Annotated in this window: 37 protein-coding genes and 1 pseudogene; 18 read left to right on the top strand and 20 right to left on the bottom strand. The window is 43.0% G+C overall.

Annotated elements, in window-relative coordinates; genetic code table 11:
• Positions 1-221: 221 nt before the first annotated feature.
• On the bottom strand, positions 222-1,919 hold the full coding sequence (locus NSB03_RS11385; RefSeq protein ID WP_024987911.1) for a Na/Pi cotransporter family protein: 1,698 nt from the start codon (positions 1,917-1,919) through the stop codon (positions 222-224).
• A gap of 82 nt (positions 1,920-2,001) precedes the next feature.
• On the opposite strand from NSB03_RS11385, the gene NSB03_RS11380 reads away from it, so the two are divergent.
• Positions 2,002-3,675, top strand: coding sequence for a nucleoside kinase (locus NSB03_RS11380; RefSeq protein ID WP_024987910.1), 1,674 nt, complete (start codon positions 2,002-2,004; stop codon positions 3,673-3,675).
• Between the two features lie 221 nt (positions 3,676-3,896).
• Positions 3,897-4,304 (top strand): hypothetical protein, encoded by a 408-nt coding sequence (locus NSB03_RS11375; protein WP_024987909.1) that lies wholly within the window; start codon positions 3,897-3,899, stop codon positions 4,302-4,304.
• A gap of 79 nt (positions 4,305-4,383) precedes the next feature.
• On the opposite strand, the gene NSB03_RS11370 is transcribed toward NSB03_RS11375, so the two are convergent.
• On the bottom strand, positions 4,384-5,691 hold the full coding sequence (locus tag NSB03_RS11370) for an acetylxylan esterase (protein ID WP_024987908.1): 1,308 nt from the start codon (positions 5,689-5,691) through the stop codon (positions 4,384-4,386).
• 212 nt (positions 5,692-5,903) lie between these two features.
• Positions 5,904-7,277 carry an aminopeptidase P family protein gene (locus NSB03_RS11365; RefSeq protein WP_024987907.1) on the bottom strand — a complete coding sequence of 458 codons (1,374 nt, stop codon included), beginning with the start codon at positions 7,275-7,277 and terminating at the stop codon, positions 5,904-5,906.
• 139 nt (positions 7,278-7,416) lie between these two features.
• On the opposite strand from NSB03_RS11365, the gene rpoN reads away from it, so the two are divergent.
• The 9 genes from rpoN to NSB03_RS11320 all read left to right on the top strand — a co-directional run bounded on the left by rpoN (position 7,417) and on the right by NSB03_RS11320 (position 17,904).
• A complete protein-coding gene (gene rpoN / locus NSB03_RS11360; protein ID WP_024987906.1) occupies positions 7,417-8,901 on the top strand; it encodes an RNA polymerase factor sigma-54 in 1,485 nt (494 codons plus the stop codon).
• A gap of 63 nt (positions 8,902-8,964) precedes the next feature.
• Positions 8,965-9,636, top strand: a complete 672-nt coding sequence (locus NSB03_RS11355) for a phosphatase PAP2 family protein (RefSeq protein WP_024987905.1) — start codon at positions 8,965-8,967, stop codon at positions 9,634-9,636.
• 29 nt (positions 9,637-9,665) lie between these two features.
• Entirely contained in the window at positions 9,666-10,046 is a 381-nt protein-coding gene (gene gcvH, locus NSB03_RS11350) for a glycine cleavage system protein GcvH (protein WP_024987904.1), read from the top strand.
• Positions 10,047-10,098: 52 nt separating this feature from the next.
• Entirely contained in the window at positions 10,099-10,608 is a 510-nt protein-coding gene (purE, locus tag NSB03_RS11345) for a 5-(carboxyamino)imidazole ribonucleotide mutase (protein ID WP_004296231.1), read from the top strand.
• Positions 10,608-12,449, top strand: a complete 1,842-nt coding sequence (locus tag NSB03_RS11340; protein WP_257466399.1) for a 4-hydroxy-3-methylbut-2-en-1-yl diphosphate synthase — start codon at positions 10,608-10,610, stop codon at positions 12,447-12,449. Before purE ends, NSB03_RS11340 begins: the two co-directional genes overlap by 1 nt.
• Positions 12,450-13,423: 974 nt before the next feature.
• Positions 13,424-14,053 carry a porin family protein gene (locus NSB03_RS11335; protein WP_024987902.1) on the top strand — a complete coding sequence of 210 codons (630 nt, stop codon included), beginning with the start codon at positions 13,424-13,426 and terminating at the stop codon, positions 14,051-14,053.
• Positions 14,054-14,173: 120 nt separating this feature from the next.
• Complete coding sequence (locus NSB03_RS11330; protein ID WP_024987901.1) at positions 14,174-15,445, top strand: ATP-binding protein; 1,272 nt, start codon at positions 14,174-14,176, stop codon at positions 15,443-15,445.
• Positions 15,446-15,527: 82 nt separating this feature from the next.
• Positions 15,528-17,474, top strand: coding sequence for a heavy metal translocating P-type ATPase (locus NSB03_RS11325; RefSeq protein ID WP_024987900.1), 1,947 nt, complete (start codon positions 15,528-15,530; stop codon positions 17,472-17,474).
• 7 nt (positions 17,475-17,481) lie between these two features.
• Entirely contained in the window at positions 17,482-17,904 is a 423-nt protein-coding gene (locus tag NSB03_RS11320; protein WP_024987899.1) for a Fur family transcriptional regulator, read from the top strand.
• Between the two features lie 281 nt (positions 17,905-18,185).
• On the opposite strand, the gene NSB03_RS11315 is transcribed toward NSB03_RS11320, so the two are convergent.
• Complete coding sequence (locus tag NSB03_RS11315) at positions 18,186-19,187, bottom strand: malate dehydrogenase (RefSeq protein WP_024987898.1); 1,002 nt, start codon at positions 19,185-19,187, stop codon at positions 18,186-18,188.
• Positions 19,188-19,371: 184 nt separating this feature from the next.
• Between NSB03_RS11315 and NSB03_RS11310 the strand changes: the two genes are divergently transcribed.
• The 3 genes from NSB03_RS11310 (at position 19,372) to NSB03_RS11300 (ending at position 22,191) form a co-directional block, all read left to right on the top strand.
• Positions 19,372-20,211: a CvfB family protein gene (locus tag NSB03_RS11310; RefSeq protein ID WP_135039249.1), complete on the top strand. Its 840-nt coding sequence runs from the start codon at positions 19,372-19,374 to the stop codon at positions 20,209-20,211.
• A 115-nt stretch (positions 20,212-20,326) separates the two neighbouring features.
• Complete coding sequence (locus tag NSB03_RS11305) at positions 20,327-21,004, top strand: proline and serine-rich protein 1 family protein (protein WP_024987897.1); 678 nt, start codon at positions 20,327-20,329, stop codon at positions 21,002-21,004.
• A 104-nt stretch (positions 21,005-21,108) separates the two neighbouring features.
• Positions 21,109-22,191, top strand: a complete 1,083-nt coding sequence (locus NSB03_RS11300) for a hypothetical protein (RefSeq protein WP_128824403.1) — start codon at positions 21,109-21,111, stop codon at positions 22,189-22,191.
• Positions 22,192-22,431: 240 nt separating this feature from the next.
• Here the strand turns inward: NSB03_RS11300 and NSB03_RS11295 are convergent, their stop codons facing one another.
• From NSB03_RS11295 to NSB03_RS11275, 5 genes are read right to left on the bottom strand one after another with little or no spacing between them, the layout of a single operon-like run.
• Positions 22,432-23,769, bottom strand: coding sequence for a TolC family protein (locus NSB03_RS11295; protein ID WP_024987893.1), 1,338 nt, complete (start codon positions 23,767-23,769; stop codon positions 22,432-22,434).
• A 9-nt stretch (positions 23,770-23,778) separates the two neighbouring features.
• Complete coding sequence (locus NSB03_RS11290; protein WP_024987892.1) at positions 23,779-24,879, bottom strand: efflux RND transporter periplasmic adaptor subunit; 1,101 nt, start codon at positions 24,877-24,879, stop codon at positions 23,779-23,781.
• A 56-nt stretch (positions 24,880-24,935) separates the two neighbouring features.
• Positions 24,936-26,177 (bottom strand): ABC transporter permease, encoded by a 1,242-nt coding sequence (locus NSB03_RS11285; RefSeq protein ID WP_257466398.1) that lies wholly within the window; start codon positions 26,175-26,177, stop codon positions 24,936-24,938.
• A 4-nt stretch (positions 26,178-26,181) separates the two neighbouring features.
• Complete coding sequence (locus NSB03_RS11280; protein WP_024987891.1) at positions 26,182-27,441, bottom strand: ABC transporter permease; 1,260 nt, start codon at positions 27,439-27,441, stop codon at positions 26,182-26,184.
• A gap of 9 nt (positions 27,442-27,450) precedes the next feature.
• Complete coding sequence (locus NSB03_RS11275) at positions 27,451-28,167, bottom strand: ABC transporter ATP-binding protein (protein ID WP_024987890.1); 717 nt, start codon at positions 28,165-28,167, stop codon at positions 27,451-27,453.
• Positions 28,168-28,346: 179 nt separating this feature from the next.
• Between NSB03_RS11275 and NSB03_RS11270 the strand changes: the two genes are divergently transcribed.
• Positions 28,347-29,327 (top strand): ROK family protein, encoded by a 981-nt coding sequence (locus tag NSB03_RS11270; protein ID WP_120467147.1) that lies wholly within the window; start codon positions 28,347-28,349, stop codon positions 29,325-29,327.
• Positions 29,328-30,127: 800 nt separating this feature from the next.
• Here NSB03_RS11270 and rplS read toward each other — a convergent pair.
• Positions 30,128-30,481, bottom strand: coding sequence for a 50S ribosomal protein L19 (gene rplS, locus NSB03_RS11265; RefSeq protein ID WP_024988498.1), 354 nt, complete (start codon positions 30,479-30,481; stop codon positions 30,128-30,130).
• A gap of 157 nt (positions 30,482-30,638) precedes the next feature.
• Here rplS and NSB03_RS11260 point away from each other — a divergent pair, with 157 nt between their 5' ends.
• The 3 genes from NSB03_RS11260 to NSB03_RS11250 are packed head-to-tail and all read left to right on the top strand — an operon-like array spanning position 30,639 to position 35,294.
• Positions 30,639-31,424, top strand: coding sequence for a 5'-nucleotidase C-terminal domain-containing protein (locus tag NSB03_RS11260; RefSeq protein ID WP_024988499.1), 786 nt, complete (start codon positions 30,639-30,641; stop codon positions 31,422-31,424).
• Positions 31,425-31,449: 25 nt separating this feature from the next.
• Positions 31,450-32,280 carry a bifunctional metallophosphatase/5'-nucleotidase gene (locus NSB03_RS11255; RefSeq protein WP_024988500.1) on the top strand — a complete coding sequence of 277 codons (831 nt, stop codon included), beginning with the start codon at positions 31,450-31,452 and terminating at the stop codon, positions 32,278-32,280.
• Positions 32,277-35,294, top strand: a complete 3,018-nt coding sequence (locus tag NSB03_RS11250; RefSeq protein ID WP_024988501.1) for a serine hydrolase domain-containing protein — start codon at positions 32,277-32,279, stop codon at positions 35,292-35,294. The genes NSB03_RS11255 and NSB03_RS11250 overlap by 4 nt, the downstream gene beginning before the upstream one ends.
• Before the next feature lie 63 nt (positions 35,295-35,357).
• Here NSB03_RS11250 and NSB03_RS11245 read toward each other — a convergent pair whose 3' ends face one another.
• From NSB03_RS11245 to NSB03_RS11200, 10 genes and pseudogenes are all read right to left on the bottom strand, one after another.
• Positions 35,358-35,984 (bottom strand): outer membrane beta-barrel protein, encoded by a 627-nt coding sequence (locus NSB03_RS11245; RefSeq protein ID WP_024988502.1) that lies wholly within the window; start codon positions 35,982-35,984, stop codon positions 35,358-35,360.
• Between the two features lie 15 nt (positions 35,985-35,999).
• On the bottom strand, positions 36,000-36,635 hold the full coding sequence (locus tag NSB03_RS11240; protein WP_024988503.1) for a DUF4136 domain-containing protein: 636 nt from the start codon (positions 36,633-36,635) through the stop codon (positions 36,000-36,002).
• Positions 36,636-36,859: 224 nt separating this feature from the next.
• Positions 36,860-37,210 (bottom strand): MarR family transcriptional regulator, encoded by a 351-nt coding sequence (locus NSB03_RS11235; protein WP_135039222.1) that lies wholly within the window; start codon positions 37,208-37,210, stop codon positions 36,860-36,862.
• A 35-nt stretch (positions 37,211-37,245) separates the two neighbouring features.
• Positions 37,246-39,726, bottom strand: a complete 2,481-nt coding sequence (locus NSB03_RS11230; protein ID WP_024988504.1) for an FAD-dependent oxidoreductase — start codon at positions 39,724-39,726, stop codon at positions 37,246-37,248.
• A gap of 207 nt (positions 39,727-39,933) precedes the next feature.
• A pseudogene (locus NSB03_RS11225) lies at positions 39,934-40,104 on the bottom strand (AAA family ATPase); the annotation flags it as partial.
• Positions 40,104-40,670, bottom strand: a complete 567-nt coding sequence (locus tag NSB03_RS11220) for a hypothetical protein (RefSeq protein WP_024988505.1) — start codon at positions 40,668-40,670, stop codon at positions 40,104-40,106. The pseudogene NSB03_RS11225 and the gene NSB03_RS11220, both read right to left, overlap by 1 nt.
• A 210-nt stretch (positions 40,671-40,880) precedes the next feature.
• Positions 40,881-41,597, bottom strand: a complete 717-nt coding sequence (locus NSB03_RS11215) for a hypothetical protein (protein WP_128824480.1) — start codon at positions 41,595-41,597, stop codon at positions 40,881-40,883.
• 99 nt (positions 41,598-41,696) lie between these two features.
• The gene (locus NSB03_RS11210; RefSeq protein ID WP_257466397.1) at positions 41,697-41,936 is read right to left on the bottom strand and encodes a hypothetical protein; all 240 of its coding nucleotides are present in this window, start codon (positions 41,934-41,936) and stop codon (positions 41,697-41,699) included.
• A gap of 98 nt (positions 41,937-42,034) precedes the next feature.
• Positions 42,035-43,141 carry an AAA family ATPase gene (locus NSB03_RS11205; RefSeq protein WP_024988506.1) on the bottom strand — a complete coding sequence of 369 codons (1,107 nt, stop codon included), beginning with the start codon at positions 43,139-43,141 and terminating at the stop codon, positions 42,035-42,037.
• A gap of 339 nt (positions 43,142-43,480) precedes the next feature.
• Positions 43,481-43,753, bottom strand: a complete 273-nt coding sequence (locus NSB03_RS11200; protein ID WP_024988507.1) for a hypothetical protein — start codon at positions 43,751-43,753, stop codon at positions 43,481-43,483.
• Positions 43,754-44,303 lie beyond the last annotated feature (550 nt).

The following is a 44,303-nucleotide window of genomic DNA, read 5'->3' as shown; positions in this document are numbered from 1 at the left end:
AACCTTTTTGGGTTTGGTTCGGATTTGTGTTCAAGACAAAAGAAAAAGCAGCTACGATTGGATTCGTAACTGCTTGATTTTTAAGAGGTTGTTCTACTTGGGCTTGAACCAAGAACTCCCTGAATTATGAGATTAAGGGATACAATGGATAAATAAAAAAAGGAGAATCAGTTCTATGCATTGACATTAGTGATTCTCCTTTTCTGTTATTTGTTTTTTTATCAGGAAGCCTTCTTTTCTTTTACATCACTGCTCGCTTCTACCACATTTACCACATAATCACCCAGTTTCTCACATTCGGCGATAATGTCCATGTAGTAAACTCCCATCTGATAATCATATTCCTTGTTGTTCACATCCAGGATATTCTGATTCTTCAGTTGGTTGCGGTAATTATTGATTTCGTTTTCAATATTGAAAGACTTGTTGATGTCAATACTCTGATGTTCCGTTTTCTCTACCACCACAATCATTTGTGCAAGAGCGTCATTCGTCAGCTTCATCATGAAATGGATATGCTCGTATTGTTTTTCGGTAAAGTCCTGGTTTGTCTGACGTTTCCGGTTGACGGTACGTGCCAGGTTGTAACAACTGTCTCCGATACTTTCAATCTCCGTCACTTCACGTAGCATGGCACGTATCTGTAACTTACTTTCGGAACTCAGACGACCCTCGGATACCTGGTTCAGATAGTTGGCTATTTCCAACTCCATATTGTCACTGATATTCTCGTATTTCTCTATCCGGCTGAATAGTTTGTTGAAATCATCATCCTTTTCCGTATGCAGCAAGTCCTGCACCATGCCGAACATACGATGGGTACGTTCTGCAAAAAGATGAATCTCCTTGCGTGCCTGAAGAATGGAAAGCTCCGCCGTAGACAGCATACCGCCGGTGATAAACCGTAGTCTTGGTTCTTCGTCCTCTTCCTTCGGGTGGATTAAAGCACATACGGTACGTTCAATCAGCTTCACGGCCCATATCAAGATACATACGTTACAGATATTGAAGATAGAGTGGAAAGCGGACAGTTTGTATGAGATGGCAACTTCGGGGTTGCTGCTTTGGAAGAAAGTGTCTACCACCCAGTTCACCAGTTGCATGAAAGGGTGGAAGATAATCAATACCCAGATGACACCGAACACATTAAAAACAAAATGCGCCAATGCTGCCCGTTTAGCCTGTGTATTGGCTGTTAATGCGGCAAGATTGGCGGTGATTGTTGTTCCGATATTTTCTCCCAGTACGAGGGCTGCTCCCAGTTCCAGGCTAATCCATCCGTTGGCACACATAATCAGCGTAATTGCCATCGTGGCGGCAGAAGCCTGTACAATCATGGTCAGTATCGTACCGATGAATAGGAACAGGAGAATGGAGAAAAATCCCATATCCGTGTAGTTCTGTACAAAGGCGAGCATTTCCGGGTTGGCATTCAAGTCGGGTGCATTTGCTTTCAGATAAGAAAGCCCCATGAAGAGGAAAGAAAAACCGAAAATGAATTCACCGACAGATTTGCGGTTACTTTTGCCCGAGAAGATAAGCGGAAGGGCGATGGCTAGAAGCGGAAGGGCAAAGGCGGCCATGTCAACCTTAAATCCGAAAATTGAGATAATCCAGGCAGTGACCGTAGTACCGATGTTGGCACCCATGATGACACTGATAGATTCGGCAAGAGTAAGCAACCCGGCATTAACGAAACTCACGACCATTACCGTCGTCGCTGAAGAAGATTGGATAAGGGCTGTGATTAACACACCTGTTAAAACTCCCGTTACCCTGTTGGTAGTCATTGCCGTCAAGATACTTCGTAGTCTGTCACCCGCGACCTTTTGCAAGCCTTCACTCATTATCTTCATTCCGTACAGGAAGAGCCCTAATGAACCTATGAGCTTTAAAAAATCATAAAAAGAATATTCCATCTATAATATTTTTAATGGTTATTTGTTCTCAGTCTGATTATAAGTATATTAGTCCCAAATTATTCACCTTTTAACGAAGTCGATGAAACAGATGTTACAAATATGTTGCAAAAATAACAATATTTCCAAAGAATTCCCTATCGGGAGCTCACTTTTGGATATTTATTACGGTTTTAATCTTAATTTTCCTTATCAAGTGGTTAGCGCTAAAGTCAATAACCGCTCTGAGGGACTTAATTTTAGGGTATATAACAATAAGGATATAGAGTTTCTGGATGTAAGGGACCAGTCCGGTATGCGTACCTATGTACGTTCGCTCTGTTTTGTTTTGTTCAAGGCTGTCACGGAGTTGTATCCCGACGGAAAGTTATTCGTAGAACATCCTGTGTCAAAGGGCTATTTCTGCAATTTGCGTATCGGGCGTCCTATTGAACTGGAAGATGTGAAACGCATCAAGCAGCGTATGCAGGAAATTATTGCCGAAAACATTCCTTATCACCGCATTGAGTGTCATACGGCGGAAGCTGTACGCGTATTCGGTGAACGGGGGATGAATGACAAAGTGCGGCTGCTCGAAACTTCCGGCTCTCTCTATACCTATTATTATACGCTGGGCGATACGGTCGATTATTATTATGGTAATCTGCTGCCTAGTACCGGATATATTAAGTTGTTCGACATCGTGAAATATTACGATGGACTGCTTCTTCGGGTTCCGAGCCGCGAGAATCCCGAAGTATTGGAAGATGTTGTGAAGCAGGAGAAGATGCTGGACGTCTTTAAGGAATATCTGAACTGGAGTTACATTATGGGACTCAACAACGCCGGAGACTTTAACCTGGCTTGTGAAGAAGGGCACGCCACAGATTTGATTAATGTGGCCGAAGCCTTGCAGGAGAAGAAGATAGCTCAGATAGCCGATACCATCTTCCACCGTGGAGAAAACGGCAACCGTGTGAAACTTGTCTTGATTGCCGGGCCCTCGTCTTCGGGAAAAACTACTTTTAGCAAACGGCTCTCTATCCAGTTGATGACAAACGGTTTGAAACCCTATCCCATTTCTTTGGACAACTATTTCGTAGACCGTGAAGACACCCCTCTGGATGAAAACGGAAACTACGATTATGAATCACTTTACGCTCTTGACCTGGATTTGTTCAACCGGCAATTGCAAGCTCTGCTGCGTGGCGAAGAAGTGGAACTTCCCCGTTTCAACTTTTCCCTTGGCAAGAAAGAGTATAAAGGTGACAAACTGAAAATAGAAGATAACACGATTTTAATTCTGGAGGGTATTCATGCCTTGAATCCGGAACTGACTCCCCATATTCCGGCTGAACGCAAGTTTAAGATTTACGTATCTGCACTGACTACCATTTCCCTGGACGACCATAACTGGATTCCGACCACAGATAACCGTCTGTTGCGCCGTATTATCCGTGACTTTAATTATCGTGGATATTCCGCCCGCGAAACCATTTCACGCTGGCCTAGTGTACGTGCCGGTGAAGACAAGTGGATATTCCCTTATCAAGAGAATGCCGATGTCATGTTCAATTCGGCATTGCTTTTTGAATTTGCCGTTCTTCGTCTGCATGCCGAGCCTATTTTGATGGGAGTTCCGCGCAATTGTCCCGAATATTGTGAAGCCTACCGGTTGCTGAAATTCATTAAATATTTTGTTCCGGTACAGGATAAGGAAATTCCGCCGACTTCCCTGCTTCGCGAGTTTTTGGGGGGGAGCAGCTTTAAATATTAAGTAGAAATATAATAAACAATTGTTGGTCCTTGTGTTTTTTACAATGAGAACACAAGGACTTTTTTTTGTGCTGTAAAAACGCAAAGGAAATACAAAATAGATGATGATTGGACTCTATTTCCGAAAAATAGTGTCTGGACCTTCTATTAAACTTTAAAACATTGAACCTTTAATAGTTTATTATGTTATGAATCTACATACAATAAAGAAAGAGAGAGAATATGATTTTTTATAACAATCTTTTAGCAAAATGGTTCTTAGGAAAAGAGAGGAATAAGAGTCATTATTTTATGTTCGGTGGTTTTTTCTTTACCCGATATAAGTATTTGGAAGTTTGGGAAGACATGGAGCTACGGATTCATGCAAGGCAGTTTTGGGAGTGCTTTCTTTTGACACTGTTGCCTGCCTTAGTCTTGTCATTAGTGTATTCATGGTGGTGGATGATACTCCCTTTTATGACTTATCATGTGTTTTACTGGCTGGAAAAGTCATTCCGTCCTCATTCCGTTTTCGATTGGGAAGCGATAGAGAATTGCGGCGATACGCTTTATATCAGAAAAAGAAAATCGTATGCATGGATGAAGTGGTACGGGAAGAAAACGTTGCCTTTATCTGATTGGGATGATTAAAGACAGGTAAAAGAATTTAAGAAGCAGAGTTTTGCCACTGATTATACAGGTATGTGCCTGTGTAATCAGTGGCAAAATTTTATTTCAGATGCTTCTTTATCCAAAGCAAATGCCCGTATTCGGTATCATTTGAAGTCCAATGCTCGTTAATTGGAGTTATCAACGCCTCTTTCGGGCAGTTCAATACATTGTAAACAATATAACTGGTGGTCGGAGGACATACGTCATCATTGAACCCCCATGTCATATAAGTGTCCGCTTTGATTAGCTTTGCGAAGTTCACTACATCGTAATAAGCCATTGTCTTTATCTTTTCAGGCGTATCCATACCCGTTGCTCTTTTGAAAAAGTGCGGATAACCACCTGCACGGCCTGCCTTATATCCTGCCATATCACTTAATGCGGGATGATTGGCGACGCAAGCGGTGACACGCTGGTCAAGTCCGGCAGTGATTAAAGCTAATGCGCCACCTTGGCTTCCCCCTTGAACAATCACGTTCTTGCCGTCCCATTCCGGTAAGGAAGTTAAGAAATCGATGCTGCGGACACAAGCCAGATATACCCGTTTCATGTAGTAATTGTCACGGTTGTCCAAACCATTGTTTAAATACCCGTTTCCTCTGCCATTGAATGCATTGCTGATTTCTTTAAATTCCTGTTCACTCATTTCCGGATTAAGCCCGTGTATCTCTATTTCAAAGCGGATGTAGCCTTGTTCCGCATAATATTTATGGCGCAAAGGTTCTTTAATCGTTTTGATGCCTGCTCCCGGAGGACACAATACCACAGGGAATTTTCCTTCTTTCTTGGGGTAGAATAAATAGCCATAGATGCATTGCCCGCCTTTATTCAGTTGTAATTTCACGAGATAACAATCTATTTTGTCCGTAGAATACTTTTCTACGTGCTCTTTCGTGTAAGTCAGTGGAAACTCTTTTTGTTCCGTTTTAGCCTTTTCCCAAAAATCGTTGAAATCGGCGGGCATAGCAGTATATGGCTTAAGCTTTTCCGGTGAGAAACCGACTTTGACATGATGCGAATACGTTTTTCCGTCCACTGTTGCCTTCAGGCGGCAATCGCGGAATCCGGGCTCTTTCATTGTGCCGATAGGAATTATGGCTTTGCCGTTTTTGAGTGTAACACTTCCCTTTGTATCGGCAGGCATCAAGTCTCCGCCTATTTCATAGTTGACAACTACGTTATCTCCGGGAATACCATATTTATAGAATTGTACTTCCACGGTCGCTTTTTCTCCTGTCTTATAAATCCAGTCGGCATGGTTGGGAACAGTAACCCAAAGCACATCGCTTCTATAAGGATAGTTTTCGGCTACGGCAGATAACAAGATTGCTGACAGTAGACATACGGATAAGAGTAGTTTCTTCATGGTATTGTTCATCATTGTATATAAATATAAAAGTAAGTAATTAAATTCTGATGCAATATTACGGAAGATTCGGCAAAGAGAGTGTAGAAAAAATGTGCAATTAAATGGATTATTTGGTACTTTGACAAAAATAGCGGAAGTTTTTCATCCGAGTGAAAAACTTCCGCTATTGTATGATAGATATAATATCGTTAGATTCCGACAGAAAACTTTTATCTTAAGGCTTCTACTTCTTCCGGAGTCAAAGGAATTTTCTTGCCCAGTCTGCGAGCGCCGGTTTCTGTAATCAGATAATCTTCTTCGTTACGGATGCCGCCAAAGTCCTTGTAAGTCTCCACCACGTCATAGTTGATGAAATCGGCAAATTTCTTTTCCGCTTTCCACATATCAATCAGTTCGGGGATAAAGTAAATGCCCGGTTCCACGGTATGTACAAATCCCGGTTCCAGCGGAATGGCGAGACGTTGTGACTTACGACCGAACTGGGTACTCTTCGGCTGACCGTTGTATCCTACCCATATCTCACCCAGATTTTCCATATCGTGTACATCCAATCCCATCATATGACCTAATCCATGCGGATAGAACAGGGCATGAGCGCCTTCGCGAACAGCATCCTCGGCATTTCCTTTCATCAGTCCGAGAGCTTTCATGCCTTCTACCATCACGCGGGCGGACAATTCGTAAACTTCCATATAAGGAATTCCCGGACGGAGAGCTTTCACCGATTCGAGATGCATCGCATTTTGAATTTCGTACACTTCACGCTGGCGGGTCGTGAATTTCTTGTCGGCAGGCACCGTAGACGACATATCGCCCGCATATCCTGATTCAACTTCCGCACCGGCGTCAATTAAAAACAAGTCACCCGGTTTCACGAGATTACCGTGGTAATGGTTGTGCAGCGTTTGGCCGTTGATAGTGGCAATTGTGGCAAAAGAGAGCTGGCAGTTGTTGGATTCTGCCACCCGGTTCATTTCTGCTACTACCTCATATTCGTACATGCCCGGACGAAGCACCTTCATGGCTGTGATATGCATATCGGCAGTCACGTCACAAGCCTTTTCTATTTCTACGATTTCTTCTTCTGATTTATAATTACGTTGAGCGACGACGGCACGGATGAATGGAACAGAACCTTCCTGGCGTGCAGGCGGTATCCCCAGCCAGTCCATTAGTTTTAGCTTATGTTCGGGACGGTAAGGGGGCAGATAATGAATTGCTTTTCCTTTCTGCACGCATTTATGAAGATAGCTTACAATCTCGGCAGACGGCATTAAATCAGCCACACCCACACGTTCGCATTTATCGTGCAATGTCGGTTGTGACCCCATCCATACGATAGCATCAATAGACAGTTCATCACCGAAAATGATTTCTTTGTCTTCATCGATATCTATGATTGCTGAAAGTCCGGCGCATGAAAGTCCGAAATAATAGAGGAAAGTGGAATCCTGTCGATAACGGAATGTGTTATCCTCGTAATTCAATCCGCACTCGTCATTTCCAAGAAATAACAATACTCCAGAGCCTATATTCTTTTTCAGCAGGGCTCTCCGCTGCATATACGTTTCTTTGGCAAACATATGGTCCTAATTTTTTTAGTTCATGCAACAAAGATAAGGAATTTTGTGTTATAGGATTAAAAATAATCCCCTTAATCTGTGTAATCTCTCGTTAAAAAGTTACTTTTGTAGCGAGAAATAGTAGAAAGCAAAAACGAATATGGCACAAGGTTCCCGTCAAATACAATCTCAGGCGCAACAGCAAGTACAGACGCTCTCGCCTCAGCAGATTCTGGTCGTGAAACTGTTAGAACTTCCCGCAGTGGAGCTGGAAGACCGTATCCATGCCGAACTGCTTGAAAATCCGGCACTTGAAGAAGGTAAAGAAGAAAATGCCACCGATGAATATTCCGATGCCGACAGTGTGGCAGACGGTATGGAGAATGATGCTAACGACTATGATTCTTTAAGTGATTACCTCACCGAAGACGACATTCCCGATTACAAACTGCAGGAGAACAACCGCTCGAAGGACGATCAGGCGGAAAATATACCTTTCTCCGACACCACCTCTTTTTATGAAATTCTGAAAGAACAGTTGCGTGAACGCAACCTGACCGAACATCAGAGTGACCTGGTGGAATACCTGATCGGTTCGTTGGATGATGACGGTCTGCTTCGCAAGTCTCTGGAGAGCATCTGTGACGAACTGGCAATTTATGCCGGCATAGAATCGACAGAGGAAGAACTCGAAGAAGCATTGTGCATCTTGCAGGACTTTGACCCGGCAGGTATCGGTGCCCGTAGCCTTCAGGAATGTCTGCTGATACAGATTTGCCGGAAGAAAGATGAAGAAAAAGAGCCCAATCCTATACTCGGCCTTGAAGAACGTGTGATTCGTGACTGTTATGAAGAATTCACACGTAAGCATTGGGAAAAGATTATAAAGAAATTGGATATTGACGAAGAGACATTCAAAGAGGTTATCAGTGAGATTACCAAATTGAATCCCCGTCCGGGTGCTTCTTTGGGAGAAGCAATCGGCAGAAACCTTCAGCAGATTATTCCCGATTTCATCGTAGAAACATATGATGACGGAACGATTAATATAAGCCTCAATAACCGCAATGTCCCCGAACTCCGTATGAGCCGGGACTTTACGGAAATGGTGGAAGAACATACCAAGAATAAGGCCAATCAGTCGAAAGAATCCAAGGAAGCGATGATGTTCCTGAAACAGAAGATGGACGCGGCACAAGGATTCATCGATGCCATCAAGCAGCGTCAGAATACATTGATGACTACTATGCAGGCAATTGTTGACCTGCAACGGCCTTTCTTTCTCGAAGGAGACGAATCGCTGTTGAAGCCGATGATTCTGAAAGATGTGGCCGAACGTACAGGGCTGGATATATCGACCATCTCCCGTGTCAGCAACAGTAAATATGTGCAGACGAATTTCGGTATCTATCAGCTTAAATTCTTTTTTGTTGACGGATATACAACGGAAGACGGAGAGGAGATGTCTGTCCGCGAGATTCGCAAGATTCTGAAAGAGTGTATCGACAGCGAAGACAAGAAGAAACCGCTGACGGATGATGAACTGGCAGACATCCTGAAAGAAAAAGGATATCCTATTGCCCGCCGGACGGTAGCGAAATATCGCCAGCAGTTGAATATTCCGGTTGCGCGACTAAGGAAATAATAGTCGCTCGGGTCCGTAAGAGAATTATAATTTTGTAATTAGTAATCAGTAATAAAAAAAAGAGTGGACAGAGAAAGAGAACATATCATAGCGGATAAGACAATGTTGCAAGTGGCGCGAATCACTTCAATGGTGTTCACCCCATTTTCTATCCCGTTTTTATCATTCCTGGTGTTATTCCTATTTTCTTATCTTCGTATCATGCCGATGCAGTATAAGCTGATTGTGTTGGGAATCATCTATTGTTTCACCATACTGACACCTACCATCACGATTTTCCTGTTTCGTAAAATCAATGGATTTGACCGTCAGGAACTGAGCGAACGTAAGAAGCGTTATATACCGATTCTGCTGACTATCATCTCATACGTGTTCTGCTGGCTGATGATGCGCAAACTGAATATCCCTTGGTATATGACAGGCATCATCCTGACCTCTTTGCTCGTGTCCGTCATTTGTATCGGAGTAAATCTAAAATGGAAACTGAGCGAGCATATGGCCGGGATAGGTGGCGTGATAGGCGGACTGGTATCTTTCAGTGCATTATTCGGTTATAATCCGGTAGTGTGGTTATGCCTGTTTATATTGATAGCCGGCATACTCGGTTCTGCACGGATTATCTTGGGACATCATACGTTGGGTGAGGTGCTTTCCGGTTTTGCTGTCGGACTGATATGTGCTCTTTTGGTGCTCCATCCGATGATGAACCTATTATTTCGAGTATTTTTGTTTTAAAATAGTATAAATCCTAAAAACTAATTATTATGAACTTTCCACAGAATTTGAAGTACACAAGCGAACACGAATGGATTCGCATTGAAGGAGAAATTGCTTATGTTGGTATCACAGACTATGCTCAGGAACAACTGGGTGATATTGTATTTGTAGACATACCTACTGTTGGCGAAACGTTGGAAGCCGGTGAGACATTCGGAACCATCGAAGTAGTGAAAACAATTTCCGATCTTTTCCTGCCTGTAGCAGGTGAGGTGCTCGAACAAAACGAGGCATTGGAAGAAAATCCGGAGCTGGTGAACAAAGATCCTTATGGCGAAGGCTGGCTGATTAAAATGAAACCGGCAGACCCGAAAGCCGTTGAGGACCTGCTGGATGCCGAAGCGTATAAAGCTGTGGTAAACGGATAATTCTTACCTCACTTTAAATTGTAAATAGTAAATCGTAAAATAGTAAATCAAAATGACTCCAATTGTAAGTATTATCATGGGTAGCACGTCCGACCTTCCTGTTATGGAGAAGGCTGCGCAACTGCTGAATGATATGCATGTACCGTTCGAAATGAACGCACTTTCTGCTCACCGCACGCCTGAAGCTGTGGAAGAGTTTGCAAAGAATGCCCGCAACCGTGGCATTAAAGTGATTATCGCCGCTGCCGGAATGGCTGCCGCCCTTCCCGGTGTAATTGCAGCCAACACTACACTGCCGGTGATCGGGGTACCCGTAAAAGGTTCCGTGCTCGATGGTGTAGACGCACTTTATTCTATCATTCAGATGCCTCCGGGCATTCCTGTGGCAACGGTTGCTATAAACGGAGCGATGAATGCCGCTATCCTTGCCATTCAGATGTTGGCATTGAGTGACGAGAAACTGGCGGAAGCTTTTGCTGCTTACAAAGAAGGACTGAAAAAGAAAATCGTAAAAGCAAACGAAGAACTGAAAGAAGTTAAGTTTGAATATAAAACGAACTAATGGATCTATTCAATTATTTTCGAAGAGAAACCACAGAAGTAAATATTGGGGCTGTGCCGTTGGGCGGCCCCAATTCTATTCGTGTCCAGTCGATGACTAATACGTCTACGCAGGACACGTCGGCTTGTGTGGAACAGGCGAAACGTATTGTTGATGCAGGTGGCGAGTATGTCCGCCTCACAACGCAGGGTGTCAAGGAAGCAGAGAATCTGATGAATATCAATATCGGGCTGCGCAGTCAGGGATATATGGTTCCATTGGTTGCCGATGTGCATTTCAATCCGAAAGTGGCGGATGTAGCTGCCCAATATGCGGAAAAGGTGCGTATCAATCCGGGAAACTATGTAGATGCTGCGCGTACTTTTAAGAAACTGGAATATACAGACGAAGAGTACGCTCAGGAGATACGCAAGATTCACGACCGGTTTGTCCCTTTTCTGAATATCTGCAAGGAGAACCACACGGCTATCCGTATCGGGGTGAACCACGGTTCTTTGTCCGACCGCATTATGTCACGTTATGGTGATACTCCCGAAGGAATGGTGGAATCCTGTATGGAATTCCTTCGTATCTGTGTAGCGGAGAACTTCACAGATGTGGTGATTTCCATCAAAGCTTCCAATACAGTGGTCATGGTGAAAACCGTTCGTCTGTTGGTGGACGTCATGGAAAAAGAGGGGATGGCTTTCCCATTGCACCTCGGAGTGACAGAAGCCGGAGACGGTGAGGACGGGCGTATCAAGTCTGCTCTCGGCATCGGAGCATTGTTGAGCGACGGGTTGGGCGATACCATCCGCGTATCTTTGAGTGAAGCACCCGAAGCTGAAATTCCGGTAGCCCGTAAATTGGTGGGTTATGTTCTGTTGAGGCAGGGACATCCCTATATTCCGGGCTTGGAAGCACCGGATTTCAATTACCTGTCTCCTGAACGCCGGAAGACAAAAGCGGTCCGTAACATCGGAGGCGAACATGTGCCCGTAGTCATTGCCGACCGCATGGATGGAAAGACGGAAGTAAATCCGCAATTCACTCCGGACTATATTTATGCCGGAAGAGCCTTGCCCGAGCAACGGGAAGAAGGCGTGGAATATATCCTCGATGCAGACGTATGGCAAGGGGAAACCGGAACTTGGCCTGCCTTTAATCATGTGCAATTACCGCTGATGGGCGGATGCAATGCGGAACTCAAATTCCTGTTCATGCCTTATATGGCACAGACAGAAGAAGTAATCGCCTGTCTGAAGCAACATCCGGAAGTGGTCATTGTTTCCCAAAGCAATCATCCGAACCGTTTGGGCGAACACCGTGCATTGGTGCATCAACTGACAACGGAAGGTTTGCAGAATCCGGTTGTTTTCTTCCAACATTATGCAGAAGATAATGCAGAGGATTTGCAAATAAAATCTGCCGCCGATATGGGCGCATTGATTTTTGACGGACTTTGCGATGGCATCTTCCTGTTCAATCAAGGTAACCTGAGCCATGCTGTTGTCGACGCCACTGCTTTCGGAATCTTGCAGGCCGGACGTACCCGTACCTCTAAGACAGAATATATCTCTTGTCCCGGTTGCGGTCGTACGCTCTACGACTTGGAGGCAACGATTGCCCGCATCAAGGCTGCTACCTCACACCTGAAAGGATTGAAAATCGGTATCATGGGCTGTATCGTGAATGGCCCCGGTGAAATGGCAGATGCTGACTACGGTTATGTCGGTGCCGGACGGGGTAAAATCAGTCTTTATAAAGGCAAGGCCTGTGTAGAAAAGAATATTCCTGAAGAAGAGGCGGTAGAAAGATTGCTGGAGTTTATCCGTACAGACCAGGAAGAAAACCAGCAATGATATTATATTGGGCACGGATGACAGGTGATGAGTGACTGCTCTCATAGAAACTCTATCATCCGTGCCTGATTTTCATGATGAGGCTTGTCTTCCCAATTCTACGACGACCGGTAACGACTGTCATTTTTGAACTTAGGGAAGGGATTCCCTCCTATAAGAAAAAAGCAAAATCATTTCTCATATTCTCATTAATAATGTTATTTGCTTGATAATTAGGTGTATATACTATGAGAATTAAAATATTTACATGCATTTCTCATAGTTTATACCTCTAAAATGCTTTAAAAGAAGGTATTTCTCATACTTTATTTTGCATTTCTCATGCTGCATATTATGCTTGTCTTTGTTTCAGGATACTAATGCGTGTAGGTCAACATAGCCGTAGTTTGTATGTTGACTCAGTAGATAACATATCTTTCATAACTGACATTGTTGTGTTTTTCTGCCTTCATATGTATTGTTCCACTCCAGTGAACAGAACGTTGCACTAGAGTGAATAGACCTGTGCACTCTAGTGAACGAGTCTGTTCACTGGAGTGGAACGATAGAGATGTCTTATTGAAAATCTATTGATTATAGTAATATAATCTTTGATAATCAGTTGGTTATGATGAAGGCGGACGGCGGCTTTGCTGTAGCTTATTAAGCGTTGATGATTAGACTATGAGAATACTATTTTTGATGTATGAGAAATTTGTACACCGTCGCATGGAGCTTTCCAGGCAATCGGTAGAAATTCAATGTATATGGCATGCCTTTTATTTGATATATCACTTACCTCGTTCAAGATCTCCGGTTTCCATAATCCGAAATCTTTGAAAACACATTCTTGGATATTTTCATTGGTGATTTCTCGTAAGCGGTCCACCATTGCCTGATTGTTGAGAAATTATTGATTTTCCGTAATAGATCAAACTTGTTTCATTATATTTGCAGCATATAATTTCTAACTAATAATTAAATTGTTTATTCTTATGAAAAAAGTTTTGTTATTTTTCGTTTTAGTGGCGATGAGTGTAGTGAGTGTCAACGCGCAAGATAACCTGAAATGGGGTGTGATGGCAGGTATGAATGTCAGCAAATACACTATTACCGGCTTTGACAGCAGGATCGGTTTTCATGCAGGTGTAAAAGCCGAATTAGGGTTGTCTCAGGAAGCGAGCGGGGCATATATGGATTTTGCAGCGTTACTGACATTAAAAGGTGCGAAGGTTGATGGTGGTTCACTTGCAAGTATTAAATTTAATCCGTATTATTTGGAGGTTCCGGTGCATGTTGGTTATAAATATGCAGTAAATGACGACTTTGCATTATTTGGTAGTGTGGGACCCTATATTGCTGTCGGCTTGTTTGGAAAGGTAAAAGCAAAAGTAGACGGTAGCATTGCCGATTTAGAAGAGTTGGACACTGACTCTGCATCCGAAGATATATTTGGAAATGACGGATTAAAACGATTTGATTTTGGTCTTGGTTTGAAAGCCGGTGTTGAGTTCAGTAAGAAATATCAGTTTGCTATAAGCTATGATTTCGGTTTGGTAGAAGTGGCAAAAGATTTAGGAATGAAGAACAGAAACCTGATGATTTCATTGGGATATATGTTCTGAAAAATAGGTTGAAGGTCGAAACAGAACTAGGAAAGATTGTTACGATAGAGAAAAAGAGGGCGTTGCTTAATATATTGAGCATAATTTTGCTATATTTGTGCAATATAAAGAGCATATTTTATGGAAAAACGAATAATAAAGGCAATTATAGTCGAGCGTCAGCAAGAAATTAGTAAGATTCAGCTGGTTGAAAGACCGATATATTTTGAGGAGCAGGCGAATTATGTTCTGGTTGGTATTCGTCGTGCGGGTAAGTCTTATCAAATGTATCAGGATATACAGAATCTTGTAAAATTGGGCAAAGTGACTTTTGAAGACTGTCTTTATATTAATTTTGAGGATGAGCGTATCTCTTCTATTGAAGCTTCGGAACTAGGACTTCTGTTGGAGTGTTATGCTGAAATGTATGATAACCGTAAGCCTTTGATATATCTTGATGAGATTCAGAATATTGACGGATGGGAAAAATTTGTTCGTAGGCTGGCTGATTCTAAATATAGGGTTTTCATTACCGGAAGTAATGCGCGAATGCTTAGTAGGGATATTGCCACTACTTTGGGTGGACGATATATCATACGGGAAGTATTTCCCTTTTCATTTGCAGAGTATCTCACTTTTCATCAGATTCACTTGAAAGCAAACTGGGAATTTGAACCAGAACAACGGTTGGAAGTCATTAAGCAGTTCAATACCTATTTTCATTTCGGAGGATTTGCCGAAACGTTCTCTTTGATAGATAAACGGGAATGGATTAATTCGTTATATCAAAAGATTTTACTAGGAGATATTATAGCACGCAACGAGATTCGCAATAGCGGTGCCATCCGGCTATTGGCAAAGAAGCTTGCTGAAAGTGTCATGCAGCCAACTACGCAGACACGACTATTGCATATTGTAAAATCCTCAGGTAGTGGTATCAGCCGTAATACATTGGCAGATTATCTCACCTATATGAATGATGTTTATTTGACTTTTAACATTCCTAATTTTACAGATTCAGTAGCTGAACGCATGTCTAGTTGTAAAAGGTATTTTTATGATAACGGGTTGCTTAGTAATTTTCTGATAAATGCCGAAACTAAACTATTGGAGAATATCGTTGCTGTAAATTTAATAGAACGATATGGAAAAGAAGATAGAGTGTTCTTTTATAATAAGGGTATTGAGGTAGACTTTTATATTCCTGATGAAGGAATGGCTATACAAGTATCATATAGCATTGATGATCCGATTACCCGGGAACGGGAGGTCAGGGCTTTATATAAAATGTCGGAAGTTTTTGGCTTAAAAAAGACTTTTATTATTACTTGGGATGAAGAAAGGACAATTTCAGGGAATGAGTTGGATATAGAAGTCGTGCCGGTTTGGAAATGGCTGTTGCGGTATTGCTGACATTGAAAGGTGCTAAAACCGATTTTGCAACTTTGTTGCACGAATCATTCACTACCTTTGTAGCAACTAAAAGATGAAAGATATGGGACATTGTGGTTGCTGTGCACACGAATGTGCATCCGAAAAGGAAGTTGAAGTCAAGATTTTTATATTTCAAGAATATTGGAAGGCAGGGCTTTCATTTATACTGCTGATTAGCGGTATTATAATGAATGCCCTGGATTTCGCCTTTTTTCATAAAGAATATGTTGCTTTAGCCTGGTATATCGTGGCTTATCTCCCGGTTGGGCTTCCTGTACTGAAAGAGGCATGGGAGGGCATGAAAGAAAAGGACTATTTCAGTGAGTTTACACTAATGGTTGTTGCCACCATCGGAGCTTTCTATATTGGCGAGTATCCGGAAGGGGTGGCCGTGATGCTGTTCTATACAATCGGCGAACTATTTCAAGGCAAGGCGGTTGATAAAGCGAAACGTAATATTGGGGCTTTGCTGGATGCAAGACCGGAGAAGGCTTTGGTGCTTAGAGATAACAATCTGATTATAGAAAACCCGAAGAATGTAAAAGTCGGTGAGATTATAGAGGTAAAGTCTGGCGAGAGAGTTCCTTTGGATGGAGTGATGCTCAACGGAGTGGCCGCCTTTAATACAGCCGCATTGACAGGTGAAAGTGTCCCCCGTAATATTCGCGAAGGCGAAGAAGTGCTTGCCGGAATGATTGTGACGGATAAAGTGATTCGGATCAAGGTGACAAGAACATTCGATAAGAGTGCGCTTGCCCGGATATTGGAACTTGTGCAAAATGCTTCGGAACGAAAAGCCCCGGCAGAATTGTTTATCCGTAAATTTGCACGCATCTACACACCTATTGTCATAGGACTGGCGATATTGATAGTTATCCTTCCGTTTGTTTATTCATTCATTGACACTCAGTTTGCATTTGTGTTTAATGACTGGCTGTACAGGGCCTTGGTCTTTCTGGTGATTTCATGCCCGTGTGCTTTGGTAGTAAGTATTCCGTTGGGATATTTTGGTGGCATCGGAGCTGCTTCCCGGTTGGGAATCTTATTCAAAGGCGGTAATTATCTGGATGCAATCACTAAAATCAATACGGTTGTATTTGATAAAACGGGAACTCTGACTCAGGGAACTTTTGAAGTGCAAGAGTGTAAATCCGCATCCGGTATTAAAGAAAAAGAATTGATTAAGCTGGTTGCTTCGGTAGAAAGCAACAGTACCCATCCGATTGCTAAAGCCATAGTGAACTATGCAAAGCTACAAAACGTAGAACTGCTACCTGTCACCGGTACAAGAGAATTTGCCGGATTCGGTTTGAAGGCAATGATTAACGGAACTCCGGTATGGGTTGGAAACTGCCGTCTGCTATCCAAATTTAATATCAAATATCCGGCAGAGTTATTACAGATTACCGATACGATGGTAGTCTGCGCCATCGGAACAGATTATGTCGGTTATTTGTTATTAGCGGATACATTGAAAGAGGATGCAAAGAAAGCTATTGACCGCTTAAAAGCATTGCATATTAAAAACATTCAGATATTATCCGGTGATAAACAGAGTATTGTTACTAACTTTGCGGAGAAGCTCGGCATATCGAAAGCCTATGGCGACTTGCTGCCGGAAGGGAAAGTGAAACACTTGGAAGAATTGCGTCAGGATGAGGCAAACCGGATTGCATTTGTCGGCGACGGAATGAATGATGCGCCGGTGCTTGCTTTAAGTCACGTTGGTATTGCCATGGGTGGATTGGGTAGCGATGCGGCTATTGAAACTGCTGATGTCGTGATACAGACAGACCAACCGTCGAAAGTAGCCGAAGCTATCAAAGTAGGAAAGCTGACACGCAGGATTATCTGGCAAAATGTTTCATTGGCATTCGGAGTGAAACTGCTTGTATTGATATTGGGAGCCGGTGGAATCGCTACTCTTTGGGAAGCTGTCTTCGCAGATGTAGGCGTTGCGTTACTTGCCATAATGAACGCCGTCAGAATACAGAAAATGATAAAATAGGAAAAAGATGGAAAAAGATATTTATTTGGATAAGCTGGTCAGAAGAGATATCAAGCCAACTGCAATAAGGCTTTTGGTGATAAAAGAGATGATGCAGGCAGAGCGTGCAGTGTCATTGCTTGACCTCGAAACATTGCTCGATACAGTCGATAAATCGACCATATCCCGTACTATCGCTCTCTTCTTGTCTCATCACCTCATACATAGCATAGACGATGGAAGTGGCTCGTTGAAGTATGCCGTTTGCGACAACTCTTGTAATTGTGTAGTACAGGATTTACATTCGCATTTTTATTGTGAGAAATGTCATCGGACATTCTGCCTGGAAGGTACCCATATCCCGGTGATTGATTTGCCTGGAGGATTTACTTTGCACAGCATAAACTATGTACTAAAAGGGATTTGTTCCGAATGTACTTCTCAAAAATGACAGATATTCTATAAACTTTGATAGGGAGTTTATTTCATTCACTAATTTGGATAGGATAAGCACTATATTTCGCACTTTAAGTACCTGTAACTTCAGTTTAGGTACTTTTTCCATTTTGTCTGTTTTTTTAATTGATGAATTATCCCCAACTTTGCATGGTCATTAGAATTGGAGTCTTGAAAGATTTATAGACTAAGCGTGGGGTATATGTGAGTAATTGGAATAAAAGCCGGAAAAGAGATGTGTTTTCTCTTTTCCGGCTTTCCGCTAATATTGTATGTTTACTTGATGTTAGGATTCAGCGTGTGCCAGTCCTTGATAGCGGGGATGATTCCCATTTCAATCACTTCGTCACGAAGTTTGCACAGATGTTCGTAGCTCTTTTCCAGTTCTTCCTGTTCGGCAGGAGTTCCGGCTATTTCTTTATAAATAACACCGTCTTTAGTAATCGAAGTTTCCATTGCCATCATGATATGGTCGAATTTGCCATTGGAAACATACGTTCCGGCGGGCCAGCGGAAAGGTTGTCCGCCCATAGCGGCAGCAATCATTTCAATGGAAAGATAAGCCGGACTTTGGAAAGAAGAACGGCCGCGCAGGTCGATGATATGCTTTCCACCTTGGATGACACGTATTTTCAGTGCTTCCCATTCCGTCAACGGAAGGCGGGTAGTACCGATGAGATCGGTCAAAGGTTCTCCTTTTATTTTGGTGGTAGATGCAAATACAGCCATTTGTTCGCCATGACCGCCATAGGTGCGGCAATTCTGAATGTCGGAAGCGGGAATGTGGAAGTATTTCACCAGCTCGTTTTGCAGGCGGGTGCTGTCAAGGGCAGCCAATGTGGAAACCTGTGAAGGTTTCAAGCCTGCATATAATAAGGTAATCAAACCGGTGATGTCTGCCGGATTGAAGATGACAACGATATGTTTCACATTCGGGCAATATTGACGGACATCTTTACCGAATTGGGCGGCAATCTCTGCATTTCCTTTCAACAGATCTTCGCGGGTCATACCTGCCTTGCGGGCTGCTCCACCGGAAGAAACAATATAAGAAGCTCCGGTCAGCGCTTCCTTGATGTCGGAAGTATAGGTGAGGTTGGCACCTTCAAAACCGCAGTGATACAGTTCTTCTGCCACTCCTTCCAAAGCTGGTGCGAATGGATCATAGAGACAAATATTCGGAGTGAGTTTCATCATCATGGCTGTTTGTGCCATGTTGGAGCCGATCATTCCGGCAGCTCCCACAATTGTAAGTTTCTCGTTGGTTAGAAATTCCATACTTATATGTTTAAAAGGTGAATAATTTACTTTTTCTTTTTTGCCGCTACAAAGTTAACATATTAGAAAGCAGATTGTTCATTGCAAATAGTTTTGCCTGATAACGAAAAGTTATAGCTGACTCGTTGAGAGATCTGTTCAAAATAGATTATCTTTGTATCTTATATAATAAATAGATAAGAATATGAGCATCGAATTAGGAAAGTTCAACCAGCTTGAAGTCGTGAAAGAAGTCGATTTCGGCGTATATCTCGACGGTGGGGAAGAAGGTGAGATTTTGTTGCCTACCCGTTATGTGCCCGAGGATTGTAAGATAGGGGATATTTTGAATGTGTTTCTTTATCTGGATATGGATGAGAGGCTGATTGCTACGACACTGACCCCGTTAGTGCAAGTCGGACAGTTTGCTTGTCTGGAAGTCTCCTGGGTAAATCAATACGGAGCTTTCCTGAACTGGGGATTGATGAAAGACCTGTTTGTGCCGTTCCGTGAGCAGAAGATGAAAATGCAGGTTGGACGGAAGTATGTGGTTCATGCACATGTGGATGAAGAGAGTTATCGTATTGTAGCTTCGGCAAAAGTGGAACGTTATCTGTCGAAAGAAAAGCCGGAATATGCTTCGGGAGCAGAGGTGAATATTCTTATCTGGCAGAAGACGGACTTAGGCTTTAAGGCAATTATAGATGATATGTATAGCGGTTTGTTGTATGAAAATGAAATATTCTGTCCGTTGGAGACAGGGATGGAGATGAAAGCTTTTGTGAAACAGGTTCGTGAAGATGGCAAGGTGGATTTGGTTCTTCAGAAACCCGGTTTTGAAAAGATTGACGATTTTTCGAAAACGCTGCTAGAATATATCAAAGAGCACGGGGGACGAATCAACTTGAATGATAAAAGCCCTGCGGAAGATATCTACGGCACGTTTGGTGTCAGCAAGAAAACCTTTAAGAAAGGAGTGGGCGACTTGTATAAGAAACGTCTGATTACCTTGCACGAGGATGGCATTGTTTTGGCGGATTCCTAAACAGAATAGGGATTTCCCTACATACGAATAGAGAGAATCATTGGGGTGGGGAGTTTCCTCACCCTATTTTTGTGGTATCAGATTAAAGATATAAATAATAAAAACCAAATAAGTTATGCGTAAGATTATAATAAGTTTCTGCATCCTGTTCGCTGCCCTTTCCTTACAAGCACAGTCTGTTAACGGAATCCGTATTGACGGTGGGAATACTCCGATACTTGTTTATCTGGGAGGAAACCAAATCAGTTTGCCAACTACCACTTGTTTCGTTGCTAATTTGAAATCGGGCTATTATACCGTCGAAGTGTATGCCACCCGGTTTACCCGGCCCGGTGAACGAGTATGGAAAGGGGAAAGATTGTATAATGAACGTGTTTATTTCAAAGGAAACGGTGTAATGGAAATAATGGTGAATGGACGTGATGAGATGCGTCCGGACAACAGACCCGGACGTCCGGAACACGGCGGACATCGCCCGGTTTATGATCGGTATGACAGGGTAATGAACAAACAGCTTTTTCAAGCGTTTTTTGATAATGTCAAGAATGAGCCTTTCGAGAAAGATCGCATCGCGTTAATCAATGCTGCATTGGCTAGTTCTGATTTTACGGCCGATCAATGTCTTCAGTTGGTGAAATTCTATGCGTTCGATAATGAGCGAATGAAGATTATGAAAATGATATATCCGCGGATTGTGGATAAAGAGGCTTTCTTTATGGTGATTAATAGTCTGACATTTTCTTCTAACAAAAAAAAGATGTATGATTTTGTGAAGAAATACAGTGAGCATTGATACTATATTAACTGTACGGTTATAGAACTGTACGATTATAGAGATATGTTACGCATGTTTATTGAGGAATATTATCAGAATAATAAATGATAGGAGATTGAATGATGAAACGAATACTGTTTTTACTCTTTGCGGTCGGTCTGGCTGCCAATATGACCGTAATGGCTGGAATGAGCACCAGCAAGGTACGTAAGGAGACACGTTTTCTTACCGATAAGATGGCGTATGAATTGAGCTTGAGTACACAGCAATATAATGATGCGTATGAGATTAATTACGACTTTATTTATTCTGTCCGTAATATAATGGATTACGTAGCACGTGGTTACGAATGGGCATTGGATGATTATTATGAAGCTTTGGATATCCGTAACGACGATCTTCGCTGGGTATTGAGCGATGCACAGTATCGCCGGTTTTTGGGTGCCGAGTATTTCTATCGACCGATTTATGTAACCGGAGGGAAATGGAGTTTCAGGGTTTACATCCATTACCCGAACCATAGCTTGTTTTATTTTGGTGTGCCTTATCATTACCGTACTTATTGTGGAGCGCATTATCGTCCGCACTTTCACCATGCAAGCTATTATCGGGGAAGATATACTAATTTCAACCATTACTCTGCACCGCACCGGGTGAGAGATCAGAGAGTATATCACTCTTACCGTCGTTCGGACTTCGGTTCTGTCCGGTTCCGTCCCAATACTTCCATGCGTCCGCATAATGCACCGACGCGTCCGGGTCATTCTTCCCGTCCGGGGGCATCGGCAACACGTCCCGGAACATCTCGTCCAAGCACAGCTACTCGTCCTGATACGTCTCGTCCCGGAACAACAACGCGACCTGGGACGTCGACTCGTCCCCGTCCGGAAGCAAGTTCCGGTCCGAACCGTGAAAGTGGAAAAACAAGTAGCAGCTCAAGGGAAAGTTCAAGCAGGCGAAACAATAGTAGTGGTTCCTATAATAGAAATAACAGTTCCGAAAGAAACAATCGTTCTTCCAGTCGTGGTAATTCTAGTCGTAGTAATTCTAGCCGTAGTAGTTCTAGCCGTAGTAGTTCTAGCTCTACCCGGAGCAATGTTTCCAGCGGACAAACAGAAAGACGTTCTTCTTCCGGAAGTACGAGAGGTAATAACACTCAAAGCTCTTCCCGTTCCTCTGAAAGAAGCAGCAGTTCAAGAAGATAACCTATTCCTTTATTATTTATATCAATCTCATTGCTCCTCAGTGGTAGGAGAACTAGACTCCGGTTTTTTATCGGCTAGACTATTCCGGGCGTCGCCCGTAACTTGGAATATCGGGGCGGATACTATCCGCCTCGATTTTACTTATTACTCCTTGCTGTGCGAAACGTTTTGTAATCTATCTGATGTCGCAAACGGATATGTTTTAAGGAACTACTATACTAAACTCAAATATATTTCTTTTTATTCAATGACTTGTCCTTTGTAGAAATCCAGAATTTTAGTCCGGAACAGATAGTCATATTTTGCTTGCAACTTATCCGAAAGAGCCCTAGTCAGATTAAGTTTGGCTTCATTATATTCTACAAAGGTAGCTTTGCCGTTATTGAACTTTTCGCTCATCAGGCGGAAAGACTCCTCGTTGGCTTTCACTGCCACTTCACTGGAATTGTATTTGCTTTCTGCAGCTAGAGCATTATACCAAGCCTGCTGAATCTCTTTGTAGAGTGCTTTCTTTGCGTTATCCAATCTCAAAGATAAGTCTATTTGTTGTAAACGAGCGGTACGTACCCGGTTTCGTGTAGAAAAACGATTAAAGATCGGAATGCTCAAGTTGAACCCTACATACTTATTCAGGTTGTTCTTTATCTGACTGCCGAAGCTGTTTCCTGATCTTCCGCTCACCGTATAGTAATTGCTACCCAAACCGGCGCTGAAAGAGAGTTGTGGATAGAATGCACTTTGAGCAATACGAATGCTATTAAGGCTACCTTGCAAACGGTATTCTGCAGCCTTAATACTTGGTTTGTAAGCAAGAGCCTGTGTATATATATCATCCGGTGGAGTGAGAGATTCGAACTCAAGTTCTTCCTTAGGACTTTCGAGCACGAATCCTTCAGGCGTAGGTAATTCCAAAAGCTGGGTGAGGTCTAATAATGACAACTTGTGCGTATTGTCTGATTGTATAGCAGTCATTTCGTCCTGTGCGACACGGGCTTGTGCTTCGGCCACTTCAGAAGGGGACGCTTTACCTACTCCGTGGAGCCCTTGGATACGCTTTAGCTGGTCTTTGCTTAAATTTACCTGATTATGGGCTACCTTACTTAATTCTTGGTTGAATAAAACCTGCAAATAAGCGGAAGTGACATTGATTGCAATGTCTTCTTTGGCTTTATTCAAATCTTCTATAGCGGCTTTTAAATCCAACTTGGCAAGTGAATATTGGTTAGACAGTTGCAAACCGGTAAATATAGGTACATTGGTTCCCAAACTGAAACTGGTATTGGCACTGTTAATGTCACTATACGAGTTATCTATCGGAGAAGCAGCACGTCCCCAACTCCAGTTTTGGCTGGCGCTACCGCTCAAATTCGGAAGACGTGTCCATTTGCTAGTGTTTACACTCACTTTATTGGCTTCAACATTGTTGGCGGATTGACGAATCTCTATATTATGCTCGATGGCATAGTCGATACATTGCCGCAATGTCCATGCTTGCGGAGAGTTGTTCTGCGCTTGGATAGAAGTGATTCCGACCCCGGCAAGCAGAAGGGCTGATATGGTTTTGCGAATTGTTTTCATTGAATTCAATTATTTATCTTTTTTCTCTGCACCCCGTATTTTGTCCTGTGCAGTTATTCCTTTCTTGATTTCTATCTTGATTCCATCACTCATACCGGCAATCACCTGTGTACGGCGGAACTTTTGCTCAGGCACTGAATCTGTCATGATGTACACAAATGTAGAGTCGCCATTAAACTCGATAGTGCTTTCGGGCACTGCCAATACTTGACTTGCCCTTTGCAACACGATTTCCGCATTAGCCGAATATCCGGAACGAATCTGAACGGAATCCGGAATAGTAATTGCAGCTTTGATTTCAAATTGGTTGGCACCGTTGGTTTCTATCCCTTTCGGAGAGATATATTCCAAAATGGCGTTGAATGTCAGATTCTGCAAAGCTCCGATGGTCAGCTTGATCGGCATCTGTTCGTGGATACGTCCCACTTCCGTTTCATCAATATTACCGCGGAAAATCATGTCGCTCATGTTGGCTACCGTAGCAATTGTGGTTCCATCATTGAACGTGTTACTCATAATTACAGAGTTACCGGCTTTTACAGGGACATCCAGAATCAACCCGTCAATGGTAGAACGAATCATCGTACTACTGAACGATGCGCTATTTTTAGTAATCCCTTCTTTTACGATTTCCAGATTATCTTTAGCCGTTTGTCTCTCTTCACGAGCCTGCTTCAAAGCTACTTCACTTTTCTCATATTCCTCCCGGCTAATCAGCTGATCTTCGTACAGCTTCTTTACGCGGGCAAAATCCGTTTCTGCCTGTGTTGCATTAATCTCTGCCAGGCGCACACGGCTTTCTGCAGAATTCAGTTGTCCGAGTTCTGGGATTACTTTTACTTTGGCAATCACTTCCCCTTTCTTCACAGCTTGTCCGGCTTCTTTATACACTTTGTCGATGATACCCGAAATCTGCGGTTTGATTAAAATTTCGTCTCTAGGTTCCACCTTTCCGGTAGCCACTGTGGTCTTTTGGAGGTCGGTGACTTCCGGTTTTACTATTTCGTAAGTGATTACCTTGGGTTTAGACTTCTGATAAAGGAATACGAATGTTCCGACAAGAAGGATAGCAATGACTACCAATAATGTGATTTTCAGATACTTTTTCATGACTTTATTTATATTTCTATTGTTTACGATTAATAATTGAAATCCCTCGCACCTCTTTATTCGTCGCGGATAGCTTCAATCGGTTTGATAGCCATAGCCCGGTAAGCAGGTGCCAGACCTGCCAACATTCCCAATGCGATCAGAAGAGCACAAGTGCCGATTGCCAGTCCGAAGGTAATCTGAAAACGGACGTCTCCTCCGTCGGCGTTTGCTCCCATCTCTACCAGTTGCAACACCATGACGGCAAAAGAGATTCCACACATTCCTGCAATAGTGGTAAGCACCATACTTTCCGATAGAATCTGTTGCAGGATATCTTTGGGGCGTGCGCCGATTGCTCGGCGGATGCCAATTTCGGTGGTACGTTCTTTCACGGTTACCATCATAATATTAGATACGCCGATGGCACCTGCCAGCAGAGTTCCCAATCCTACCATCCAAACCAGTATGTTGATGCCGGTAAACAGATTGTCTACCATCGAGAACATTGCTTCCGCATTCAGGTACATAAGTGCCTGTTTGTCATTAGGCGCGATATAATGCGCAGCTTTAATAATCTGCTCCATTTCCGGTTGTACGTCGGACACTTTGATGCCATGCTTCACGGTGAAGCAGATGACATCGATCCGTCCTCCTAAATTGTACGTTTGCTGCATGGTGGTGAAGGGCAGGGTGACAGCTTCCGAAGCCCGTCCCTGTATGTTCATATCTCCTTCGGAGGAAGACATGCCGATCACCTGATAATAAATTCCGTCCACACGTATGTATTTTCCGCAAGGATCCTCTCCCGGTTTGAACAGGCTTTCATAGATACGCTTTCCGATGACACACACTTTACGCGCTTCCTGTATATCCACTTCATTGATAAACCTGCCGTAGGCCATTTCCTGTGATTCGATGTGGAGATACTCCGGATATAATCCTTTCACGCTGCAATCGTATTTCTTATCTTCGTATACAGCTTTGGAACCCCAACGGGCAATGGAAGGAGTAATGACCTCCACATCTTTGACTTGCGAACGGAGGCGCTCGATGTCGATAGCTTCCAGATTCCACCATCTGCCTTTGCGGAAACCTTTGTAAGCTTCGCCCGTTTTCTGCGCGGCAAGGAAGCCGGAGTTGGTCGCGAATCCTTCAAAGTTCTTTTTCATCATGCCTTCCAGTCCTTGTCCGCCGCCGATTAGGGCGACGAGCATAAAGATTCCCCAGAAAACACCGAATGCAGTCAGCAGGCTTCTCGTTTTATTTCTTGTAATGGTAATGAGGATTTCCTCACAAGTATCCATATCTATTCTCATAGTCTTAATCTGCTCTAAGTGCTTCGATTGGTCGGATGCTGACTGCTTTTCGGGCAGGGAATAATCCGGCTAACGTACCAGCTATTATTAATGTGAGTGTAGCCTGTATGGCGATTCTTATATCTACTGTCGGATTCAGGAAAACAGTTTCCGTCCACATTCCGGTATCCATTGTCTGATTGCCAAAGGCGTTATTCATCCATTCGGTCACTCCGATGCCCGCCACCATACCTATATATCCGAATATCGTGGTAATGGTGACACTCTCTACGATAATCAGCCAAAGAATAGAAAGCGGCTTGGCACCCAGAGCTTTGCGGATACCGAATTCACGGGTACGTTCTTTAACAGTAATCAACATGATGTTGGACACTCCTACAATCCCGCTTAACAGTGTGAAGATACCGATCACCCAGATAGCGATACGTAGCATGTTCGAGCCTTGTTGCTGTTGTAAGTAGTTGGTAAACCGGTTCCAAATCCAGATAGCACTATGGTCTGTCGGATCGAAGCGATGATTAGCCCCCAGCACCTTGCGGTAATGAGCTTCAAATGCTTCATTCGTTTCTATCGTTTCCAGGTTCTTGGTAGTCATGACAAGGTTATTCAGCTTGTCTCCTTTGTTGTAAATCGTTTGCAGGGTAGTAAAGGGGATGTAAGCATCGCTGTCTCCGCTGTCTCCTTTATCATTATACAGCCCTACTACCTGATAAACCACATTGCCGGCATTGACAAACTGCCCGATAGGTTCGGTATGCGTTTTATCGAAAAGAATCTCTGCTGTCTTTTTATGGAGCACCATTACTTTCCGGCGCTCTTTAATATCAATTTCATTGATGAAGCGTCCTTTGAAGAGTTTCACCACTTCTACTTCCGTATGGTTGGGATATACACCGGAAAGATTCAAACTGACGTATTCTTGCCCGAAGCTTAAATTAATGCCTCCTTGCCACACGGTTGCCCCGGCTTTAATGACATGGTCCGGAAAATAATGGCCGGTAGCATCCACGTCTTTATTATCCAGTTGCACTTGTCTTCCTTCTTTCAGTCCATCGTATGATTTGCTGGTCCATCCCGGAAAAATCTTGATGGAGTTCATGGCACGTTCGGAAGCCGATTGCTCGAATGCATGGATCAATCCGTTGCCTGCGCCTAACAGGACGATTAGCATAAAGATACCCCATGCCACAGCAAATCCTGTAAGAAAAGTCCTTAGCTTGTTACGCTTAATGGTACTGTATATTTCTTGCCAAATATCAATCATTTTTAATACTTATTTCATGAAACCGTTTTTGCCGAACGGAGAGGCGTCGTGGTCGATATTATCTTCAATACGTTCGATGACTCCGTCTTTGATATGTATAATCTTGTCTGTCTGATTGGCAACTCCGCTTTCGTGGGTGACAACTACAATCGTCATTCCCAGCTTATGAAGATCTTTCAGAATTTGCATCACTTCCACGGAAGTTTTACTGTCCAAAGCTCCCGTAGGCTCATCTGCCAGAATGATTTGCGGTTGGGTGATTAAAGCCCGTGCGATTGCCACACGTTGTTTCTGACCGCCACTCATTTCGTTGGGCATGTGATGTGCCCAGTCTTTTAAACCCAGACGGTCGAGATATTCCAAGGCAAGTGCATTTCGCTTCTTGCGGCTTATCCCTTGATAAAATAAAGGAAGTGCTACATTCTCTACGGCATCTTTAAAGGAAATCAGGTTGAATGACTGGAAGATAAATCCGATCATGCGGTTCCGGTATTCGGCAGCTTTGGTTTCGCTTAAGTTTTTGATGAGTACGTTATTCAGATAATACTCTCCGGTGTCGTAGTTGTCGAGAATTCCCAATATATTGAGTAAAGTTGATTTCCCAGACCCGGATGCTCCCATGATGGAAACAAATTCTCCCTGTTCGATATTAAGATTGATACCTTTAAGCACATGGAGAGGCGCTCCGTTGTTGTAGGTCTTGTTGACATTTGTTAGTAGTATCACAATTTTCTGTATTTAGATTCTGTTTTCTAATAATTTTCTACTATTAGACGACTGCAAGACACGAAAAGTTGCAAAGAGGTTGAACTTTTTTTGAAAAACATTTTGTAGACTCAATCTTCTTTACGTAATTTGTGTGCAGTAAACTTAATGATTAACTAACCCTTTTAAATAAAAGTATCATGAATTCAAACATGGAAAAGCCCTACGTAGTAGGTATTGACATAGGCGGAACGAATACCGTCTTTGGAATTGTAGACGCACGCGGAACTATTATTGCCAGCAGTTCGATCAAAACTGCCGGTTATCCTACTGCCGAAGAATATGCTGACGAAGTTTGCAAGAACCTGCTTCCGTTGATTATTGCTAATGGTGGCGTTGATAAAATCAGAGGTATCGGTATCGGTGCTCCGAATGGTAACTATTACACGGGAACAATTGAATTTGCTCCGAACTTGCCTTGGAAAGGAATTCTTCCGTTGGCTGCCATGTTTGAAGAAAGACTGGGTATCCCCACTGCTTTGACAAACGATGCAAATGCTGCCGCTATCGGTGAAATGACTTATGGCGCTGCCCGTGGTATGAAAGATTTTATCATGATTACACTGGGTACCGGTGTGGGTAGTGGTATCGTTATCAACGGTCAGATGGTGTATGGACATGACGGTTTTGCAGGCGAATTAGGACACGTGATCGCTCGTCGCGATGGTCGTATCTGCGGTTGTGGCCGTAAGGGATGTCTGGAAACTTACTGTTCGGCTACCGGTGTGGCTCGCACAGCTCGCGAATTCCTTGCCGCTCGTACGGATGCCAGCTTGCTTCGTAACATTCCTGCAGAAAACATTACTTCAAAAGATGTATATGACGCAGCAGTACAAGGGGATAAACTGGCACAAGAAATCTTCGAATTTACAGGTAATATCTTGGGTGAAGCTTTGGCGGATGCTATTGCATTCTCCAGCCCTGAAGCCATTGTATTGTTCGGTGGGTTGGCTAAATCGGGGGATTATATCATGAAACCGATTCAGAAGTCAATTGACGACAATGTGTTGAATATCTATAAAGGCAAGACGAAATTGCTCGTTTCCGAGCTGAAAGACTCCGATGCTGCTGTATTGGGTGCCAGTGCATTGGCTTGGGAACTGAAAGATTTGAAGGAATAATATATCATTATTATAATAAAGGTAATGAAGCCTCGGGAGTCTATGACTTTCGGGGCTTTGTTTTAGAGTCTGTTTAAATTCTCTTCAGTCATAATATTATAGCTGATATTTTAACTTAACCCGGCTCTTCTTGTCGCGTCCGTCTGTAGTTGGCGGAAGGGGTATTAACAGTTGCGCTCTTGGCTATTAATAGCAAACTTCCCGCCCATTAAGTATAAAGTTCCTTCGGACAGGAAGGAAACTTTCTTTTCATTCGATGCAAACTATAAACGCAAGCTTTGATTATATAATTGCAAGCTTCGTTTTTATAATCAAAGCCTTTGTTTTTATAAACGAAGCTTGCGTTTATAGATTACGGTTAATGAAAAATAAGTTTACATGCTGATAATAAGAAGTTTACAATTAATGAAAGAGAACTTTTCTATTAATGAATGAAAAGTGGGTTATTAAGAGCCTGCTCCGAGTTTTGCCCGACACAGTTTTGAGAGTTGCTTTCGAGTATATTTTCTGTTGTTGTGAGCAGCAGCATGACGGAGACTATGTGACGAATAAAAACAGGTCGGTAAAGCCTATCTAACATAATCTCAGGAAAATTTAAACAGGCTCTTATGATTCCTTTCCGTCATTTAAAGTCATCTACAGCCTATTCGGAAAGGATTTTATTCCCATAGAAGTGAGAATTTTTTCTCATAAGGGTGAAATGGTTGAGAAAATGTTTGCGGGAATGGCAGCAATAAAAAAGGGGAACTTCATTTATTATGAGGTTCCCCTTTTTTATTTCGAATCGAAAGGTCCGGCGCTTAGCCGTTAACTCTTTTTTCTTTGATTCTAGCTTTCTTACCAGTAAGAGCACGCAGGTAGTACAATTTAGCGCGACGAACTTTACCTATCTTGTTCACCTCGATGCTGTCGATAGCCGGTGATTCGATTGGGAAAATTCTTTCTACGCCTATAGTTCCTGACATCTTACGTACAGTAAAACGTTTCTTGTCTCCGTGACCGGCGATTTTGATAACAACACCACGGTACAACTGTACACGTTCTTTGTTACCCTCGATAATACGATATGCCACTGTTACAGTGTCTCCTGCTTTGAAGCTCGGGTGCTGTTTTCCGGTAGCAAATGCTTCTTCTGCAATTTTAATTAAATCCATTGTTGTTTATTATTAAATTGTTTCATCGTTACAACGCAACATACCAAGTATCTCTTCTCTTGACAGCGATTGCGCGAAAGCGGTGCAAAGTAACGAATTATTTGCCAGATAGCCAAATGTTTTCGTATATTTGTAGCATATCTAAAAAAGAGCGAACATGAAACAGACTTATGTAAAGTATCTGATGGTGGTAGCGTTGACAGGAGGTTTTCTGTTTACTTCCTGTCGAACCGCACGCGAGAATACGGTACAGTACGAAGTAACCAAAGTAGAGGGTGGCATGATAACGATTGATTCTGTTTGGGACACCACTCCTGACGTGAAAGCTACCGAAATTTTAAAACCTTATAAGGAAAAGGTGGATGCGATGATGTATGAGATCATCGGCACCAGTGCGATGAAAATGGACAAAGGAGGTCCCGAAAGTTTACTTTCCAACCTTGTTGCAGGTGTTTTGCAACAAGCGGCTGTTCAGGTGTTGGGGAAACCGGCTGATATGGGATTGGTAAATATGGGCGGTCTGCGTAATATCTTGCCTGAAGGAGATATCACAGTAGGAGATATTTTTGAAATTCTTCCTTTCGAGAATTCACTTTGTGTGTTGACTATGAAAGGGACAGATTTGAGACATCTGTTTGAAGCAATTGCATCTTTGCATGGCGAAGGAGTGAGCGGTGTCCGTCTCGAAATCACAAAAGACGGAAAGCTGCTGAATGCATTTATTGCCGGAAAACCGCTAAAAGATGACCAGCTTTATACAGTAGCTACTATCGACTATCTGGCAGACGGAAACGGACAGATGGATGCTTTCCTGCAGGCAGAAAAGAGAGTATGTCCCGAAAATGCTACCTTGCGTGGGCTATTTCTTGATTATGTACGCAAACAGACAGCCGAAGGCAAAGTGATTACCTCCAAACTGGACGGACGTATTACCATAAAATAAAAAGGAGAATCTAAAAATATTGAATATGAAAAGATTTCAGATATTATTCCTGCTATGTCTTGCATTGGGCTTCACTTTTTCAATCTTTGCGCAGGAAACCAAAGAAGTGATCATTTTACAAACAAGCGATGTGCATAGCCGTATCGAACCTGTCAATCAGAAAGGCGACCGATATTATGACAAAGGTGGTTTTGTCCGCCGGACTGCTTTTCTCGAACAGTTCCGCAAAGATCATAAGAATGTCCTGCTGTTCGATTGCGGAGATATTTCTCAGGGTACACCTTATTATAATATGTTTCAGGGAGAAGTGGAAGTCAAGTTGATGAATGAAATGGGGTACGATGCTATGACTATCGGTAACCATGAATTTGATTTCGGTCTGGACAATATGGCCCGCATTTTCAAAATGGCAAACTTCCCGGTGGTCTGCGCCAATTACAATCTCGATGGTACCCCACTGAAAGACATCGTAAAGCCTTATGTAATTCTCGAAAGATATGGTTTGAAGATTGGCGTATTCGGATTAGGAGCCAGGCCCGAAGGCTTGATTCAGGCAGATAAATGTGAAGGAGTAGTTTATGAGAACCCTATTGAAGTATCGAACGAAATAGCCGCCTTGTTGAGAAAGAAGGGCTGTGACGTGGTGGTGTGCCTGTCTCATCTGGGCATTCAGATGGACGAACGTCTGGTTGCGAAAACGCGCAATATCGACGCCATTCTGGGCGGACATTCACATACCTTTATGAAAGGCCCGAAAATTTATTTGAATATGGACGGAAAAGAGATTCCCATCATGCATTCCGGAAAAAGTGGTGTGCGTGTAGGTCGTCTCGATTTGATTTTGAAACGTAAATGAAGATAATTCCCTCAATTTTAGCGATTTTATTTCTACTCTCAGCCGGACAAGTCACAGGTTCGGCTCAGAATGTTACCACTGACACTGTCGAACCACTGCTGGTGTCTAAAGCTCTTCAGGATGAAGATTGCCGTCACTGGGTAGACTCGGTGATGAACAAACTCTCCTTTAAAGAAAAGGTGGGACAGTTATTTATCTATACCATTGCGCCGATAGATACCAAACGGAACCTGGAACTGCTGTGCGAAGCCGTTGATACCTATAAGGTGGGCGGACTTCTCTTCTCCGGTGGGAAGATGCAAACTCAGGTCGCCTTGACAAACCGGGCGCAAAAACTGGCGAAAGTACCTGTTATGATTACCTTCGACGGAGAATGGGGGTTGGCGATGCGTTTGCGTGGAACACCTGTTTTCCCGAGAAATATGATATTGGGATGTATCCGTGACAATCAACTGATTTACGAATATGGGCGTGAAGTGGCCCGTCAATGCCGGCAGATTGGGGTACAGGTAAACTTTGCTCCGGTAGCGGATGTGAATATCAATCCCAAGAATCCGGTCATCAATACCCGTTCCTTCGGAGAAGATCCGATACAGGTAGCAGATAAGGTAATCGCTTACGCTTACGGTCTGGAAGGTGGGGGAGTATTGTCCGTATGTAAGCATTTTCCCGGTCATGGCGACACTGATGTCGATTCACATAAAGCACTTCCAGTGCTTCCTTTCACTCGCGAGCGTTTGGACAGTGTAGAGCTTTATCCCTTTAAAAGAGCGATTCGTGCAGGACTGGGTGGTATGATGGTGGGGCATCTGCAAGTGCCTGTTATCGAGCCGATAGGCGGAGTTCCTTCTTCCTTGTCACGTAATGTCGTGTCCGGTTTGCTAACGGACGAATTGGGTTTCAAAGGATTGATATTCACCGACGCACTTGCCATGAAAGGAGTGGCAGGCAGCGGTAATGTCAGCTTGCAAGCATTGAAAGCAGGTAATGATATGGTATTGGCTCCTCGCAACCTAAAAGACGAAGTTTCTGCCGTGCTCGAAGCCGTTGAAAAAGGAGAATTGGGTAAAGAGGATATTGAAAATAAATGCCGTAAAGTCCTGACTTATAAATATGTATTGGGACTCAAGAAAAAACCGTTTATACAACTGTCCGGTTTGGAACAGCGTGTCAACAGTCCTCAGGCACGTGATTTGGTTCGTCGGTTGAACCAGGCGGCAATTACTGTCCTGAACAACAAGAACCATATCCTGCCGCTTCATGCCGACAAAGCGCAGACAATTGCTCTGCTCGAAGTCGGAAAACCGGGAGAAACGGAAGCGTTAGCCAAACAAATGTCCCGCTATGTATCATTGGCGCGTTTTCGTCTCCGTCCCAATCAGACAGAAGAAGAGAGTCGGCGGTTGCGTGATTCGTTGGCTACTTATAAACGGATAATTATAGCCGTCAGCGAACAACGCTTGGCTCCTTATCAGCCGTTCTTTGCAAAGTTCGCTCCCGAAAGTCCGGCTATTTACCTGTTCTTCACTCCCGGTAAAATGATGTTGCAGATTCACCATTCGGTGTCTCACGCTTCGGCAGTGGTATTGGGACATAGTCACAACAGTGATGTACAGCGTCAGACGGCGGATATATTGTTTGCCAAAGCCACTGCCGACGGACGATTATCGGCAAGTTTAGGCGGATTGTTCCCGACAGGTGCGGGAGTGACTATCACGCCAAAAACTCCTTCACATTTCGTCCCCGAAGAATATGGTCTTTCGTCCGCCCTTCTCAAAAAGATTGACACTATTGCGTTAGACGGTATTCAGCAGGGCGCTTATCCCGGTTGTCAGGTGGTTGTCTTGAAAAACGGGCATGTCATGGTTGATAAGGCTTTCGGCACTTATGCGGGAAAAGGCAGTCCCCGTGTCGAATCGACGGACATCTACGACTTGGCCTCCCTTTCCAAAACAACGGGGACGCTGCTTGCGCTTATGAAACTCTACGATAAGGGACGTTTTAACCTGACCGATAAGATATCCGGTTATTTGCCGTTCCTGCAACGTACTGATAAGAAAGATATAACGATTCAGGAAATACTGTACCACCAGTCCGGGCTGCCGTCCTGGCTTCCTTTCTATCAAGAAGTCATTGATAAAGAGAGTTACGACGGAAGATTGTTCAGCGTACGCAAAGATGCTCAGCATCCGGTGCGGATTGGAACAGCTACCTGGGCGAATCCGAAATTCAAGTTTAAAAGTGAATACATCTCTCCTATTAAAAAGGGTGACTATACAATTCAGATTTGCGACAATCTGTGGTTGAACCGTTCTTTCCGGAAAGTGATAGAAGAGAAAATAGTGGAAGCTCCGTTGAAACAGAAACGTTACGTATATAGCGATATAGGATTTATTCTGTTGGGAATGTTGGTAGAGCAGTTGGCGGGTATGCCTATGGAAGCCTATTTGCAACGTGAGTTTTACGGACCGATGGGGATGGAACGTACAGGTTACCTGCCATTGCGGCGTTTCTCTAAATCGGAAATCGTTCCTTCCAATAAGGATTGTTTCTTGCGGAAAGAAACCTTGCAAGGATTCGTACATGATGAGGCTTCCTCTTTCTTCGGCGGGCTGGCAGGCAATGCCGGACTTTTCTCTACCGCCCGTGAAGTGGCGCATCTCTATCAGATGTTGCTGAATGGGGGAGAGATAGACGGACAACGTTATTTGAGCAAAGAAACCTGCCAGTTATTTACGACAGGAGTGTCGAAGATAAGCCGTCGCGGTCTAGGATTTGATAAGCCGGATATGAAAGACCCGAAGAAAGGAAACTGTGCGTCCGTCGTGCCTGCCGAAACCTACGGTCATACCGGATTTACCGGTACGTGCGCATGGGTAGACCCTGTGAACGAATTGGTTTATGTCTTTTTGAGTAACCGTATCTATCCCGATGTCACCAACCGCAAACTCAATCAACTGCATATTCGCGAACGGATACAGGAAGCGATTTATGGCGCAATGAAGAAAAAGTAATCATTCTGATAGAAAATAAAAAAGAAATGCCCTTCCACTTGCAACAGTAGAAGGGCATCTTTTTTAGAACGATACACCCAAGCGGAAGCCGAAGTTGCCCAATCCGTCTACACTATAATGCAGTACATCAGCCTTGTTGGTACCATAGCTGTAGTATAAGGCAAAGTGCAAGCCCGGACCGTATACCCAGGGGAATACGTTGATACCCACTTCAGGAGAAGCATAGAAGCCCCAACTGTTCTCTCTTGCTTCAAGCATATTGAAGTTGGAGCGTACTTTCGCATATTCAGCACCTAGTTTAGCGCTGACATAAGGTTGGAAGGAACCGCCGCGGTTCCACTGGTAACGTGCAGCAGCACCGAAAGGCAACTGGAAAATAGCATGTTGCTGGTCGGTAGTCACATCACCGCCTGCCATTTTGAACGTTTCACGGCCTACATATTCGTGGTTGCTGTGGTAGTTAAGGAAAAGTCCCAAACCGATGTTCGGAGTTACGAAATAACCACCTTCGAAGTTCATACCCCAGCCACTTGCCTTGTCTGCAAAATTATTGCTTAGCGGGGCATTGAACTGCCAGTCGATATTGGCATATCCATTGTCTGATAACTGTGCCTTAGCCGGCATGGCGAAGGCGATGGCAATAGCCGCTAAGGCTACCACCTTGAAGTATATATTTTTTCTTGTTTTCATAACAGTTGTAGTTGATTATTTGTTAGTAAGATAAGGGGACTGAGCGAATGACTGGTTGACAGCTTCCACAGCAAGAGTGCGGTTGATAGCTTTAGAACCAGTGTCAAATCCGGTCAGGTAGCTTGTCCATACAACAGGTAGTTTTTTGTTTTCACCTTGGTCGGCATTCAAGTCCACCATTTCTGTCAGGAATGAGTTGGTGTTATAACTGTAAGTCACAGCGTACGGGTAGTACCATCCGCCACCCCAGTTTCCACCCCAGTAGCCGGGACCCCAGTAACCGGGATAACCCCACCACCATTCAGGTTGAGAGTAGCTGGTGAAATAATAAGTACTTGCGATGTAGCTTACTTGGATACCAAGATCAGCATCTTCTTTGGTATCAGCGGCTGTATAGCCTCTGGCTTCCATGTTTTCCGTGTAAGCGGCCAGAATTTGTTCAGCGCCTTCTCCTTCGAGATATTCAGGCTCTTTACTATCATTAATCACCAGGATTTGAGGTGCCAGAAAGAATGTAGGAACTTTGAAGTCAGCTTTCTCGTCGTGGTTAGTGTACACCAGATAGTTGTCATCCAGCTTACCCATGTCCGGGTCTTTTTCGCAAGAAGCGAGTGCAAAGACCGCCAATAAAATAGGAATTAATTTCTTCATATTTTTATAATGTTTAGGTTATATAAAAATCATACCCTGGTACCTTGGGGCTTTTGCAAGAAACAACAAGAAAAAAATAAAAAGGTTCGCTAGAAAAATAGTTTTGCCGGAAAATTAACATCTTACTTTTCGCTCCCGTCATCAAAAAAGATAAGCAATCTGCCGATGATTAGGCGGATTGCTCATCTTTTATAGTTTACTGGAATTTGTTTGGAAATCGGTTGTTAAAACAGAGGCTTTAATAATTCCGGTATTTCAACTTTATCAAGTTCCAGCTCGTTCACCCGTTGTTTGCCTGCCGGAGACAGGTGGAAATACATTTGTCGGCGGTCTTCATTTCCGAGTGTCCGGACAATCAGTTCTTTTTCTTCCAGTATCCGAAGTATCTTCGACGTATGTGATGGGCTCATGTCCGTTTGCTTTGACAGACTGGTGGCTGTCATCCTCTCCGTAGAGCACTTGAGAGTGCACAATATCATGGCCTCATTCAGCGATATCTGGTAGACTTTTTCAAATGCTGTTTCAAAGCTTGTCATGGCTCTGAATACGTCTCGCATTGCACATATTGTTTTCATCTCTTATTTGAATATAATTTTATTAGTTATTTCCGTTAAATAAACAGATTAACGTTGGCATTATCCGCTCGTTCCATATACGTTGCTACACCGCCGATGGTCACGTCGTCCAGGAGTTCTTCTTTTTTCACTCCCATCACATCCATCGACATCTGGCAAGCGATAAATTCCACTCCATTCTCCAGAGCTTGCTGGCGCAGCGATTCAAGCGAGTCGATTCCCTTCTCCTTCATGATATACCGCATCATTTTTCCGCCTATTCCACCCATGCTCATCTTCGAAAGTTTCAGCTTCTTAGAGCTTGAAGGCAGCATCATACCAAACATCTTTCCAAAAATATCTTTCTCTACTTTCGGCTTGTGCAACTTCTTGATAACGTTCAATCCCCAGAAGGTAAAGAAGATTGTAACCTTCTGTCCGGTGGCTGCCGCGCCATTAGCAAGCACAAAGGTGGCTAAAGCTTTGTCCAAATCATCACTAAACATGATAAAAGTTTTTCCTTTGCCATCATAAGAAGTAACAATATTACATGATTTTGGTTTTCCTTTTTCTATAATAACAACAGATTTTCCTCCGGATGCCTCTTTAGAAATCAACTGATTTCCGGTCGAACTGCACCATGCAGCGGCATCACGCGGGAATCCCGGGTCGGTTGCCGTAATCTCTATCCGTTCGCCCGAAGCCAGTCCGTCCATTGTCTTTTTCATTTTCAGAATCGGACCGGGACATTGTAGTCCGCAAGCATCTACCCGGATGGTTTTGGCGGTTGCAACAGGGGAGGCAGGTACGACAGGTTGTCCGGTTTGTGCTGTTGGCTCTTGCTGTATAGGCGCTTTTCCCGTTTCATTTTCATTGTCTTCGTGCAAGATGATAGGAGAGGTGGCGGCACGGTAAGTTTTCAGTCCACCCGAAAGATTGCGTACCTTATCAAATCCGTGTTGGGTCAAAATACGGTAAGCAAGATACCCCCGCAGCCCGACAGCACAGAACGTATAAATCATCCGGTCTTTCGGCAGTTCCGCCAGTCGGTCGCGAAGTTCATCCAGCGGAATATTAACGGCGCCCGGCAAACTACCTAAAGCAAATTCATCCGGAGTGCGGACATCCAGCAGGAATTTGTTCTCCATTTCAATGTCTCGCAGTTCTCTCCAGTACACAGGGTTCGTTCTGCCTGTAATAATATCTTCTGCCACATATCCCGCCAGTGCTACCGGGTCTTTGGCGGAAGAAAACGGTGGTGCGTACGCCTGCTCCACTTTCATCAAGTCATAGATAGTTCCCTCATGTTTGATGACAAGAGCGAGTTCGTCAATTCGCTTGTCCACTCCGTCGTAGCCTACAATCTGTCCACCGTACAGTCGTCCCGTCTGCTTGTCGAAAGTGATTTTGATACTCATCGGCATAGCGTCCGGGTAATATCCGGCATGGGAAGACGGATGGATGGTAGATGACATATACTCAATACCTTCCACCCGCAGTCGTTTTCCGGGCAAACCGGTAGAAGCCACTATCATGTCGAAAACCTTGGCGATGGAAGTGCCGATGGAACCTTCATAAGCAATCTTAGCTCCCAGTATATTGTCCGCGGCGATACGTCCCTGCCGGTTGGCAGGGACGGCAAGATAATTGAGCCAAGGTTTTCCGGTAATCGGATGGCGGTATTCAATCGCGTCGCCAATCGCATAAATGGATTCGTCGGACGTTTGCAGATAAGCATTCACGGCGATTCCGCCGGCAGGACCGATAGTCAGTTCGGCAGCCCGTGCCAGGTTCGTTTCCGGACGTACGCCAATAGATAAGATAACAATATCGGCAGCAATAGACTGACCGTTCTTAAAGTTGACCTTCAATCCTTTTCCATCGCGCTCAAAAGAAGCTACGGCTTGTTCCAGATATAAATTCACTCCTTTATCCATCAGATGTTGGTGCACCAGTGAAGCCATTGAGAAATCAATAGGCGCCATCACCTGGTTGCCCATTTCCACAATCGACACTTTCGCCCCTTGCGCATGCAGGTTTTCCGCCATTTCGAGTCCGATAAATCCGGCTCCTACCACTACCGCTTTTCGCGGAGCATGGCTGTCGATATATGCTTTGATTTTGTCCGTATCCGCAACGTTTCTCAACGTGAAGATTCCGCTCAGGTCTATTCCCGGCAGGGGCGGGCGTACAGGGGAAGCTCCGGTTGATATTAACAACTTGTCGTAACTTTCCTCATACGTATCTTCGCTGCTTTGCCGTACTGTGACCGTCTTTCTTTTCCGGTCGATGAAAATCACTTCATTTTCCGTGCGGACATCAACACGGAAGCGTGTAGAAAATGCTTCGGGAGTCTGAACGAACAGTTTTTCGCGCTCTTCGATGACTCCACCTATATAATAGGGTAAGCCGCAATTGGCATACGATATATATTTCCCTTTTTCCAGAAGAATGATTTCTGCTGATTCATCTACTCGTCTGATTCGGGCAGCAGTGGTAGCTCCACCTGCAACGCCTCCAATAATGATTACTTTCATATATTTATTAATGTAAATAGTTTCCTAAGGAAATAACGAACTACATAGGTAAAATGTTCATGGATTTATTGAAAAAACTTATATTTACACACCCTGTTTTATGCGAACAGTCTCCTGGAGTGGGGGATAGTGGTGAAATAATTTATCAATCTTCTTACGTCGTTCATAATCCGTACGTCCTCATTTTCGGATATTTCTTTCTCATTTATCCTCATTCTTTAATTTTGAAATAGATATAGGACCGAATATTTCATCCGGAGTGGAGAAACGAGACATGAAGTATTCAAAGGACTTTGCCCCTTTGAACACCAACTTCAATCTGCGTGCGACCATACTTTTTGCAGTTCCTAGAGGACCAAGCAGGAAGATGCTTTCCCCTAAATGAGATACATATCCTTAGTTATTTCCATGTCGAGACCCTCATTCCAGTTATCCGGCTCTTCCTGCAAATAGAGCATTTGGTTCTCAGATTCCTGCTCTTTTCGGCTGTCATACACATAGCCTCCCATCAGCACTCCATCACTATAAAACTGGACGTAATCATCAATTGAACCATTAAGGATAGCCCATATTTTCTTTGCTTGCATAGTTTGCACGGGATGAAGTTTGGAATAACGATAACCGAGGAAACACTTGCCTATGGCTTGAATCTCGCCTGTCACATCGGCATTCATTACACCATGTGCAGCCTTGATAGTTTCATGACGCATTCGAATAAGTTGCTGCTTCATGGTTTCGTTGAAGTCTGAGAGCAACCGCTTGTAATTCTCATCCATCACAAACATATCGGCAAGGAGATTGCGACGCAATCCAATTAGCACACGCATCATCTCCAGTCCACTCGGTTTGTCAACATGGTGTCGTTCAATGTTTTCCTCCAGACCAATCATTTCATTCTCAACCTTCTTGATAGCAGGAGTGTCGAATATCTCTTGTACTGTCATATTATATTTGTTTTTGAATCGTATGCTGCATAACGTATGATGACTTGATTGCCTAATGAGGTATCAACTCCAATTCTTCATATCTGGATACATCTCTGTTATGAATTCCTTACCATAAATCCTCGTTTATTGATTTTATGGTGCAAAAAAAACAACAGCCTATGCCGAATATGGGCACAGGCTGCAAGAAGTGATGTGTTTTCAAGAATTTCAGTGATATATTTCAAGTTCTTTGAATAATTCTTGGATTTCCGTACGTACGTGTTCGATAATCTCAGAATCCGTGTTGCCAAAATCAATTAACCTTTTTCGTCCTAACCAATTCTTTTCGCTAACATATCCTCTATCTTCCAGCGTCTTTTTCACTTTGCTGTCGGAAACTTTTGGCTGGGCAGTTTTTGATTTACCTTCAAAAGCCTGCCGCACCTCGATATAACCTTCAGCAATGGTAATGCCGTATGCGGCATTTTCATTACTTTTCAGTCTTCTGCTATTATCGTATCTACAGGTAGGAAAGTTTTCAAGTACAGCAGATTCAATGTTTTTCACTCTGCTGGGGCTTATAGTATTTCTTGGTATGTTCAATATGGCATTATCTGTATCTGTAGGATAAAAAGTTTCTTGCTTGAATCGCAAAAGTGTTAGCAAACCATTATGATAGTTCTTGCCAAAAGGAATTAGCCATTGTGGGTGATAATAGAAATTCTCATGGAATTTGCATGAAAGATAGTTACACCCTTCAAGTTTTATTGCTGCATCAAAGATAAGTTTTGCTCTTTCTCCATATTCTTTGCTGTAAGCCAAACTTCCGAACCCCAAATACACAGGAGCAATCAAATGATCAATATCATATTGAGTCATTTGTAGGGCATCATTGAATAGTGGTGGAATACCATATTTTTCCGCTTTTTGCTTGGCTTTTGTCAAATCAGCATCCTTTATGTAAAAGAGGTTGAATATCTGTATTACGCCAGATAGTTGGGCTGGATCGTCAAGCCCATATTTATAAGCAAAAAGACTAGCCACCTATCTCATGGTAGGATCAATGGAGAATTCATACCAATTTAGTTCTTTGAATCTATAACGAGATAATCCTTCTAAGACTTCTGGTTTAGATACGGGGGCTTCTTTGGTAAAAGTAGAAGATCCTGGATTTTTCATCACAATACTACCTATGCAATCCCAAGAATTTCCGAAGTGCAATAGTGTTCTCCAGCGAAATCTTTCCGTTTCATTGATTTTGAAAAAATGAGTATATACTTTCATAGTTATAGTAATAAATAATAATTCAACCGTTATTTGCGATGATTTTATTCTTCGTTATATTTTCCATTGCTTTAGCCTACATTTCGGGGGGGATTCGCTCAGAATCCTACCCGTTTTCTTCCTAAGGAGAAATCCATACCTTCGTAATTATAGATTTCGGCCAACGTCATGGGGTGTGTCTGTTGGGGGATATCCAGCCCTTCTTCCTTTATCAGTTGGTTTACTTTGTCTGTTGCCAGGTCTTTAAACTCGTACCGGGCAGCCAGACGTCCTTTTCTAAGCAAGGCTTCGTCGATATCTTTTAGTGGAGCGTTGAATGTGCAGATAAATTTGATACATAATTCATCACTTAATAGTCCGTCGCTGATATTCAATATGTTGACTAGTCCGGCATTCATGCGGTTGCTTCCGTTGCGGCTTGATAATAGTTCTTCGCAATCTTCTACGATAAAGATCGAATTCTTTTGTTGGCGGATAAAAGTGATAAAGCTAGGATCTGAAAGTTTATCTACCAGGTCGCCACTCATATAAATCATTCTCTTTTTCCCGAGATTGATGAGATGGCGGATATAAGTTGTTTTCCCCGTACCTTGTTTTCCATGCAGAATGATTAATCCGCTTTTATTCTCCTCCAATAAGAATTTTTCGATTTCGGCGGCGACGGGAACAAAATCATTGTTATAGTGGCGGTCAATCTGAATGGCGGGCTTATTGATTTGCGATTGTTTCAGGGTGAAATAGTTATGAATGTATGTTACTATAAATAGATTGTTCAGTTTCTCATTTTCCTTTTTGTGGTTTTCGCAAATCTGATTGATATGATCGATTTCTTCTTGGTCGATATTGGAATAGACAATCTTTATGCAATCATCAAAATAGCCAATCATTAAATTCCTTTTGCAGATAACGATGCAATCGTATAACTCTTCTGTAGATGTATTCTCTTCTTCCTCCTCCTCTTCCTCTTTTTCATTCTCAAAATGATTGCAATATATATGCTCGAATATATCGAACGCATCGTCTTGCTGATAAAGTTCTTTGATTTCTTTCAGGAAATCCTGGTTTACTTTATATTTCACCATTTTCATGGAAGGGAATCGTTTGAATATCTGATAGAATAGACTACTAATGCTACTGTCGCTGAACCAGCCTGTGGAGTAATCAAAAATATCCGTGAAATCTGCGAGTGTGTATTCTTTACTCATTTTTTTCTTTTATATAAGATAGAGTGACAAAGATACTAAATAAATCTATGATATGGACTTATCCGATTTATCATTTTCTTGAAAAAGATTAGTATGATAGTTTTCTATATTTATAACTTGAACTTAGGGATAAAGAATTTACCTCCAAATTTGACGAAGAACCCATTTCTGTCGAATTTTTATAAGCAAGTCTGTTGGAGGATCACTCTGCAATGATGATGAAAGGATGGGAGGAGGTATTAGTATGAAGTTGTAACTAATTGTGCTGATTTACTATATATCCACTGTGCTACCGTATTGATATAATCTCTTTATTTCCAAGTTAATAATTATCTCTTTTTACTTACTTTCATAAGAAAAGATAAAATTCCTCTTTCTCAATTCTCCCCTAAATTCATTTTTCTTAATTCTCCCATAGGAATTATTTCCCTTTTTTGCCCTCATGCTCTCACATTTCTCTTCAATCCCTTTATTCATGGTGCTTTCCGCTATTAGGGCAAGTGTGATAGCATAGTGAGGGCAGGCGTTTGCCCTCACTATCCGAATTTCCCTTTTTTGATTCAATCCATTGATTGATAATGATATATGTTGTTTTTGCACCTCTGCAAGCACTCCTCTGTTTTTATGGCATTTCGCGTTTTTTTATCGCTTGAATGCCTGATATATGCCTCAATTGCCGGCTTTTGCCAAGTGTAGTTATATCGTATCCGCCCTCTTCCTTTTGCTTGTTTCCATATACAGTGTATCAGTCCCACATATTGTGGGAAAAGTTTCCCTACTGCTTGGGAAAAGATTCCCTATTAATAGGGAACAAATTCCCATAATATGCGGGAATACTTTCCCACAATATGTGGGACAACCGGAACTGACGGATCTCTTTAATCAACAATCCGTTGTCTAATCTACCTTTTTTCTCTTGTTTATCCCTTTCGCTCTATTCTTTTCATGTGTGCGATTCTTCGCATGCGCACGCGTGTACCCGCCTGCAATATAATAATGTGCATTTCCTTTACCGTTTCCTCCCCAATCCTTTTATGATAAAGAAAACATGTTCTACAACATCATTATCAATCAACGACTTAGCCTATTTATTCAAAAATAATCAAAAAAAAGAGCTGAATAAATTTGGATGATATTCCAAAAGGGTGTACTTTTGCACCCG

The sequence above is a fragment of the Bacteroides acidifaciens genome (assembly GCF_024623065.1).
Lineage (GTDB): Bacteria > Bacteroidota > Bacteroidia > Bacteroidales > Bacteroidaceae > Bacteroides > Bacteroides acidifaciens.
This window is presented reverse-complemented; position numbering and strand designations above follow the sequence as displayed.

What these genes read in the sequence shown, in the direction of transcription:
- NSB03_RS11240 (WP_024988503.1), bottom strand. Translation starts at nt 36,635, where the DNA reads ATGAAGAAATTAATTCCTATTTTATTGGCGGTCTTTGCACTCGCTTCT.
- NSB03_RS11370 (WP_024987908.1), bottom strand. Translation starts at nt 5,691, where the DNA reads ATGAAGAAACTACTCTTATCCGTATGTCTACTGTCAGCAATCTTGTTA.
- NSB03_RS11335 (WP_024987902.1), top strand. Translation starts at nt 13,424, where the DNA reads ATGAAAAAAGTTTTGTTATTTTTCGTTTTAGTGGCGATGAGTGTAGTG.
- NSB03_RS11295 (WP_024987893.1), bottom strand. Translation starts at nt 23,769, where the DNA reads ATGAAAACAATTCGCAAAACCATATCAGCCCTTCTGCTTGCCGGGGTC.
- NSB03_RS11260 (WP_024988499.1), top strand. Translation starts at nt 30,639, where the DNA reads ATGAAACAGACTTATGTAAAGTATCTGATGGTGGTAGCGTTGACAGGA.
- NSB03_RS11255 (WP_024988500.1), top strand. Translation starts at nt 31,450, where the DNA reads ATGAAAAGATTTCAGATATTATTCCTGCTATGTCTTGCATTGGGCTTC.
- NSB03_RS11245 (WP_024988502.1), bottom strand. Translation starts at nt 35,984, where the DNA reads ATGAAAACAAGAAAAAATATATACTTCAAGGTGGTAGCCTTAGCGGCT.
- NSB03_RS11375 (WP_024987909.1), top strand. Translation starts at nt 3,897, where the DNA reads ATGATTTTTTATAACAATCTTTTAGCAAAATGGTTCTTAGGAAAAGAG.
- NSB03_RS11220 (WP_024988505.1), bottom strand. Translation starts at nt 40,670, where the DNA reads ATGACAGTACAAGAGATATTCGACACTCCTGCTATCAAGAAGGTTGAG.
- NSB03_RS11330 (WP_024987901.1), top strand. Translation starts at nt 14,174, where the DNA reads ATGGAAAAACGAATAATAAAGGCAATTATAGTCGAGCGTCAGCAAGAA.
- NSB03_RS11235 (WP_135039222.1), bottom strand. Translation starts at nt 37,210, where the DNA reads ATGAAAACAATATGTGCAATGCGAGACGTATTCAGAGCCATGACAAGC.
- NSB03_RS11385 (WP_024987911.1), bottom strand. Translation starts at nt 1,919, where the DNA reads ATGGAATATTCTTTTTATGATTTTTTAAAGCTCATAGGTTCATTAGGG.
- NSB03_RS11205 (WP_024988506.1), bottom strand. Translation starts at nt 43,141, where the DNA reads ATGAGTAAAGAATACACACTCGCAGATTTCACGGATATTTTTGATTAC.
- NSB03_RS11325 (WP_024987900.1), top strand. Translation starts at nt 15,528, where the DNA reads ATGGGACATTGTGGTTGCTGTGCACACGAATGTGCATCCGAAAAGGAA.
- NSB03_RS11365 (WP_024987907.1), bottom strand. Translation starts at nt 7,277, where the DNA reads ATGTTTGCCAAAGAAACGTATATGCAGCGGAGAGCCCTGCTGAAAAAG.
- NSB03_RS11320 (WP_024987899.1), top strand. Translation starts at nt 17,482, where the DNA reads ATGGAAAAAGATATTTATTTGGATAAGCTGGTCAGAAGAGATATCAAG.
- NSB03_RS11250 (WP_024988501.1), top strand. Translation starts at nt 32,277, where the DNA reads ATGAAGATAATTCCCTCAATTTTAGCGATTTTATTTCTACTCTCAGCC.
- NSB03_RS11290 (WP_024987892.1), bottom strand. Translation starts at nt 24,879, where the DNA reads ATGAAAAAGTATCTGAAAATCACATTATTGGTAGTCATTGCTATCCTT.
- NSB03_RS11305 (WP_024987897.1), top strand. Translation starts at nt 20,327, where the DNA reads ATGCGTAAGATTATAATAAGTTTCTGCATCCTGTTCGCTGCCCTTTCC.
- NSB03_RS11230 (WP_024988504.1), bottom strand. Translation starts at nt 39,726, where the DNA reads ATGAAAGTAATCATTATTGGAGGCGTTGCAGGTGGAGCTACCACTGCT.
- gcvH (WP_024987904.1), top strand. Translation starts at nt 9,666, where the DNA reads ATGAACTTTCCACAGAATTTGAAGTACACAAGCGAACACGAATGGATT.
- NSB03_RS11280 (WP_024987891.1), bottom strand. Translation starts at nt 27,441, where the DNA reads ATGATTGATATTTGGCAAGAAATATACAGTACCATTAAGCGTAACAAG.
- NSB03_RS11310 (WP_135039249.1), top strand. Translation starts at nt 19,372, where the DNA reads ATGAGCATCGAATTAGGAAAGTTCAACCAGCTTGAAGTCGTGAAAGAA.
- purE (WP_004296231.1), top strand. Translation starts at nt 10,099, where the DNA reads ATGACTCCAATTGTAAGTATTATCATGGGTAGCACGTCCGACCTTCCT.
- NSB03_RS11285 (WP_257466398.1), bottom strand. Translation starts at nt 26,177, where the DNA reads ATGAGAATAGATATGGATACTTGTGAGGAAATCCTCATTACCATTACA.
- rplS (WP_024988498.1), bottom strand. Translation starts at nt 30,481, where the DNA reads ATGGATTTAATTAAAATTGCAGAAGAAGCATTTGCTACCGGAAAACAG.
- NSB03_RS11340 (WP_257466399.1), top strand. Translation starts at nt 10,608, where the DNA reads ATGGATCTATTCAATTATTTTCGAAGAGAAACCACAGAAGTAAATATT.
- NSB03_RS11270 (WP_120467147.1), top strand. Translation starts at nt 28,347, where the DNA reads ATGAATTCAAACATGGAAAAGCCCTACGTAGTAGGTATTGACATAGGC.
- rpoN (WP_024987906.1), top strand. Translation starts at nt 7,417, where the DNA reads ATGGCACAAGGTTCCCGTCAAATACAATCTCAGGCGCAACAGCAAGTA.
- NSB03_RS11380 (WP_024987910.1), top strand. Translation starts at nt 2,002, where the DNA reads ATGAAACAGATGTTACAAATATGTTGCAAAAATAACAATATTTCCAAA.
- NSB03_RS11300 (WP_128824403.1), top strand. Translation starts at nt 21,109, where the DNA reads ATGAAACGAATACTGTTTTTACTCTTTGCGGTCGGTCTGGCTGCCAAT.
- NSB03_RS11210 (WP_257466397.1), bottom strand. Translation starts at nt 41,936, where the DNA reads ATGAAAGTATATACTCATTTTTTCAAAATCAATGAAACGGAAAGATTT.
- NSB03_RS11315 (WP_024987898.1), bottom strand. Translation starts at nt 19,187, where the DNA reads ATGGAATTTCTAACCAACGAGAAACTTACAATTGTGGGAGCTGCCGGA.